This is a genomic window from Actinomadura sp. NPDC048955, from assembly GCF_040649435.1.
Classification (GTDB): domain Bacteria; phylum Actinomycetota; class Actinomycetes; order Streptosporangiales; family Streptosporangiaceae; genus Spirillospora; species Spirillospora luteofluorescens.
In genome coordinates, this window is record NZ_JBEZJI010000002.1 from 55,530 (window position 1) to 109,638 (window position 54,109).

Annotated in this window: 62 protein-coding genes (1 of these 62 running past the window's edge); 35 read left to right on the forward strand and 27 right to left on the reverse strand. The window is 70.5% G+C overall.

The annotated features are described in order from the left end of the window. Positions 1–324: 324 nt before the first annotated feature. On the reverse strand, positions 325–837 hold the full coding sequence (locus AB0C84_RS02230; protein ID WP_361060296.1) for an ArsI/CadI family heavy metal resistance metalloenzyme: 513 nt from the start codon (positions 835–837) through the stop codon (positions 325–327). Positions 838–974: 137 nt separating this feature from the next. Between AB0C84_RS02230 and AB0C84_RS02235 the strand changes: the two genes are divergently transcribed. The 9 genes from AB0C84_RS02235 to AB0C84_RS02275 all read left to right on the forward strand — a co-directional run bounded on the left by AB0C84_RS02235 (position 975) and on the right by AB0C84_RS02275 (position 8,874). Beyond that, the gene (locus AB0C84_RS02235; RefSeq protein WP_258945273.1) at positions 975–1,352 is read left to right on the forward strand and encodes a metalloregulator ArsR/SmtB family transcription factor; all 378 of its coding nucleotides are present in this window, start codon (positions 975–977) and stop codon (positions 1,350–1,352) included. Between the two features lie 26 nt (positions 1,353–1,378). Next, positions 1,379–2,470 (forward strand): ACR3 family arsenite efflux transporter, encoded by a 1,092-nt coding sequence (gene arsB, locus AB0C84_RS02240; protein ID WP_361060805.1) that lies wholly within the window; start codon positions 1,379–1,381, stop codon positions 2,468–2,470. Between the two features lie 160 nt (positions 2,471–2,630). Further along, positions 2,631–2,990 (forward strand): nuclear transport factor 2 family protein, encoded by a 360-nt coding sequence (locus tag AB0C84_RS02245; RefSeq protein ID WP_258945271.1) that lies wholly within the window; start codon positions 2,631–2,633, stop codon positions 2,988–2,990. A gap of 423 nt (positions 2,991–3,413) precedes the next feature. Then, on the forward strand, positions 3,414–4,283 hold the full coding sequence (locus AB0C84_RS02250) for a hypothetical protein (protein ID WP_361060299.1): 870 nt from the start codon (positions 3,414–3,416) through the stop codon (positions 4,281–4,283). 513 nt (positions 4,284–4,796) lie between these two features. After that, positions 4,797–5,591 carry an alpha/beta hydrolase gene (locus AB0C84_RS02255; protein ID WP_361060301.1) on the forward strand — a complete coding sequence of 265 codons (795 nt, stop codon included), beginning with the start codon at positions 4,797–4,799 and terminating at the stop codon, positions 5,589–5,591. A gap of 401 nt (positions 5,592–5,992) precedes the next feature. After that, a complete protein-coding gene (locus AB0C84_RS02260) occupies positions 5,993–6,556 on the forward strand; it encodes a dihydrofolate reductase family protein (protein WP_361060303.1) in 564 nt (187 codons plus the stop codon). A 469-nt stretch (positions 6,557–7,025) separates the two neighbouring features. Beyond that, complete coding sequence (locus tag AB0C84_RS02265) at positions 7,026–7,490, forward strand: nuclear transport factor 2 family protein (protein ID WP_361060305.1); 465 nt, start codon at positions 7,026–7,028, stop codon at positions 7,488–7,490. A 219-nt stretch (positions 7,491–7,709) separates the two neighbouring features. After that, positions 7,710–8,138, forward strand: coding sequence for a DUF4240 domain-containing protein (locus tag AB0C84_RS02270; RefSeq protein ID WP_361060307.1), 429 nt, complete (start codon positions 7,710–7,712; stop codon positions 8,136–8,138). A 157-nt stretch (positions 8,139–8,295) separates the two neighbouring features. Next, positions 8,296–8,874: a dihydrofolate reductase family protein gene (locus AB0C84_RS02275; protein WP_361060309.1), complete on the forward strand. Its 579-nt coding sequence runs from the start codon at positions 8,296–8,298 to the stop codon at positions 8,872–8,874. On the opposite strand, the gene AB0C84_RS02280 is transcribed toward AB0C84_RS02275, so the two are convergent. The 3 genes from AB0C84_RS02280 to AB0C84_RS02290 all read right to left on the reverse strand — a co-directional run bounded on the left by AB0C84_RS02280 (position 8,856) and on the right by AB0C84_RS02290 (position 11,912). Beyond that, the gene (locus tag AB0C84_RS02280) at positions 8,856–9,566 is read right to left on the reverse strand and encodes a helix-turn-helix domain-containing protein (RefSeq protein WP_361060311.1); all 711 of its coding nucleotides are present in this window, start codon (positions 9,564–9,566) and stop codon (positions 8,856–8,858) included. The two genes, AB0C84_RS02275 and AB0C84_RS02280, sit on opposite strands and share 19 nt — an antisense overlap. A gap of 360 nt (positions 9,567–9,926) precedes the next feature. Further along, positions 9,927–10,238: a hypothetical protein gene (locus AB0C84_RS02285; RefSeq protein ID WP_361060313.1), complete on the reverse strand. Its 312-nt coding sequence runs from the start codon at positions 10,236–10,238 to the stop codon at positions 9,927–9,929. A gap of 339 nt (positions 10,239–10,577) precedes the next feature. Further along, positions 10,578–11,912, reverse strand: a complete 1,335-nt coding sequence (locus AB0C84_RS02290) for an aspartyl protease family protein (RefSeq protein WP_361060315.1) — start codon at positions 11,910–11,912, stop codon at positions 10,578–10,580. A gap of 414 nt (positions 11,913–12,326) precedes the next feature. Between AB0C84_RS02290 and AB0C84_RS02295 the strand changes: the two genes are divergently transcribed. Both AB0C84_RS02295 and AB0C84_RS02300 read left to right on the forward strand, forming a co-directional pair. Beyond that, positions 12,327–12,920, forward strand: a complete 594-nt coding sequence (locus AB0C84_RS02295) for a pyridoxamine 5'-phosphate oxidase family protein (RefSeq protein ID WP_361060317.1) — start codon at positions 12,327–12,329, stop codon at positions 12,918–12,920. Between the two features lie 254 nt (positions 12,921–13,174). Further along, positions 13,175–13,747 carry a hypothetical protein gene (locus AB0C84_RS02300; protein WP_361060319.1) on the forward strand — a complete coding sequence of 191 codons (573 nt, stop codon included), beginning with the start codon at positions 13,175–13,177 and terminating at the stop codon, positions 13,745–13,747. 86 nt (positions 13,748–13,833) lie between these two features. Here AB0C84_RS02300 and AB0C84_RS02305 read toward each other — a convergent pair whose 3' ends face one another. After that, entirely contained in the window at positions 13,834–14,154 is a 321-nt protein-coding gene (locus tag AB0C84_RS02305) for a hypothetical protein (protein ID WP_361060321.1), read from the reverse strand. Positions 14,155–14,406: 252 nt separating this feature from the next. Continuing rightward, complete coding sequence (locus AB0C84_RS02310) at positions 14,407–15,096, reverse strand: methyltransferase domain-containing protein (RefSeq protein WP_361060323.1); 690 nt, start codon at positions 15,094–15,096, stop codon at positions 14,407–14,409. A 28-nt stretch (positions 15,097–15,124) separates the two neighbouring features. Between AB0C84_RS02310 and AB0C84_RS02315 the strand changes: the two genes are divergently transcribed. Continuing rightward, a complete protein-coding gene (locus AB0C84_RS02315; protein WP_361060325.1) occupies positions 15,125–15,514 on the forward strand; it encodes a MerR family transcriptional regulator in 390 nt (129 codons plus the stop codon). A 350-nt stretch (positions 15,515–15,864) separates the two neighbouring features. On the opposite strand, the gene AB0C84_RS02320 is transcribed toward AB0C84_RS02315, so the two are convergent. Beyond that, a complete protein-coding gene (locus AB0C84_RS02320; protein ID WP_361060327.1) occupies positions 15,865–16,416 on the reverse strand; it encodes a hypothetical protein in 552 nt (183 codons plus the stop codon). A 473-nt stretch (positions 16,417–16,889) separates the two neighbouring features. Here AB0C84_RS02320 and AB0C84_RS02325 point away from each other — a divergent pair, with 473 nt between their 5' ends. After that, on the forward strand, positions 16,890–17,396 hold the full coding sequence (locus AB0C84_RS02325; protein WP_361060329.1) for a transcriptional regulator: 507 nt from the start codon (positions 16,890–16,892) through the stop codon (positions 17,394–17,396). A 117-nt stretch (positions 17,397–17,513) separates the two neighbouring features. On the opposite strand, the gene AB0C84_RS02330 is transcribed toward AB0C84_RS02325, so the two are convergent. Next, the gene (locus AB0C84_RS02330) at positions 17,514–17,972 is read right to left on the reverse strand and encodes an NUDIX domain-containing protein (protein ID WP_361060331.1); all 459 of its coding nucleotides are present in this window, start codon (positions 17,970–17,972) and stop codon (positions 17,514–17,516) included. Positions 17,973–18,183: 211 nt separating this feature from the next. Here AB0C84_RS02330 and AB0C84_RS02335 point away from each other — a divergent pair, with 211 nt between their 5' ends. After that, positions 18,184–19,098, forward strand: coding sequence for a Rieske (2Fe-2S) protein (locus AB0C84_RS02335; RefSeq protein WP_361060333.1), 915 nt, complete (start codon positions 18,184–18,186; stop codon positions 19,096–19,098). Between the two features lie 15 nt (positions 19,099–19,113). Here the strand turns inward: AB0C84_RS02335 and AB0C84_RS02340 are convergent, their stop codons facing one another. Together AB0C84_RS02340 and AB0C84_RS02345 are read right to left on the reverse strand one after the other, a co-directional pair. After that, positions 19,114–19,458 (reverse strand): VOC family protein, encoded by a 345-nt coding sequence (locus AB0C84_RS02340; protein WP_361060335.1) that lies wholly within the window; start codon positions 19,456–19,458, stop codon positions 19,114–19,116. 87 nt (positions 19,459–19,545) lie between these two features. Then, complete coding sequence (locus tag AB0C84_RS02345; RefSeq protein WP_361060337.1) at positions 19,546–19,902, reverse strand: MerR family transcriptional regulator; 357 nt, start codon at positions 19,900–19,902, stop codon at positions 19,546–19,548. Positions 19,903–19,986: 84 nt separating this feature from the next. Between AB0C84_RS02345 and AB0C84_RS02350 the strand changes: the two genes are divergently transcribed. From AB0C84_RS02350 to speB, 4 genes are all read left to right on the forward strand, one after another. Then, on the forward strand, positions 19,987–20,790 hold the full coding sequence (locus AB0C84_RS02350) for an aminotransferase class IV family protein (protein WP_361060339.1): 804 nt from the start codon (positions 19,987–19,989) through the stop codon (positions 20,788–20,790). A 213-nt stretch (positions 20,791–21,003) separates the two neighbouring features. Continuing rightward, positions 21,004–21,177, forward strand: a complete 174-nt coding sequence (locus AB0C84_RS02355) for a hydrophobic protein (protein ID WP_089315210.1) — start codon at positions 21,004–21,006, stop codon at positions 21,175–21,177. Between the two features lie 130 nt (positions 21,178–21,307). Then, positions 21,308–22,825, forward strand: a complete 1,518-nt coding sequence (locus tag AB0C84_RS02360; protein WP_361060341.1) for an alpha/beta hydrolase domain-containing protein — start codon at positions 21,308–21,310, stop codon at positions 22,823–22,825. A gap of 101 nt (positions 22,826–22,926) precedes the next feature. Beyond that, complete coding sequence (speB, locus tag AB0C84_RS02365) at positions 22,927–23,946, forward strand: agmatinase (RefSeq protein WP_361060343.1); 1,020 nt, start codon at positions 22,927–22,929, stop codon at positions 23,944–23,946. Between the two features lie 12 nt (positions 23,947–23,958). Here speB and AB0C84_RS02370 read toward each other — a convergent pair whose 3' ends face one another. Beyond that, positions 23,959–24,312, reverse strand: coding sequence for a PRC-barrel domain-containing protein (locus tag AB0C84_RS02370; protein ID WP_258944952.1), 354 nt, complete (start codon positions 24,310–24,312; stop codon positions 23,959–23,961). A gap of 62 nt (positions 24,313–24,374) precedes the next feature. Continuing rightward, positions 24,375–25,202, reverse strand: coding sequence for an MBL fold metallo-hydrolase (locus tag AB0C84_RS02375; protein WP_361060345.1), 828 nt, complete (start codon positions 25,200–25,202; stop codon positions 24,375–24,377). A gap of 154 nt (positions 25,203–25,356) precedes the next feature. Here AB0C84_RS02375 and AB0C84_RS02380 point away from each other — a divergent pair, with 154 nt between their 5' ends. From AB0C84_RS02380 to AB0C84_RS02400, 5 genes are all read left to right on the forward strand, one after another. Then, positions 25,357–26,184, forward strand: coding sequence for an SAM-dependent methyltransferase (locus AB0C84_RS02380; RefSeq protein WP_258944950.1), 828 nt, complete (start codon positions 25,357–25,359; stop codon positions 26,182–26,184). Then, positions 26,181–26,396, forward strand: a complete 216-nt coding sequence (locus AB0C84_RS02385; protein WP_258944949.1) for a hypothetical protein — start codon at positions 26,181–26,183, stop codon at positions 26,394–26,396. The genes AB0C84_RS02380 and AB0C84_RS02385 overlap by 4 nt, the downstream gene beginning before the upstream one ends. Positions 26,397–26,471: 75 nt before the next feature. Then, positions 26,472–27,314, forward strand: coding sequence for a helix-turn-helix transcriptional regulator (locus AB0C84_RS02390; RefSeq protein ID WP_361060348.1), 843 nt, complete (start codon positions 26,472–26,474; stop codon positions 27,312–27,314). A 7-nt stretch (positions 27,315–27,321) separates the two neighbouring features. Next, complete coding sequence (locus AB0C84_RS02395) at positions 27,322–27,519, forward strand: DUF397 domain-containing protein (protein WP_089315203.1); 198 nt, start codon at positions 27,322–27,324, stop codon at positions 27,517–27,519. Positions 27,520–27,861: 342 nt separating this feature from the next. After that, entirely contained in the window at positions 27,862–28,614 is a 753-nt protein-coding gene (locus tag AB0C84_RS02400; RefSeq protein ID WP_361060350.1) for a hypothetical protein, read from the forward strand. Between the two features lie 50 nt (positions 28,615–28,664). Here the strand turns inward: AB0C84_RS02400 and AB0C84_RS02405 are convergent, their stop codons facing one another. From AB0C84_RS02405 to AB0C84_RS02420, 4 genes are all read right to left on the reverse strand, one after another. Then, positions 28,665–29,081: a hypothetical protein gene (locus tag AB0C84_RS02405; protein ID WP_361060352.1), complete on the reverse strand. Its 417-nt coding sequence runs from the start codon at positions 29,079–29,081 to the stop codon at positions 28,665–28,667. A 75-nt stretch (positions 29,082–29,156) separates the two neighbouring features. Further along, positions 29,157–29,744 (reverse strand): hypothetical protein, encoded by a 588-nt coding sequence (locus tag AB0C84_RS02410; protein WP_361060354.1) that lies wholly within the window; start codon positions 29,742–29,744, stop codon positions 29,157–29,159. A gap of 479 nt (positions 29,745–30,223) precedes the next feature. Next, positions 30,224–30,415: a DUF397 domain-containing protein gene (locus tag AB0C84_RS02415; RefSeq protein WP_361060356.1), complete on the reverse strand. Its 192-nt coding sequence runs from the start codon at positions 30,413–30,415 to the stop codon at positions 30,224–30,226. After that, on the reverse strand, positions 30,412–31,224 hold the full coding sequence (locus tag AB0C84_RS02420; protein WP_339156156.1) for a helix-turn-helix transcriptional regulator: 813 nt from the start codon (positions 31,222–31,224) through the stop codon (positions 30,412–30,414). The genes AB0C84_RS02415 and AB0C84_RS02420 overlap by 4 nt, the downstream gene beginning before the upstream one ends. Before the next feature lie 154 nt (positions 31,225–31,378). On the opposite strand from AB0C84_RS02420, the gene AB0C84_RS02425 reads away from it, so the two are divergent. Both AB0C84_RS02425 and AB0C84_RS02430 read left to right on the forward strand, forming a co-directional pair. After that, positions 31,379–32,137: an SDR family oxidoreductase gene (locus tag AB0C84_RS02425; RefSeq protein ID WP_361060359.1), complete on the forward strand. Its 759-nt coding sequence runs from the start codon at positions 31,379–31,381 to the stop codon at positions 32,135–32,137. 160 nt (positions 32,138–32,297) lie between these two features. Then, positions 32,298–32,741: a lamin tail domain-containing protein gene (locus AB0C84_RS02430; RefSeq protein WP_258944941.1), complete on the forward strand. Its 444-nt coding sequence runs from the start codon at positions 32,298–32,300 to the stop codon at positions 32,739–32,741. Positions 32,742–32,842: 101 nt separating this feature from the next. On the opposite strand, the gene AB0C84_RS02435 is transcribed toward AB0C84_RS02430, so the two are convergent. Both AB0C84_RS02435 and AB0C84_RS02440 read right to left on the reverse strand, forming a co-directional pair. After that, positions 32,843–34,162 (reverse strand): phosphotransferase family protein, encoded by a 1,320-nt coding sequence (locus AB0C84_RS02435; RefSeq protein ID WP_361060362.1) that lies wholly within the window; start codon positions 34,160–34,162, stop codon positions 32,843–32,845. 7 nt (positions 34,163–34,169) lie between these two features. After that, a complete protein-coding gene (locus tag AB0C84_RS02440) occupies positions 34,170–34,790 on the reverse strand; it encodes a TetR/AcrR family transcriptional regulator (RefSeq protein ID WP_361060364.1) in 621 nt (206 codons plus the stop codon). A 115-nt stretch (positions 34,791–34,905) separates the two neighbouring features. Here AB0C84_RS02440 and AB0C84_RS02445 point away from each other — a divergent pair, with 115 nt between their 5' ends. Genes AB0C84_RS02445 through AB0C84_RS02455 form a run of 3 tightly spaced genes read left to right on the forward strand, consistent with a single transcriptional unit; the run spans position 34,906 to position 37,272 of the window. Next, positions 34,906–35,478, forward strand: a complete 573-nt coding sequence (locus AB0C84_RS02445) for a VOC family protein (RefSeq protein WP_258944938.1) — start codon at positions 34,906–34,908, stop codon at positions 35,476–35,478. After that, positions 35,462–36,103 (forward strand): carboxymuconolactone decarboxylase family protein, encoded by a 642-nt coding sequence (locus tag AB0C84_RS02450; RefSeq protein WP_361060366.1) that lies wholly within the window; start codon positions 35,462–35,464, stop codon positions 36,101–36,103. The genes AB0C84_RS02445 and AB0C84_RS02450 overlap by 17 nt, the downstream gene beginning before the upstream one ends. Continuing rightward, positions 36,103–37,272 (forward strand): acyl-CoA dehydrogenase family protein, encoded by a 1,170-nt coding sequence (locus AB0C84_RS02455; RefSeq protein WP_361060368.1) that lies wholly within the window; start codon positions 36,103–36,105, stop codon positions 37,270–37,272. Before AB0C84_RS02450 ends, AB0C84_RS02455 begins: the two co-directional genes overlap by 1 nt. On the opposite strand, the gene AB0C84_RS02460 is transcribed toward AB0C84_RS02455, so the two are convergent. After that, positions 37,269–40,253 carry a DUF4132 domain-containing protein gene (locus AB0C84_RS02460; protein WP_361060370.1) on the reverse strand — a complete coding sequence of 995 codons (2,985 nt, stop codon included), beginning with the start codon at positions 40,251–40,253 and terminating at the stop codon, positions 37,269–37,271. The genes AB0C84_RS02455 and AB0C84_RS02460 overlap by 4 nt on opposite strands. Positions 40,254–40,340: 87 nt before the next feature. Further along, complete coding sequence (locus AB0C84_RS02465; RefSeq protein ID WP_179831795.1) at positions 40,341–40,547, reverse strand: cell division protein SepF; 207 nt, start codon at positions 40,545–40,547, stop codon at positions 40,341–40,343. A 121-nt stretch (positions 40,548–40,668) separates the two neighbouring features. On the opposite strand from AB0C84_RS02465, the gene AB0C84_RS02470 reads away from it, so the two are divergent. The 3 genes from AB0C84_RS02470 (at position 40,669) to AB0C84_RS02480 (ending at position 42,094) form a co-directional block, all read left to right on the forward strand. Then, complete coding sequence (locus AB0C84_RS02470; protein ID WP_361060372.1) at positions 40,669–41,028, forward strand: DUF1801 domain-containing protein; 360 nt, start codon at positions 40,669–40,671, stop codon at positions 41,026–41,028. Between the two features lie 47 nt (positions 41,029–41,075). After that, positions 41,076–41,363 carry a hypothetical protein gene (locus AB0C84_RS02475; protein ID WP_361060374.1) on the forward strand — a complete coding sequence of 96 codons (288 nt, stop codon included), beginning with the start codon at positions 41,076–41,078 and terminating at the stop codon, positions 41,361–41,363. Positions 41,364–41,680: 317 nt separating this feature from the next. Then, a complete protein-coding gene (locus AB0C84_RS02480; RefSeq protein ID WP_361060376.1) occupies positions 41,681–42,094 on the forward strand; it encodes an ATP-binding protein in 414 nt (137 codons plus the stop codon). Between the two features lie 56 nt (positions 42,095–42,150). Here the strand turns inward: AB0C84_RS02480 and AB0C84_RS02485 are convergent, their stop codons facing one another. The 3 genes from AB0C84_RS02485 to AB0C84_RS02495 form a co-directional block, all read right to left on the reverse strand. Beyond that, complete coding sequence (locus AB0C84_RS02485; RefSeq protein WP_179844870.1) at positions 42,151–42,807, reverse strand: choice-of-anchor P family protein; 657 nt, start codon at positions 42,805–42,807, stop codon at positions 42,151–42,153. A 45-nt stretch (positions 42,808–42,852) separates the two neighbouring features. Then, a complete protein-coding gene (locus tag AB0C84_RS02490) occupies positions 42,853–43,662 on the reverse strand; it encodes a L,D-transpeptidase (RefSeq protein WP_258944930.1) in 810 nt (269 codons plus the stop codon). Between the two features lie 151 nt (positions 43,663–43,813). Continuing rightward, the gene (locus AB0C84_RS02495) at positions 43,814–44,287 is read right to left on the reverse strand and encodes a MarR family transcriptional regulator (protein ID WP_361060378.1); all 474 of its coding nucleotides are present in this window, start codon (positions 44,285–44,287) and stop codon (positions 43,814–43,816) included. A 95-nt stretch (positions 44,288–44,382) separates the two neighbouring features. Here AB0C84_RS02495 and AB0C84_RS02500 point away from each other — a divergent pair, with 95 nt between their 5' ends. Further along, on the forward strand, positions 44,383–45,564 hold the full coding sequence (locus tag AB0C84_RS02500; RefSeq protein ID WP_361060379.1) for a PP2C family protein-serine/threonine phosphatase: 1,182 nt from the start codon (positions 44,383–44,385) through the stop codon (positions 45,562–45,564). Positions 45,565–45,611: 47 nt separating this feature from the next. Here the strand turns inward: AB0C84_RS02500 and AB0C84_RS02505 are convergent, their stop codons facing one another. Continuing rightward, on the reverse strand, positions 45,612–47,312 hold the full coding sequence (locus AB0C84_RS02505; protein ID WP_361060381.1) for an ATP-binding protein: 1,701 nt from the start codon (positions 47,310–47,312) through the stop codon (positions 45,612–45,614). Further along, positions 47,309–48,511, reverse strand: coding sequence for a SpoIIE family protein phosphatase (locus tag AB0C84_RS02510; protein WP_361060383.1), 1,203 nt, complete (start codon positions 48,509–48,511; stop codon positions 47,309–47,311). The genes AB0C84_RS02505 and AB0C84_RS02510 overlap by 4 nt, the downstream gene beginning before the upstream one ends. A 214-nt stretch (positions 48,512–48,725) precedes the next feature. On the opposite strand from AB0C84_RS02510, the gene AB0C84_RS02515 reads away from it, so the two are divergent. Then, positions 48,726–49,358, forward strand: a complete 633-nt coding sequence (locus AB0C84_RS02515; protein ID WP_361060385.1) for a sigma-70 family RNA polymerase sigma factor — start codon at positions 48,726–48,728, stop codon at positions 49,356–49,358. 104 nt (positions 49,359–49,462) lie between these two features. Next, positions 49,463–50,626 (forward strand): CU044_5270 family protein, encoded by a 1,164-nt coding sequence (locus AB0C84_RS02520; protein WP_361060387.1) that lies wholly within the window; start codon positions 49,463–49,465, stop codon positions 50,624–50,626. A gap of 67 nt (positions 50,627–50,693) precedes the next feature. Here AB0C84_RS02520 and AB0C84_RS02525 read toward each other — a convergent pair whose 3' ends face one another. Together AB0C84_RS02525 and AB0C84_RS02530 are read right to left on the reverse strand one after the other, a co-directional pair. Beyond that, complete coding sequence (locus AB0C84_RS02525; RefSeq protein WP_361060389.1) at positions 50,694–50,930, reverse strand: hypothetical protein; 237 nt, start codon at positions 50,928–50,930, stop codon at positions 50,694–50,696. Positions 50,931–51,075: 145 nt separating this feature from the next. Further along, positions 51,076–52,575, reverse strand: a complete 1,500-nt coding sequence (locus tag AB0C84_RS02530) for a pentapeptide repeat-containing protein (protein ID WP_361060391.1) — start codon at positions 52,573–52,575, stop codon at positions 51,076–51,078. 198 nt (positions 52,576–52,773) lie between these two features. On the opposite strand from AB0C84_RS02530, the gene AB0C84_RS02535 reads away from it, so the two are divergent. Continuing rightward, positions 52,774–54,109: the 5' portion of an RNA degradosome polyphosphate kinase gene (locus AB0C84_RS02535; protein ID WP_361060393.1), read on the forward strand. It continues 749 nt past the right edge of the window; only the first 1,336 of its 2,085 coding nucleotides appear in the window; its start codon is at positions 52,774–52,776; its stop codon lies beyond the right edge, outside the window.

Here is a 54,109-nt window from a genome sequence, read left to right on the forward strand (position 1 = left end):
AGGCCCAGGCGAGGGCACCCGTCCGGTCCCGCCGCGCCGCGTCGCCCGTCCGCTCACCCCAACGAGCCCTATTTGGCGAGAGAGATCACAACTGCCACGATGCTTGTGACGGTGCTGGCAGTCGCCATGTACAAGGTCCAACGGGCCAGCTTGTGTGCCGACTCAATCGTCCGGGCGTTCTCTCGTCTGTTCGGCTCGTCGACGTAGTAAGCGGTGCCGACCGAAGTATTTCCTGCCTTCTGATCATGTTCCCTGATCAGTTCTTCGTCAGAGCACTCGCCGCGGATCGAGCACGCGGCCCCTGGACGTTCGTTGGGCGGTTGATCAGGTGCAGGCGCAACCGGACGCGGCCTTGGCCTCAGCAGGGGTCTGGGTGGTGTCGAGGGCCTGCTCGTCGGGGGTGCAGCACGCCGAGGTGCCGCAGCAGGCGTCGCCGTCCGTCGAGTCGGCTGCGCTCTTGCCGAGAGTGTCAGCGTCGGCCTTGACCGTGTAGACCTCCCACGGTTCCCCACCGGGACCATGAACCCAGACCTTGTCCTGCAACGCGTAGCAGCACGAGGTGTCGTTCTCCTCCAGGGTCACGAGTCCGGCGTCCGTCAGACGCTCGGTCGCGTCGGTGACGAGCCCGGAGTCCTCGACCTCGACGCCGAGGTGATCCATACGGGTCGGTTCGCCGCCCTCGCCCTCGATCAGCACGAGCTTGAGTGGCGGCTCGGTGATGGCGAAGTTGGCGTAGCCCGGCCGGAGCTTGGCCGGCTCGGTGCCGAACAGCTTGGAGTAGAAGGCGATCGAGCCTTCCAGGTCGGACACGCGCAAAGCGAGCTGGACGCGGGACATGCGGTTCCTCCTCGTGTCGTGGGCGGTGTCGGCCGGTCGCCGGTCGGCAGGTGCCCGTGGGCGCTGCTTAGATGCCTGTCTAAACAGCCGGTGGCTTGAGTTTGCATCCGTGCGTAGATGGATGTCAAATTAGAGCCATGTCTAAGCAGCAGTTGCCGATCTTGAATCCTGTCGACACCGAGGGGGCCTGCTGCGCGCCCCTGGTCTGCGAGCCCTTGAGTGAGGCCGAGGCGGCCGAGCTGACGCCGCTGTTCAAGGCGATCGCCGACCCGGTCCGGCTGCGCCTGCTGTCGTTGATCGCCTGCCACGAGGGCGGGGAGGCGTGCGTGTGCGACCTGACCGCCGCGTTCGACCTCACGGCGCCGACGATCAGTCATCACCTGAAGGTGCTCAAGCAGGCCGGATTGATCGACTCCGAGCGGCGCGGGACGTGGGTCTACTACTGGCTCAACCCCGGGGTCCTGGAGCGACTGTCGGCGATCCTCGGGCCGCGCGTCACCGCGGCTGTTTCGTGACCGGCACCGAACCGGACGTCCAGGCATTGCCCGCCAGCGCACAGCCCACGGACCCCGTAGCGGCCCGCCTGTCGGTGCTGGACCGGTTCCTGCCGGTTTGGATCGGCGCGGCCATGGTGCTCGGCCTGCTCGCCGGCCGCGCCGTCCCGGGCCTGGACGATGCGCTGGAGTCGGTGAAGGTCGACGGGATCTCCCTGCCGATCGCGCTCGGCCTGCTGGTGATGATGTACCCGGTGCTCGCCAGGGTCCGCTATGACCGGCTCGGCACCGTGACCGCAGACCGGCGCTTGCTGATCACGTCGCTGGCGGCGAACTGGGTGATCGGTCCGGCGGTGATGTTCGCGCTGGCGTGGATCTTCCTGCCCGACCTGCCGCAGTACCGCACCGGGCTGATCATCGTCGGACTGGCCCGCTGTATCGCGATGGTGATCATCTGGAACGACCTGGCGTGCGGGGACCGTGAGGCCGCCGCCGTCCTGGTCGCGCTCAACTCGGTGTTCCAGGTGATCGCGTTCGCCGGGCTCGGCTGGTTCTACCTGCGCGTCCTGCCAGGATGGCTCGGCCTGGACCAGGCGGAGCTGGATGTCTCGGCATGGGACATCGCCCGCAGCGTGCTGATCTTCCTCGGCGTCCCGCTGGTCGCCGGGTACCTGTCGCGCCGTCTCGGCGAGCGCGCACGGGGCCGGGCCTGGTACGAGGAGCGGTTCCTGCCGCGCATCGGCCCGGCCGCGCTTTACGGGCTGCTGTTCACCATCGTCGTCCTGTTCGCCCTCCAGGGCGACGCGATCACCTCCCGGCCGTGGGACGTCGCCCGGATCGCGCTGCCGCTGCTGGTCTACTTCGCGGTCATGTGGGCCGGAGCGTTCGCGCTCGGCCGCGCCGCCGGTCTCGGCTACCCCCGCACCGCGACGCTGGCGTTCACCGCCGCCGGCAACAACTTCGAGCTGGCCATCGCGGTGGCCATCGCCACGTTCGGCGTCACCTCCGGTCAGGCCCTCGCCGGAGTCGTCGGCCCCCTCATCGAGGTCCCCGTTCTGGTGGGCCTGGTGTACGTCTCGCTGGCGCTGCGCCGCCGCCTCACCCCCCAGAGACCCCATGACCCACGCCACCGTGCATGAGAGGACCGGCTGTTCGTTAACTCCGCAGCAGCACCCGCGCGGGGCTGGGGCCAGGCGTGGATGTCGTGGATGTCGACCAGGTCGCGGGGCGCTCCAGTGAAGATCAGCCGAGCGTGAACGTCCTGGCGCGGATACGGCGCTGGCTGGGAGTGTGGGCCTCATGGAGGACTTGAGAGACGCCGAGCGCCGACTGCAGGCCGCGCAGCTCGCTGGAGATGTGGAGGCGCTGGATCGGCTGCTGGACGATCGGCTGATCTTCACCTTCGGTGGGAACGTTCAGACCAAGGCGGACGACCTGGAGGTGCACCGCACTCGGACGCAGGTGCTGACGAAGGTGGCCGAGGAGGATTTGACCGTGCTCGCCGATGGGACCACCGGGGTGACGTGGTTTCTCGGCACCGTCGAAGGGACCGTCTCCGGCGCGCCGTTCGCGGCCAGGATGCGCTACACCCGTACTTGGCTACACGACGACACGCACGGCTGGCGAATCATCGCCGTGCACGCCAGTGTGGCCGACTGACATAGCCGACACGTGGTAAGGCGAACCATCAGCCCATCGGTGACACGCACCCGCATCCGAACGGTAGACGACGGTAACTCCGCCTGAACCGGCTCGCTATCACCGTTGGCCGTTCGGTTGCTGGTCAAGGGCCGATTTGTCGCGCGCCGGCGCCTCCCAGCGACGAATCTGGCGTGGCAACGTGAGTGCGCGTCTGATCACGAGACGCGACAATTCCTGTATGAGCGTGCCATTAGGTCCGGCGCCCCTTCCGCGCCGTCGTCGCTCTCGTCGGCCTTGCCCCGCTCAGCCTGAAGCAACGCTCGAGATCATCGGCGATCGCGCGGTCGCTCATGGCTGACTGGCGCTGGTGGCGCAGCGCGGTCCGGTCGTTGTCGGGGCCCATGCGCCCCTTGGCGGGCTACTACATTGGCCGCTTGTGAGGTGATCGACTATGGCCGTTTCGCGGATCGGCTGCTCGCCGTCCGGCCTCGATGGGATCTGTACCGCGAGTTCCACGAGGAGTGGGGGTATGAGGTCCCTGAGGGAGGGCCGTCCTGGCCGCGCTGGTCCGACGACAAGCACAAGGCGTATGTGCAACGGCTCAAGGGCGACTCGGCCACCGGTGGGGACGACCCGTTCGAGGACGTCGACCTCGCATTGCCCATCCCGAAGGCGCTGGACGAGTGGTGGGACCTGCCGTTCAACTCGTTCACCCACACGCCGCGCCTGTACTGGACGAACCCGGTGTACCCGCCGACCGTCCGCCCCGATCCGTCGGGGTACGGGATCTCGGAGGGACTGCCCGAGGACAACCCCTTTATCCAGGGCGATGACCTGCGCGTCTGCATCTTCAAGGCGGAGAACCAGTACTGCAACGAGTGGGGCTACCTCGCCGCCGAGGCCGGGCAGGAGGACCCCCGGGTCCTGGTCAGCGTGGACGACGAGGGCGGGTGGGCGCTCCAGGCGCGCTCGATCTCGGAGTTCTTCCTGCTGCTCGCGGTCCAGCGGCTGCCTACGTCGCTTGGCTGGGTCCTCGAATTCGAGTACGACGACCTGGAGGGCGAAACGCCTATCGGTGAGCGGCTCGACAGGACGTACCGCGAGATGGGACTGCTGCCCTGGCGCGAACTCGGCGCCGACACTCACGCCTACGGCGGGCCGGACGTGATCGTCCTGCACGACCGGGAGGGCACGGTGGACTACCCCCTGGTGATAGCAGGCCGTACTCGCGCCGCACCGGCCCAGGCCGCGGACCTATTGGGACTCGAATGGTCCGATGACCTGCCCGAACCCCCCTCGACCCCTTCCTGAGCCCGCTCGTCCCGCCCCGGCCGATCGTCGGAATCCGGCGAGGGCGGAGGCCAAGCGTCCAGGTCAGGCGCAGGGGCACCGTGTCATCAGCGTGCCTTTAGGGCAGGTGATCAAGGGGTAATCGCGGCCACTTGCGGTACCGCCAAACGCCAGGTCAGGGCGAGGGACGTGCTCCCCGGAAACTGGGCCTTGAGCGTTCCGCGGCTCATCACAACCGGCCAATAGCGAGCCACCAGGGCCCCACCCCTCGTTGGCCTGGCCGAGGCCGAAGGAGCCGCTTGGATGTGCCCGAAGCGAGGCTTTCGCAGCCTCAGTCTCCGGCATACCGGAACGCGCGTTCGCGTAACTGCCTGTCACACCATCTCGCCATTCGCCTCAACGAGCATCCCGGCTCAGAGGAGGCGGACCCGAGGGGGCTCGCGTCAATTCCCGGTGATCTAGCGGACGCCTGGCCGCCGCACGGTCGAGGAATTCACCCCGAACGGTCAGAAAAGCAGCGGAGTATGGTCTGGCGTGGAGGTGATCATGGCGGACGTCCAGGCGACGGTGTGGGGAGACGGCCCGACATCAGCGGTCTTCGTTCACGGGATCTTCAGTTGGGGCGCCGACGAGTTGTACGGCTTCGGCAATCAGCGGCCGCTGGAGGACGAGTTCCGGCTGGTCATGATGGACCGGCGCGGTCACGGGGCGAGCCCGGACATCGAGGGCAGTGACTATGAGGCGGACGCGGACGACATCACTGTCCTGCTCGGCGACGGGGCCCATCTGGTGGCTCACTCCTACGGCGGTGCGGGTGCGATGCTGGCCGCCGTGCGCAGACCCGACCTGGTGCGGTCGCTGACCCTGATCCAGCCCGGCACTCTGCGGCCCGCGGCAGGACATCCTGTGGTGGACGAGGCGCTTGAACGCGCTCGCGCCGGCACTGCGGGACTGCCGCCGGAGATGACTCCGGAGGAGTACCTGCGGGCGTCCACCGAAGGCATCGGGATGCCTGTGCCGGAGGCCACGCCGGAACGCCTCCGAGCGGTGCGCGCCGCGATGCGCGAGCGGCCCTGCTGGGACGCCGAAATCCCGCTGGACCAGCTGGCCGCCGCGCCCTGGCCCAAGCTGATGATCTCAGGCACCTGGGAGGACGCCCCCGAGCTTTACCGCCGGTATGCGGGCGAGCCGCTCATCGCCGCCGCGGAGTTCATCGCCGAACGGATCGGCGCACGCTACCTGAAGGTGCCCGGCTACTATCCGCAGGTGCAACAGCCCAGTACGGTCAACGACGCATTGCGCGACCTCTGGCGATGTGGGCCGGAGTAACGCACGTATGGGCGTGGAACGTCGGGCATCCTTGAGACGCCGTAGAGGAGCGTTGGACCTTGTGAGGGCTGGCGGGGCACCGCCTGTTTTGTCCGGGATGCCTTCGGCTCGCTCCAGCCGTTGCCGTTGGGCGAGTACACCTTGCACCACGGGCTCGCTTCGGACTGTGGCTCCGGCACAGCACTACGCCTTGAGCTGCTCGGGCTCGTCGGCGTCGGTCCGGCCGAGAGTGTCGGGCGTCGGTGACTGCTGGCCGAAGTCCATGTCGGTGCAGTGTTGCAGCACGCTCCTCGATCAGGAGTGACGTGGTGGTGAACCGGCCCTCGGTGTGTTCTGACCGATTATCTTTCGGCGTCGTGCTCGTCTGTACGTCGAGAACCGACTTACAGGAGCCTGACGCCATGCGGAAACTGACCTTCGCCATGAACCTGAGCCTGGACGGCTACGTCGCAGCGCCGGGTGACGACCTCGGTTGGAGCGTGCCGAGCGACGAGCTGTTCCAGTGGTGGTCCGACCGGGTGGGGGCGACGGACCTGGCGCTGTACGGGCGCAGGTTGTGGGAGACGATGAGTTCCCACTGGCCGACCGCCGACCAGCAGCCCGGCGCCACCCCGGCGCAGATCGAGTTCGCGCGCCGCTGGCGGGACATGCCGAAGGTGGTGTTCTCCTCCACGATCGACAAGGTCGACTGGAACACCCGCCTGGTCACCGGCGACGCGGTCACCGAGATCACCCGGCTCAAGAACGAGGACGGAGGCCTCATGGACATCAGCAGCGCCACACTCGCCGCGACCGCGATGCGGGCCGGGCTGATCGACGAGTACGTGCTGGTCACCCACCCGGTTCTGCTGGGCGGCGGCAAACCGTTCTTCACCGCGCTGGACAACTGGGTGAACCTGAACCTGGTCGAGACCCGGACGTTCCCCGACGGCGTACTCCTGACCCGATACGAGACCAGGCGCTGAATGCCCGACCTGAAACAACTGCATAGGGCTGAGCCACCCCCTGGACTCCCGCGGGCCGGGGCACTCATTCCAAGTACCAACGCGACCCCGCGCGCCTTGCCTAATCCCATCGTCACCGTGGGGCAGCCCGACTGTGATCCTCGATGAGGATGGTCGGACGTGCCAGGAGTCGAGGCTTCGGAGCCAGGGCCCGCGCGTCGGAGTTTTCGTTTGCGCGGATCTGTCTGTCACGCCATCTCGACGTCCGAGAGCGAACGAGCACTCCGAGTCGGAGTGAGGGTGGGGCGGGCCGTAGTCAAGAAGCCTGGGAGCTCCCAGTGGGAGGACGGACCTGCGTCGAGGGCGGACGGTCACAAGGTAGTTCCTTGACGAATAATTCTTCAACGAACTACCTTGGACCCTCTCCGCATCCGCTCGCGTGCCGGCGTGCGTGCGGCTCTCGATGGCGATCTCTGATGGGAGACGACTCATGCCCGAACCCCTGACTCCGCGCGAGGTCTTTCTGAAGCTGGTGCACGGCGTCTGCGAGGAGCGTTGGGAAGAGGTGATCGGGCTCTACGCCGAGCAGACCCACGTAGAGCACCCTTTCCATCCACTCGCGGCACCCGCGCTGCGATCGCTCGAAGAGTTGCGGGCGCACTTCGGGATCGGCGCACCGCCTGGCGCCTACACGGGGCACACCCTGCGTCGCCGGCCGGTTGGCATCACTGTTCACGAGACAGCAGATCCCGAGGTCATCGTGGGTGAGTTCCGGTACGAGGGGAGCGCGGTGGAGACCGGTGAGCCGTTCACCGTTCCGGCTGTCTTCGTCATGCGGGTCCGCGACGGAAAGATCGTCGAATCCCGTGATTACCTGGACCACCTGCGCTCTGCCCAAGCGCGTGGTCAGCTGGACGATGTCCTCGCCGCCATCAGGCAGCACCATGACTCTTGATCAGTGCGGGGGGGCACGGCATGTTCGTCTTCCAGCGGCAGAGTCGCTCGGCGACGACACCGGCTCCGACGCCCGCGACCCCCGGCTGATACCAAGCGAAGCCTGGTCATCATGAAGCGCCAAGCACACACGACGTGACGCCATGCCGCGACCGGTAGGAGCCTTAGGAGGCAGGGCGCTCGCGGACGTTTGTCAGGTGCATGCGGCATGCTCTGCCTCATGGACGAGGACAGCTTCTGGCAGCTCATCGAAGCCTGCAGACCAGAAGTGCCTGATCCGGATGCCGAGCATCTTGCGGCCACGCTGACGACACGCCTCGCTGCCGGCCCCGTGGCTGCCGTCATCGGGTTCGCCGAGAACCTGTCGTGGGCGCTGTACCGTCTGGATCGCAGAGAGTACGGCCAGGACCTATCGGGCGACGCCTTCCTCTACACGCGCGCTGCCGTCGTTGCCGCCGGTCGCGAAGCCTACGAAAGAGTCCTCGAAGATCCGGCGGAGTTCGTCCCCTATGCCGCCGACCTGATATGGGCGGAGAGCCTGCTCTACGTTCCTGACCGCGCCTATGCGCACCTCACAGGCGAGGAGTGGGACCGCAGCACCCGCTACTCGTACGAGTCCTACTCGAATACCGCCGGTTGGGCCGGTTGACAGCCAGTGGTCGTGGCGCCGAGGACGTGTCGCAAACGAGCCGGTCGGAGCGGTCGCGCGCGTCGATGAACCCGCTGTCGTTTCCGTCCAAGACGGCCGCCGCAGTCGCGATCTAGCGTGGACCGTGCAGTTGGCCCGAACCTGAGGAGACAAGACAATGCGTGACCTGGTCTACACCGGTTTCATGTCGCTCGACGGTGTCGTGGACTCGCCTGGCGGCGGGCCGGGGGAGGAGCACCGCAGCGGCGGCTGGGTGTTCAAGGATCTCGAGTTCGTCCCGGAAGCCTGGTCGCTGAAGGGTGAGGAGCTCGCCGACACGACGGCGCTGATGTTCGGCCGCCGCAGCTACGAGGCGTTCGCGAAGGTCTGGCCCGGTTCGGAGGACCACGCCGACTACAAGGAACTGCCCAAGTACGTGGTGTCGACGACGCTGTCCGATGACGCTCTCGTCGACGGGTGGGGGCCGACGACGATCCTGCGCTCGACCGAGGACGTCGCCGCGCTCAAGGAGGGCGAGGGCGGCGCGATCTTCATCCACGGGAGCGCGGAGCTGGCACGGCGGCTGTCGGAGGCGGGCCTGATCGACCAGTACAACCTGCTCGTCTTCCCCGTCCTGCTCGGTGCCGGGAAGAGCCTGTTCGACCGGGCCGACCGCGAAAAGCAGATGCTGACGCTGCGGGAGTCGGAGAGCTACTCGAACGGGATCCTGAAGCTCGTCTACGACGTCAGGCGCTGATCCAGGTCGAGGGCGATCGCGCCGCCGGCGCCCTCGCGCAACTGCCCGGCGGTGCGTCCGACGTAGGAGCGCAGCGCCCGGGCCAGGTGCGACTCGTCGAAGTAGTCGAGCTTGGTGACGACGTCGGCGGCCGGTTCGCCGATCGCGAGCAGCTCCGCCGCCTTGCGGGCGCGCTCGATCTGCCGGACGCCGCCGCGCGTCAGCCCGGTCACGGTGCGGAACCGGCGTTCGATCGTGCGCCCTGAGACGGCCGGGCGGTGACCCCGCAGGACGTCGGTGACGAGCGGGTCGCGGACAACGATGCCGGTCCGGACGAGACGCTCGACGAGGCTCTCGGCGTCGTCGGGGCCGGGCTTCTCCCAGCGTTCGCCGTCCAGCCGGAACGTCCGGTGCGTGGTGTCGGGGAGCTCGATGCCGCCGTTGACCAGCGCCGCCGTGGGCACGGCCCGCAACGAGGTGCCCACGGCGAAATCGATGCCTGTGAAGGTCGCACCTTCTGGCACGGGCACTGTGCCGGTCCGGGTTTCGGGACCGGTGATTCCCGCGTACGTCCGGCCGTCCTGCTCCCAGAACACCAGGCCCCAGCGCACCCCTGCGACGGACGTCATCGCCGTGACCTGCTCGTTCGTGCAGGTCCACACGGTGTCGACCCACGGCGAGTCGGACCGGCGCGTCTCGAAGCGCAGTTCCACGGGCGCAGGATAGCCGCGTTGGAGAGCCGTGACGGTGCAGGGCGCTGACGCGTTGGGAAGGCCACGCCGACCTGGCGGCGGCACGGCGCCGACGACGGCCTCGCCCCGATCACGGTCCAACCTCGGATGGCAGAAGCGCGGAGGGCTTCAACGTCCCAGGTCAGGGCCAAAGTGGCGCAACACAATCTCCAGGGAGGGACACGCCACGAGCGTGTGTGCGGAAGGCGGGCGAGCGCGGACGGTCTCTTTCGACCTGGCGCATGAACGCGCAGGTTCTTCCGCAAACCAGGAGGGCGTGATGTCCGAAAGTCAAGCAGAGTCCGAGAGGCGACTGAAGCTCCTCGCCGAGAGCGACCGGATCTACACGGCTTCTTTGGACCGACCGATCAGCTCCGCCATGCGGATGAGACGGCGAACGTGATGTGCCCCGTCGCCACGCAAGCGGGGAAGGACCTTTTGGAGGTCGCAAGCGCAAGCCTGGAGGATGCGGGCCCGCTTCACGTCGAGCACCCCACGTCCCTGCACATAGGACGAGATGCAGCCAGCCATCGCGCCATCAATCTCGACCACATCGCCGTCACTGTCATCTGCCCTGTAGAGCTCTTCAGGCCAGGATGCGCTGAGGTGTTCGGCCCACAGCGCAGTGACCTCGTCAAGGACTGCCTCGTTCATTCGGCTGACGCTACGCGTGGGCAGGAGGCGTCAGACGAAGCCGGCAACGCGGTTCGACCCCTGTCACCCGCTTCACGCAGAAGGCCCAGGCCAGGAGGCATAAGTCCATGAGCCCGGGCCCTCCTTGTTCCTGCCCGTCAGCCCCGGCCCGCGTGCGCCGCCCTCGTCCTCCTCATCGGCCTGGACGAGGACGGCGAGTCCTTTTCGCGATGACACGTTCAGCGCAGTAGGACGTTCACGTCTGACGCGAGGCCCGCCGATCCTTGCAGCACAGCGCCATGAAGCCGGGAAGGTCCCCCATCACTCCGGCAGTTCTCATGGCTCTCGCACCGGCAGTGATCAGGTGGCCTTGCCGCGGGCGATGTAGAGGTTCATGTTGGTGAAGTCGACGGTGATGTTGTAGGGCTTGAAGAAACAGTGAGAGAAGTGGCCGATCGCGTCGAATCCCGGCCCGTAGGGCCAGGGCACGTTGACCGGCATGTTCGGATCCATCTCGCAATAGACGTCGTTGGCGACGGCGTCGCCGAGGCGGATCTCCTTGGGGTAGCAGGGGTAGGTGACGGTGGGATGGCTGTGGGCGGCAGTCTCGAAGGGGCGGTCGTAGTCGGTGCGGACGCCCAACTGCTTGGCCACCTCCCCGGACATGCCCGCGGTGGCCTCGCCGCTGATTCCGCCGAAGTTCACGCCCATCACCCGTAGGCCGGAGCCGGCGATGCTGCCCGTGCTGCTGAGATCGTGGTCGCGGGACAGCCACAATGGCAATGGTTTGGCGCCCGCCCGTGCGGCGTCGGCGCGTACCTTCCTGGCCGCTTGGGGAGTCGGGCGGCGCAGGATCAGCGACCGGCCCGCGTAGTCGAAGGTGGTCAGCAGGTGGTAGAAGACCCACGTGCCGATCATGCCGTCGTTCTCGGTGTCGACGTCTTCGCCCGTCTCCGTCGCCGACCAGCCCACGGGGACGTTGCGGAGTTCGAGGCCGCCCAGATTGAAGGACTCCAACACCCCGTAGTACACCCATATGGTGAGGCCTTCGAATTCGGACTTCTCCTTGTAGACGGGGCTCAGCCCGGCTTCCTTGGCCGCCGACGCGGTCAAGCTCAGGTTCGGGGCGCCGGTGTAGAACGTGAAGCGCTTCGGCGGTCCGCCGTTGACCGAGGCCTCCACCACCGGTGACGGATCCGTCTGCTTCCATGGCACACGGCCGATGTCGCCGTGAATCTGGTTCGCCTCGCCGCGGATTGCCGCGAACCATTGGGCGTAGCCTTCCTCGCCGGCCGCCTTCCAGCGTGGTGCGGCGAGAGCGAATTTGTTCTGCCGGATGTAGCAGTCGCCCAAGAACTGGTTGGTCTCCTTGTCGTCGGGCGCCAGCTCAAGGGCCATGTTGAGGTATTTCTCAGCCTCGGGGAACTTGTTGCCCAGTAGCCCGACGTAGCCGCGCTGGCGGGCCGCGCGCAGGTTCGTGGGGTCCTTCTTCAGGATCTCCTCATACGCGCGTCCGGCCTGCTCGAACTTCCCCGCCTTGAACAACGCGTCCGCGTCACCGCCGTCGGCTCGTGCCGCGGCCGCCCCGCCCAGCAGCGGCGCGGCCGCGGCGGCACCGGCCACCGCGGCGGCACCGGCCACCGCGGCGGCGCCCCGGATCAGCGAGCGCCGGTCCAGTTCTCCGTTATCGGCCACAGCCTTCTCCCCTGCCCTGATCGTCTTCTGCCGGGGACCATGCCCGCGGCGCGGACCGCTGTGGTCCGTGCCGCCACTGAAGACCGAAGCGGGTTGCGGGGGCGTATGCGATTCCCGATACGCCCGCGATACACCGGGACACGGATCCCGGCTGGTGCGGATCTTGCTCGTGTGACCCGTAGCGGAGCGCTCCACATCCCAGATCTACGATCGCCACAACGCAGCTGAGGAGCAGCGGAAAGTCAGCCGTTGCCGTACTTCATTGGACAAGGCCTGTCCGACTGGGTCGGCTCGCCGAGCGGGGCCCGCTGCATCGCGACGGCTGGTGGTTCGGGCCCACTTGCGTTCGCCGCACAGCAACAGGCAAACCGGACCGCCCGGTAGGAGATTTCGCCTCGCCGTCATACTCGGTCTATGGGAAAGAGCTACGAGCGGATAGACGGCAGGCTGCGTACCTTCATCGAGGCGCAGCACATCTTCTTCACCGCGACGGCGCCGCTGGACGGCGACGGCACCGTCAACCTTTCGCCCAAGGGGCTCAACGGCTCGTTCGCCGTGCTCGACGAGCTCACCGTCGCCTACCTCGATTTCGCCGGCAGCAATGCCGAGACCATCGCCCATCTGCGCGAGAATGGCCGCATCACGCTGATGTGGTGCGCCTTCGACGGTCCGCCCAACATCGTGCGCGTGCACGGCCGCGGAGAGCCGGTCTTCCGCGACGACGCGCGCTGGAGCGAACTGATGGGCCATTTCCCCGACATCGACCCGACCCTGCACGGCCTGCGAGCGATCATTGTGGTGACCGCCGAGAAGATCCGCGACACCTGCGGGTACGCCGTCCCGTTCATGACCTACGAAGAGGACCGTCCGCTGCACGCATCGCGCTTCGCGCGCGAGACCGACGAGTCGCTCGACGCGTACTTCCAGAAGAAGGAGCACGTCGCGGCCAGCATCGACGGCCTACCAGGGCTGCCGCTACCGCTGCCGCCACTTCCCCCGGCCGTGTAGATCCCAGCCGGTGATTGCGGACGGTCGTGATGAGGAGACGGACCGTTCGGTACCGGCCGGCCGATCGAGTGCGGGCCAGGCGATCAAGCGGTTTGAACGGCTGGCGATCCAGCGGCCCAAGCGTGTGCCCGCGCTGAGCTCATCCAGTGATCTGGACGTGCAGGGCGCGTTTCCTGTCGCAGGAGTCACAAAGGCATGCGAGCAGGTAACTGGATTGTCGAAAGGCGATCTATCACTGCTGGAGGTGGGGAATCGTGACCGAGGACGAGGTGAAGTCGCTGACCGCTTTGTGGCGCACGCGATGGGGTGGCGCGCCGATCGGTTGCGCACTGAGCGCACGGCATCCCGATCGCTGGGTGCGGTTTCACAGTCTGCCCGACTCCAAGCGGTATGCCGAGACGGAGCGGGAGTACGAGGTGATCCTTGATCGTCATCACCGCGTCCTCGCCGAGCTCGGGGCGGACGAGGGCCTCTATGTGATCGCCGGATACTTCGCGGACGCACCCGTCCAGGCTCCTGCCGCCCCGCGGACTCACGCCGGTGCGGTTCCATGGCTGACGATCGATCCCGGTGAACACCCGGAGGTCGAGATACCGCTGACGCTGCGGGTCAGTACGGCTCCCCTTCGCCGCGCGACGCTGGATCCGCTCCTGCGGTGCGTGGCCGACGACGAGCTCGGCCATGTGATCATCAGCCCGCTGGATCTCAGGTGGCTCTATCACCCTTATGACGGGGGAGCCGATGTGATCGCTCCGAGCGTTCGGGAGCGTGACGGCCTGAAGAACCGCCATGCGGACTGGCTGCCCACGCCTCCGTCGCGATTGTAGGAACGCGTCCACTCCAGTGTGAACTCGGTCGGAGGGTGGGTGTTCCGGCGGGAGGGTCCGCCGGAACACCCGGGTGCTGCTGCGGCTCAGGACGTCAGCCCTGTGACCGTGAGGAGCGCCGCCGCTGCGACGAACACGACGAACGCGAGCTTGTTCACGCGGGCCACGACCGGGGCCCACTTCGACTCCTTGAGGGCCTCGGTGAGGGACGCGCTGAACTGGTTGAAGATCGAGCCCGCCAGGTACCCCACCGCGGTGAGGACGGCCATGGAGATGGTGATCTCCCCGACCCACGAGATGAGGGCCAGGAACACCACGATGATGGCGGCGCGTGCCGACCTCTGCCTGTCCGTCAGCCGTGCGTAGGCGAAGGCGAGCAGGCCGAAAACGCCAATTGTGAGAAGCATTTCGCTCCCCTTTCGGTTGTGGTGACGCCCTAGGGCGTTCTTCTTCGAGGCACGCCTCTAAGACGTGCTCCGAAGAGGACCGTCGTGGATTCGCCGCCAACGGCAAGTGGGATGTTCGAATCCGCAGGTGAGCCCCCCAGCGAGTCGCGTGCATGCCGGGGTGAAAGAGGTGCGGCTCCTCCCGGAGGGAACCGGAGGGAAGGAGCTGCTGTTGCGGGCTGACGCTGACGGCGGCGGTCGGTGAGCCGGGGTTCAGGTGGTGCGGGTGCCTGAGGCGATGAAGAACGGGATGGCGAGGAACAGGCGGTCGTCGCGTGCCCTGGCGACCTGGTCGTCGAACCAGGTGCCTTCTCCTCCGATGCCGGCGAGGAGCGGCAGGCATGCGGCGTCCGTCCACACGAGAGTGTGGACGTCGACGGTGACGTCGGTGAACCCGTTGTCCAGCAGGAGATTCCGGTAGCGGCGGGCGACCCGCGGGTGGGGCAGGGCGTCCGCGCGGGCGTGGACGAGGGAGCGTGTGAGTTCGGGATCGTCGGAGTCGATGACGAACGTGTCCCAGTCCTGGCCGATGAGCACCGCCCGGCCGTGGGTGGCCAGGACCCGCCGGGCCTCGGCGACGGCCTGCTCGGGTTCGGCGAGGGCGTGCAGGACCTTGTCGGCGCGGTAGCCGGTGACGGAGCCGTCGGCGAGGGGCAGCGCGGTGGCGTCGGCGACGTGGAACTCGCTCGCGGGCCAGCGTCCGGCGGCGACCTCGATCATGTCGGGGTCCAGGTCGACGCCGATGGACCGCGCCCCTCGCGCGGCCAGCTCGCCGACGGCGCGGCCGCTCCCGCAGCCGACGTCGACCACCGTGTCGCCCAGCGCTTGGTAAGTGTGTTCTCGCAGGTGGCGGGCTTGGGGCAGGTCGTCGAAGGCGTCGAGGACGGTGAGCAGCTTGGACATGGCCGCCATTGTGCGACTTAATGTCGACATGAAGTCAATCGGCGAAGTGGCGGCGCAGTTCGGGCTGCCGACGCACGTGCTGCGCTACTGGGAGGCGGAGGGGCTGCTGGCACCGGCCCGCGCCGGCGACCGGCGCCGCTACGGCGACGCCGACGTGCACCGGGTGGCGGCGATCCTGATCTCGAAGAAGGCGGGCTTCGGACTCGCCGACATCCGGACGATGCTGGACGCCCGGTCCAGGCCGGCCCGCCGCGAGGTGACGGCCCGCCATCGCGAGATGCTGCTGGCGCGGATCGCCCGGGCGCAGGCCGCACTCGACATGATCGAGGGCGAATGCCCGCACGACGACATCATGACCTGCCCGCGGTTCCAGGGGCTTCTGGCCGATCGACTGCGGTCGTCGGACGCGCCGGCATAGTCGGCCGCAAGCGTCCGCGCGAATGACCCGTGACGCCGTTCGCGCGATGGTCTGGGCCACCCGAGGTGCACGAGCACATCGTCCTGCCCCCGCGCGTCGCAGGGCCCGGAGCCTGCGGCGGAACAGCAGAAAGCTCCTGGTGGCCCGGGTGTGCGCACACCCCGGCCGACCAGGAGCTTCCTGTGATCACTCTGTGCGGGCCGTGTTCGGCCTGTGAATCAGCCCGCGTGATCTGCGTTCGTCACCATGGCGCCGGCTCCGTCGCCTGGGTCGGCCCCGGTGCGGTGGCTTCCCAATGCCGGCGAATGGAGCGGCGGCTCACGGTGAGGTCTCGCTTCGGTCCGGCAGGCTCAGCCGCCGACCTTCCACTTGTAGGCGCCGTTCTTGTAGCCGCGCAGGATGACGTACGGCTTGTAGGTGTGGCGGTTCCCCGTGTAGTAGAACGCGCCCTGGGCGTAGGACGTCACGTAGGCCCAGTTGCTGGGGTGGGTGACCGTCTTGAGCTTCCAGCCCTTCCACACCCACTTGTACTTGTTGTAGGTGTAGGCCTTGAAGCCGGCCCGGTAGGAGCGGACGGAGTAGCCGTTGTAGCAGAAGTAGAGGCGGTTGGTGACCGCGATGATCCACTTGCCGTTGGAGGCCTTCCGGCCGCGGGTGTACTGGATGGTGCGGCAGTACGTGGCCGCCTGGACCGAGGCCTTCTCCTTGGAGGTCAGCGGCTGGCCCATGCGCTCCGCCTCGGAGATGAGCTGCTTCTTGGAGAGCGCCTCCTGGCTGGTGGTGGTCACCTCCTTGCCGAGCTTGTCGGCCGGCTTGGTCTGCGCCTGCGCGGCCGGACCCGCCGCGAGGACACCGGCGGCCAGGGCGCCGGAGAGGACGGTCACGATGGCGACACGCCGCATGTATTCCTCCATGCTTGGAAATGGGGGGAGCGTGCAAGGTACCGCAGCGAGAGGCTGCCGGGTGCCGTTGCACCTTTCTCGCCTTATGTGATGCTTGTGACGCTGGATTGGTTCCGCGCCGAGCGTAACCAATCCTGGCAGTTTCGCGCCGACGCCATGGCGCCGGCGGTCCGGGCGGGGATGCGGGGTCGCCGCCGGTCCCCGTCCCCCTGCGCGACCGCGGTCCGGCCCCTCGGACCGAGCCCGAAATGTCGACTTCTGAATCGCCGCGCTCGTCGGTCCCGGCAGGTGGTGCCCGGGGTCCGAGGCGGCGTGGGCGTGCCGCTCCGGTGATGGAGGCTCCCCCGAAGCGCATGCGTGGCGGCGAGCGGCTGCCTGTCCGGTGCCGCCTGTGAAACGGTAACGATTATCCGGCGCTCGGTGCCGGTCGCCCGGGTCCCCTGGGCCAGTAACTGAAACACCGTGAGGTCGACATGTCTACGGATTACATAGTTGCCGCCCTGACCTTCGTGGTCGTGCTGGTTTCCATGCTCGTCACGCACAACGTCGCCGACCACTGGGTCCAGACCCAAGCCCAGTCCAGGGACAAGGGACTGCACGGCGCCCACATGTGGAAGGGGCGCCTGGCATGCCTGCGGCACGTCGCGTCGTACACCGCCTGCACGGCGCTGATCGTCGCCGTGATGTGGGCGCTCTTCGAGTTACGGGTCTCGCTGTTCAGCTTCGTCCTCGGACAGCTGATCTCGGCGGTCACCCACTTCTGGGCCGACCGCCGGACCACCCTGCAACGCCTGGCCGAACTCGTCGACAGGTTGCAGGGGCTCAAGGGTGAGGCCGTCGGGTCCTTCTACCAGCTCGGCGTTCCGCGCGCCGGGAAGGACGACAACCCCTCGCTGGGGACGGGGGCGTACGCCCTCGACCAGGCGTGGCACTGGTGGTGGATCTTCATCGCCTCCGTCGTGACGGCGGTCGCGGCGTGAAGACCTCGCCACCCGGCGGAGCCGGCCATCGGCGACGCCTCCGCACTGGCCCTCGTACCCGCGGTGCGAGGGCCGTTCCTTTCCCTGAGGACACTCCCCAGCGCTGGGCGGCGGTGGTCACCGCCGGTCGTGGGTCGCGGTGGCCCATCGGGGGTCGATGCGGCCCAGCCAGGCGTCTTGATCATCTGCCAGGGGGCGTGTGAGCGGCAGCGGCAGGAAACGACAGGCGAAGGCCAGGCCGGCGTCGTCTCCATCGCCGCATACCTCGTGGTTCCACGCGTCCGCGGTGGTGGCGGGCACGTGGAGATGGAAATAGGTGGTCCTGCGCGGCCGGCCGGTGTCGGGATGGGGCTTGTCGTCCATGCCGAGTCGCCCGACCACCGAGGCGGTGCGCAGGCCGGTCTCTTCGAGGACCTCCCGCAAGACGGCCCGTTCGGGCGTCTCCCCAGGCTGGACGCCGCCGGCCGGAACCTGGGTGCCGGCCTGAGGCAGGCCGACGTGGTCGAAGACAAGGAGCTCGGGGCCAGGACGGTGCCTGATCACATAGGCGGCGACGCGGATTCTGGGTCGGGTCACCCGAGCATTGTGCGTTCGTGAGCCCGTGAGCGTTGCTCGATTTTTGACAGCCGCCTGGATCTGGCCGGACGGCGGTGGACGGCCGGGATCGCACCGCCCTCGCCACCCTCGGGAGGGTGGTTGGTGGCGGGGTGTCGCAGTGGGGGCGGTTTCAGGGGGTGTTCGGGGGATAGGGGAGCGAACGTGTAGTCGTGCCTTGGGGGAGGGTGTTATGAGCATGCCGCACAGGGCGGTCCATCGGCTGGAGAACGCGGAGGCCCTGGACAAGGTCGCCGAACCGCTCAGTTCCGTGGTGCAACGGGCGGTCAGGCCGCGCCTCGTCCGCGATCTGCTCAGCGGGACCAAACTGGGGCACCCGCTGCATCCGGTGCTCACCGACGTGGCGATCGGCGCGTGGAGCATGGCCGGGCTGGTGGACGTCGCCGGGGGACCCGAGGCGGAACCGGTCGCCGACCTGCTGACCGCGGCCGGAGTGGCCGCCGCCGTGCCGACGGCCCTGAGCGGGTTCAACGACTGGGCCGACACGCTGGGAGCCGAGCGCCGGGTGGGGCTCGTCCACGCGGGCGTCAACACGGCGGCCCTCGCGCTCTACGCGGCGTCCCTCGGAGTGCGTTCCGGCAAGGCCAAGGCCCTCCGGTTCGCCGGCTTCGCGGCGATGGGGATCAGCGCCTACCTCGGCGGACACCTGACCTTCACCAGGGGCGTCAACGTCAACCGCACCGCGTGGCAGCAGGGGCCGGAAGAGTGGACTCCGGTACTGGCGGCGTCCGAACTCGCCGAGGGCGAGCACCGCACAGCGGACGCGGACGGCGTGCGGGTCCTGCTCTACCGGACGTCCACGAAGCTGCACGCCATCGCCGCGACCTGCACCCACCTGGGCGGCCCCCTGGGCGAGGGGACGATCGAGGACGGTTGCGTCACCTGCCCATGGCATGGCAGTACGTTCCGCCTCGACGACGGCGGCATCGAGCGCGGCCCGGCCAGCGCGCCGCAACCGTCCTACGAGGCGCGGATCCAGAACGGACGCATCGAGGTTCGAGTCCCCCCACCGGGCACCCAGTCCGACATGGCCAATGAGGGCGCCCACCGAATGGGACGCCACCTCACTCGAACTCCGGCCGAATAAGGCGGCCGTTTCCGCCTACTCCGTGGGGGCCTCGGCCAGGGAGAGGCTGTTGCCGTCGGGGTCCAGGACGGCGACGTGACGGACACCGTTGCTGTAGGTCTCCACGGGTTCGTGCGCGATGCCGTGGGCGGCGAGGCGGGCCAGGATGTCGTCGAGGTCGGTCACGCCGAGCGTCACCATGGCCTGGCCCACGCGGTCGGCGCGCACGTCACGATGGTCGACGACCACCCACGCGTTCTCGCCGACCTGCCACAGATGCTCCTCGCCGATGACCTCGTCCGCCGGGCGCCCGAAGAACACCTCGAACCACGCCAGAGCCTTGGCCTGGTCGTTCACCGGCATGATGCTGTACAGGTCCACGCAACTCACTCCACTCGGTCGCTTGAGAAGGTGGACCGCCCGTGTGGTCAGGAGTCATCGGAGATGGCTCAGATCTTGGACGGGCGGCTACTCGGGTGCCGACCGTCGGCCGAGGAATCCGGTGAGGGTGTCGTGGTTGCGCTGGAGGCCCTCGATGCGTGCGTTGAGCGCCGTGAGCTCGCGGTCGAGGAGGTCGCGGATGCCGGCGCACCAGTCGAAGTCCGGCTGGTCGCTGCGGGTGCAGGGGAGCACCTGCCGGATCACCTCGGACGTCAGGCCCGCGTCCAGCAGCACGCGGATCTTCCGCACGGTGAGCACTGAATCGTCGCCGTAGCGGCGGTAGCCGTTCGAGCCGCGCTCGGCCTGGAGCAGGCCCTGCTCCTCGTAGTACCGCAGAAGCCGCGGGCTGACACCCGTACGGCGGGACAACTCCCCGATCAGCATGTCACCGTCCTGGATTGACCTTCTCACCAGTGTGAATGCCTAACGTCGTCCTGTAGGCGATCATTCCGCACGCTGGAGGAGCACATGACCAGTCTTGCCGTCCAACGCAATGGCCGCGCGGCGACCTCCGACGAGCTCGCGCCGCTCGCCTTCGCCGGCTTCGCCCACTTCACCGCCATGCAGGTGCGTGGCGGCAAGGTCCGGGGCCTCGACCTTCACCTGGGACGGCTGCGGTCCGCCTCGATGGAGCTGTTCGGGAGGGCGCTGCCGGACGAGCGGGTGCGGTCCTACCTGCGGGCGGCGCTGGAGGCGGGGCCCGCGGACGTCTCGCTCACGGCCACCATGTACTCGTCGCCGGGGGAGTTCACCGCGGGCGAGAAGCCGGGAGAGCCCGAAGTCCTGGTCCGGACCGGGCCGCCCGCGTCCGGCCCGGAAGGTCCGCTGAGGCTGGCGACGGTCGAGTACGACCGGTATCTGCCCGCCCTGAAGCACGTCGGGGAGGTGGCCAAGACCCACCTCATGCGCCGGGCCGTCCAGGACGGCTTCGACGACGCCGCCTTCGTCGACCGCCGGGGACGGCTCAGCGAGGCGACGATCTGGAACCTGGCCTTCTGGGACGGCGACGCCGTGGTGTGGCCCGAGGCCGAGATGCTGCTCGGGACCACGATGGGCATCGTCCGCCGGCAACTGGACCGCCTCGGCGTCCCCCAGCGCGTCCGGCAGGTCACCCCCGCCGACGTGCCGGGCCTTGCCGGCGCCGTGGTCATGAACTCCTGGACGCCGGGGGTCGCGGTCCACCAGATCGGCGCGACCCCCGTCCCCGCAGCCCCTCACTTCCTGGACCTGCTGCACCAGGCCTACCAGGCCGAACCTCTCACCGATTTCTAGCCCCGGGGCTTTCGCCGGGTCCGGCTCCCTGTGGCTTACCACCTAGGGGGCGCGTGCGGGCGATGGCCCCCTCTGACCGAGGTCTGGCGGGGCCGCCTCCCAGGCCCTTCCACCGTGTGTCCGAAATGAGATCTTTGTCGTGCATCAAGCTTCATTTGCCGGGGACAAAACGGCCCGAACGGACCAAAGGCAGACCCCCGAGGAGGACCCCCAATGCCTTGGCTGATGATCCTGGTGCTTCTGCTGGCGCTGATCCTGTTCGGCGTCGGCTTCACTCTCAAGATCCTTTGGGTCGTGGCCGCGATCGTCCTGATCCTGTGGCTGCTGGGCTTCGTGCTGCGCAGCGCGGGCCCGTCCGGCAAGCGCGGTCGCTGGTACCGCTGGTAACACCGAGAACGGCGCCGCCCCGTCCAGAACCTGGACGGGGCGGCGCCGTTCGCGCGACTGGTGATTCGCGCGATGTGGAGGGCGGGACGCCCGGCGGACACTGTGGCCCCCTGACATCGTGGAGGTCACCGTGCGTTTCTCCCTGCGGGTTCCCTGGCGGCGGCTCGCCGCCGCGGCGGCGGGGGCGGGGCTGCTCGCCGCCCCGCTGTGCGCCTCGCCCCCCGCCCTGGCCGCGGCCGACGGGCCCGTGGTCACCGTCCCGCCCCCGGGCGCCCACGGCTTCCCGTTCCTGGCGGCGGCCGAGGATCTCGGGTCGTTCGGGTACACCGAGAGCGAGTACTTCATCACCGGCACCGCCAGCTCGTACGCCAAGTCCGGCCTGTGGACGTCCGACGGCCGGTGGGACGTGCGGGCGTCCGGGCAGGCCCCTTACAAGACCAGGCTCCTGGTCCGGCGCCCCTCCGATCCGGCGAAGTTCAACGGGACCGTCGTGGTCGAGTGGCTCAACGTCAGCGGCCAGCTGGAGCTGTCCCCGGACTACTGGTTCGAGCGGGACGAACTGCTGCGCAAGGGCTACGCGTGGGTCGGCGTCTCGGCGCAGTCCGTCGGCGTCAACGGCGGGCTCGGGAAGATCCGCGGGCTCAAGGGATGGGACCCGGCCCGGTACGGCGGCCTCGTCCACCCCGGGGACGCCTTCTCCTACGACATCTTCTCCCAGGCCGGGCAGGCGCTGCGCAGCCCGGACGGTCCCGACCCGCTCGGCGGCCTCGCGGTGCGGACGCTGCTGGCGGACGGGGAGTCGCAGTCCGCCGGGCTCATGACCACCTACGCCAACGCCGTCCAGCCGGTGTCGCGGGTCTACGACGGCTTCATGATCCACAGCAACGGCGCGGTCGGAGCCCCGATCAGCGGCGAACTGTCCGACACGCTGTGGATGCCGAATCCGTCCCGGATCCGGACGGACCTGCCCGTGCCCACCTTCGTGGTGCTGACCGAGACCGACGTCCCCCTGGCAGCGGCCGCGCGCCAGCCGGACACCGACCGGATCGTGCACTGGGAGCTGGCCGGCACCTCGCACGGCGACCAGTGGGCCTACGACCTCGGCCAGGCGACGGTGGAGAGGTCGGCAGGGGCGGACGCGCCGGCGCCCGGCTGCGCGGCCGGGTCGGCCCCGTACAACGACGGGCCCGGTCACTACGCGATGAACGCGGCGCTGCGCCGGCTGGACGCGTGGGCGCGCGGCGGGGCGCGGCCGGCGAGCGGGGCGCCGCTCGACACGATCCTGCGCGACCCGCGCACCGGGCTCGCGACCGGGGGCGTGCGGCTTCCGGACGTCACGGTCCCGACCCGGACGCTCACCGGGATGCGCGACACCGCGGGCAGCGGCGTCTTCTGCGGCCTCTACGGCGCCCGGGACCCGTGGAACGGCGGCGCCGATCCCTGGGACCGGCATGACGCGGGCGACCCGTCCGATCCGTCCCTTCCGTTCACGGCGGAGCCGGTGCTCAGCGTGCTGTACCCGACGCACGCCGGCTACGTGAGCAAGGTCCGGGCGGCCGCGCAGGCCTCGGTGAGCGCCGGCCACCTGCTGCCCGAGGACGCGACGACGATCATCGCGACCGCGGAGCGCTCCGGCACCGGCGGCTGACACCCCGCCGCAGGGCGGCCCCGTCCCAAGACCGGCTCGGGACGGGGCCGTCCGCACATCGGATGAGCCCGGTGCGGGAAGAGAGACGGTGGAGGTGGCGAATGCCCGGAAGGTACGGTTCGCAGTTCGGTCCCGACATCACGTTCCTCGGGGTGCCCCGCTGCACCTGGTCCGACCCGTCCACGTACGAGGACGCCGACGTGGTCATCATCGGGGCGCCGTTCGACGGCGGCACGTCCCACCGGCCGGGAACCCGCTTCGGACCGCAGTACATCCGCCGGTCCTGCTACCTGCCCCACGACGGCTCGCGTCCGTCCCTGGCCCTGCGGGTCGACGGGCTCCGGGGCGACCTCAAGGTCCACGACGCCGGCGATGTCGAGATGTACTCCGGGGACGCCGAGCGTTCCGTCCGATCACTTCAGGAGGCGGTGTACGCGGTCGCCCGTACCGGGACGATTCCGCTCATCCTCGGCGGCGACCACACGATCGCGTGGCCCGACGCCGCCGGGGTGGCCGACCACCTGGGCGCCGGGCGGGTCTCGATGGTCCACTTCGACGCGCACGCCGACACGGGCGACGTGAACCTCGGTTCGCTGGTCGGCCACGGGCAGCCGATGCGGCGGCTGATCGAGTCCGGGGCGGTGCGCGGCGACCGGTTCCTGCAGCTGGGCCTGCGCGGGTACTGGCCGGGTCCCGAGACGCTGGAGTGGATGGCCGCGCAGGGCATGCGCTCCTACGAGATGTCCGAGATCGTCGCTCGCGGCCTGGACGAGTGCCTGACGGAGGCGTTCGAGATCGCCACCGACGAGTGCGACGGGGTGTTCCTGTCGGTCGACATCGACGTGTGCGACCCGGGCCACGCCCCGGGCACCGGGACACCCGAGCCCGGCGGGCTGACCGGGCGCGAGCTCCTGGACGCGGTCCGGCGCGTCACCTACGAGCTGCCGGTCGTCGGGGTCGACGTCGTGGAGGTCTCCCCGCCCTACGACAACGCCGACATCACCTCGGCTCTGGCGAACCGCGTCGTCCTGGAGGCGCTGTCGGGCATCGCACGGCGCCGCCGCGACGGGCGCGACGGGACGCGGTGGGACCCACGCCGCCCCCTGCTCGACGGGCGCTAGCGGCCCGTGGGGTCAGCGGCGGGCGAGGAGTCGTTCGTCGGGCGCCGCCCGGTAGGGGAGGCTGTAGTAGGCGAAGACCTCGGGTTCGGCATCGGCGAAGAGCTCGCCGTTGGTGTCGATCCCCGGAGCGCCCTTGACCTGCTTCTTGTCGTGCGCGACGCGGAGGTGGTCCGGGCCCAGCGTGCATCCGGCCAGCGGCACGAAGACCAGGCGCTGCCGGGTCGGCAGGCCGATCCTGACCGTGGCGAACGAGGGCTGGTCGGTGAGCGTGTCGACGTAGACGGCCTCCAGCGGCCCGATCTTGCTCCCGGTCGGGTCGATCACGGTCCGGCCGCGCCATTGACGAATGTCCTCGATCTCGAACATGTCATGTCCAACCGTAGGTTCTCTAGGTGTATTTACCCAGCTCACAGCGGATATCCCGGGCCTCACGGGCGGTGGAAGGCGTGGGTCTCCCCCGGCGCGACGTACGTGGCCCGGCCGGTCAGTCCACGACGCTCCAGCTCGCGACGGAAGTCGTCCAGGGGTGACTTCATGACGGCGTAGTCGTTGTAGTGGACCGGCACCGCGACCGCGGGGCGGATCGTCTCGACGACGTCCGCGCCCTGGGCGCCGTCCATGGTGACCACGAGCCCGCCGGGCAGCGTGGTGCCGCCCAGGTGGAGCACGGCCAGATCGATGTCGGAGGTGCGGCGGGCGATCTGCTGGATGCCGTCGAACATCAGGGTGTCGCCGGTGATGTAGAGGCGGAACCGCACGTCGCCGCTCACGGGGCCGAACTCCAGGAGGCTGCCCATGACCGGCGGCAGCAGCCACTGGGCGGGGCCGGGGGCGTGCCGGCCCGGCATGGACGTGATGCGCAGCAGCGAGCCGTCCTTGACGAGGGTGTGCGACTCCCAGGTGCGCAGGCCGACCGCGTGGCGGAAGCGGTGCAAGCCCTGGAGGCGCCGGGCCGCGTGGGGTGTGGTGACGATGGGCAGGCCGCGGTCGAGTTTCGCGCGGGCGATCCGGTCCCAGTGGTCACCGTGGAGGTGGGACAGGACGACGGCGTCCAGCCGCGGCAGGTCGCCGGCCTGGAGGGCGGGCTCGGTGAGGCGCCGGGAGGACAGCCCGAACCCGAGATAGGCGCGCTGCCCGCGATGCAGGAAGTTGGGGTCGGTCAGCAGGGTGAACGGCCCGCAGCGCAGCAGCGTCGTCGCGTTGCCGATGAACCGCATCGAGAGTTGGCGTAGCGCGAGATCAGCTTCGGTTTTCATGCCTTTTCCCCCTTTGGGCCGGTCATGCCCGCCAAAGGGAGTGCGAACCCCGCGAGCCCGGCGGAGGGGGCCGGAGAACCCTTGCGGAAGCGGCGCGGGAGGGTCGACCCTTGCTTCATAATTCGTGCATCACAAGTTGGCAAGGGAGCGATGGGTGAGCGACACCGAGCAGGTTCCGCCCGGAGTGGACACCACGGTCCCGACCCCGGCCCGGATGTACGACTACTACCTCGGGGGCACCGACAACTTCGAGGTCGATCGTGCGGCGGCGGAGAAGGTCCTGGCGAACATGCCGGAGGCCGGCGACGCGGCCTGGGCCAACCGCGGCTTCCTGCAGCGCTCGGTGCGATGGCTGGCCCAGCAGGGGGTCCGGCAGTTCATCGACGTGGGCGCGGGCCTGCCGACGATGAACAACACCCATGACGCCGCGCAGGCGGTCGCGCCCGACGCGCGCGTCCTGTACGCCGACAACGACCCGATGGTGCGGGCCCACGCCGAGAAGCTGCTGGCGGGGTCCACCGGGACGGCGTTCATCACGGCCGACTTCCGCGACCCCGACGGGGTGCTCGGGCACGAGGTCACCGCCGGGATGATCGACCTGACCGAGCCCGTCGCGCTGCTGGTCGTGGCGCTGGTCCACTTCATCCCGGACGACGACGACCCGTGGGGCATCGTCCGGGAGTACATGGACCGGCTCGCGCCTGGCAGCTACCTGGTGCTGTCCGCCGGCACCGGCGACCGGCAGGCCGACCGGGCGGTCGGCACGGTCAGGGACGTCTACGCCAGGTCCACCGCGAGCGTCCAGTTGCGGTCGCGTGCGGAGGTCGAGCGCTTCTTCACCGGAATGGAGATCGTCCCGCCGTGGGAGGGGTCGGCGGCGAAGGTCTGCTACATCGGTGAGTGGGGCGCGGAGGACCCCGACGCGGCCGACAGCGACGGCTCGCGGTGGGCTTACTGCGCGGTGGCGAGGAGGGAAGGGTGAGGAAGCCGTCCGTCGAGGACCTGGGCATCGACCCCGGCGTCCTGGAGTGGCGGCGCTCGCAGACCGACGAGGGCGGCATCGAGGTCGCCTTCGCCGGCGAGTGGACGCTGCTGCGCACGTCCGGGAAGCTGATCTCGGTGTTCGACGAGAACGAGTGGTCCTGCTTCCTCGACGGGGTACGGAAGGGGGAGTTCGACCACGCCGCTTCCTGAACCGGCCAAATCTGTGATTCACAAATTCGGAAGGCGTATGCTGATGCCGGCCGTTGGTCAAGGGAGGTGGCGCCGATGAGCGATGCTTACGGGGCCACCATCGCCAAGCGGGGGCTGGCACGCCGCTTGAAAGAGCTGCGCGTCGAGGCCGAATACACGGCCAATCAGGTCTGCGACCGGCTGAACTGGGGACGGGGGAAGGTCGGCCGGTTCGAGGCCAACAACTGGGTGCGGCCCGAACTCAGCGACATTCGCGACCTCGCGCGCATTTACGAGGGCAGCGATCTCGCTGAGCTGGAGGAACTGGCGGGCCGTGCGCGGCGGCGGGCCTGGTGGCGTGACTACCCCGAGGTGTTCGACAACGAGTTCCCGGGCTTCGAGAGCGACGCGTCGAGCATCAGGGTGGTCATGCCACTGGTCCTGCCGGGTCTCCTGCAGACCGTGCCGTACATGCAGGCGCTGCTGTCGGTCGGGACGAGGACGCCGGAGTGGCGGGAGCGCGCGATGCGCGCGCGGCTGCGCCGCCAGCAGATCCTCGACCGCGGGGACGGGACGGCGCCCGAGCTGACGGCGGTCATCACCGAGGCGTCCCTGCTGTACGAGTGGGGCGAGCCCGGCGACCGGCGCGCCCAGTTCGCCCACCTGCTCGCCATGTCCGAGCGTCCGAACGTGGAACTGCGGCTGCTGCGCCTCGCCGACGGGATGCACCCGGGCATGTCCACGCTGGTCAACATCTTCCGGTTTCCCGGCGGCGAGCCGCCCATGGTCTTCCTCGAGAACGACGCGGACGTCCAGGAGGTCGACACCCCCGACGACGTGGAGGCCCATGACGAGATCTTCGAGCAGATCCGCCAGGCGGCGCTCAGCCCCGCCGACACCGCGGAGCATCTGAGGAAAGTGATCTCAACTCTGGAGTAGCACCGACATGGACCTCTCTCAGGCGCGATGGGTCAAGGCGACCGCCAGCGCCAGCAGCAACGGGGGCTGTGTCGAGGTCGCCGATCTCGACACGGCCGCGGCGCTGCGCGACAGCAGGACACCGGAGGCCGGGGCGCACGTCGTCTCCCGTTCCGTGCTCGCCGCGTTCCTCGATGACGTGCGGGCGGGCCGTTACGACCGCTGAGGCCGGGCCGCACACGAGATCCCCCAGGGCTGCACCCCTGGGGGATCTCTCATGTGTGCGGCCCTCTCTCAGGCGCCGACCACGCTACAGCGCGCGGGGCCGCCCGTCCCGGTACCCGCCGGTACACGCAGGTGACGCGGGGGCGAAGCGTGTTATGTGGGCATTTGAGCGCATCAGTGAACGTCTCACTCGCAGATGCAACTTTCTTGCCATGATGCGGGCCCGGTGGCCGAAGATGTGCGAGGCTACTTCTGTGATTCACACATAGCGACTCGCGAAGCAAAAGACTCATGTCGCGATTGTCTGAATGCGAATGTCTCCGCAACCCCGAGGGTGGGCGTCATGACGAAGGCCGCGACCATGTGCGAGATCCCCTGGAGACTGGAGGACGGGGGCTGCGCGGCACTTCCCCTGCCCGATGACGACTCCATCGCCCGCGTCGCCCGCTCCCACGTCACGGCCCTTCTCCCGGCGCTCGGCCTGTCCGTCCAGGACGTCCACGACATCAAGCTCATGGTCAGCGAGCTCGCCGCGAACGTCCTGCAGCACGCCACGCCCCACGACGGCCCCTCGGGCGCCGAACTCTGGGTCTACCAGCGAGGCGACGGCCGCGGGCGCGACGAACTGGTCGTCAAGGCCTTCGACACGCGCAGGGACTGGCGGCCCCGCGGCAGCGCCCCCGGCCGGTCCGACCACGGCCGCGGTCTGGAGATCGTCGATCTTCTGACGCAGGGCCGGTGGGGCCATCACCCGTCCCGGTCGCGGCTGCGGACGCCGGCGGTCCGCGGCAAGGCGACCTGGTTCGCCCTGCCGCTCCCGCACACCGCCCGCCGCCGCCACGTGTGGAGGGTCGAGGGGCCCTACGCGACCAAGGACCTCCAGACCCTGCTCGTCCAGCGGGGCCTCGGCCACCTCGTGCCCGAGGAGGGCACGGGCGAGACCGCCCTCACCGACGGCCGCGGCCTGAGCGTCTGGTGCGAGGCGGCCGCGTTCCGATGGCGCACCGGCTCCGGGCACACCGGGGGACTCCCGCTCACCGACATCACCGAAGCCTGCGAGCGGATCGTCGAACTCTGCGAGGCCTCACCCGCCTGACCCACCTCACCCGCCTGACCCCGGCCCCGCGGCGGTGCGCCATCCTCCGCTCACTCGTCGGCCACCGGCGATCCGGCCTCTCGCCCGCGGCGCGCCGGCATCCGGCGCAGCCCCACGAAGATCAGCAGACCGCCCGCCGCCAGCAGCAGCACATTCATGATCCATTCGTGGGACGCGTCCCGCAGGTAGACGGTCCCCGATCGGCCGACGTCCCGGGCGCGGGCGCTGCCCCCCTCGCGCAGGCCCTTGCCGCTCCCGTACAGGGCCACGGTGGGACGTTCCACCGAGCCGTCGTCGGAGCGGAACGCCCCGCGCAGTGTGCACGCCTCATGACCAGGGTGCCGGATGCAGCTCCGCTCTCGCGCGGTGAAGACGCCGGGGGTCCCCTTCCCGGTCTGCGACGCGCGGAGCACCGGCCCGGCGTTGGGCACCACCAGGAACATCAGGACCAGTCCGAAAAGTGCCATGAGCACTCCGAACGGCGTCACGCCCCGGGGGCGCCGGGGCGGGGCGGTCCGCGACCTTTCGAGTGTCACCGTCCGTCACGCGGCTTCGGGGACGGGCCTGCGCTGGACCGGCGCGGCGCACGAGCAGCGCATGGCCTCGCGCTCGGACTCGCTCGGCCTGCGGTGCAGGTACATCGCCACCACCATGGGGATGGTGACGAGCGTGTTGTAGAACAGGTGCAGCTCCACGCGCGGCACCAGGAGCTGGATGATGCTCGTGGGCGCGGGACGTCCGGCGATGTAGGAGTCGGACATCGCCTGCACCAGCAGCAGCAGGTGCTCGAAGTGGTGCCAGACCTGGATGCCGAGGGAGACCGCCCACCACGTGCGGGCCCGTCCGGTGAACCCGGGCAGCAGCAGGAAGAGCCCGATCAGCATGATCAGGGCGTAGCCGTAGTGCATCCATTCCGAGGTGACCAGCCACGGGAACGGCACGCCCAGCACTCCGCGCGCCTCGGGCACCGGCCAGCCGAGCACCCAGATCTGGATGGCCTGGACGACGTGCTCGGCCCAGTGGGCGATGACGATGAATGCGTAGACGTTCAGGGCAGCGCGGTGGTGACGCGTGTTGAGCAAATGCACCACCGACCGCAGCGTCCCGCGTTCTTCCAGTACGTTCGCCACCGGCGATCACCTTCCATGAGATGACGGGGACCTTCATCTCAAGACGTATCGCAGATGGGCCTCTTTCGAAATGCTCCCGTGGTCGGCCACAGGTGGACGGTGTGGCCGGTCCCGCCGATCCCGCCGCGGCTCGACTTATGCCGTCCGATCCTGGATACTCGCGCGGCGCGGTTTAAGGGTTGCCCGAAAAAGGTCCCGCTGGCGGGACCTTTTTCGGGCGGGAGGCCGAGTCGGCGCAGGTCGGGCGAGCCGCGCTCGATCCCGGCGTTCAGATTCCGAGAATGCTTCACCAATGGTGCGAACCGTGAAGCGGATGCGGCCTAGCTGCCGCGAGAGCGATTAGTTCGGGACCTGCGCATTCTCGGCACAACCGAAATGCTGCCCGTTACGGCTCCGTCTTGACTTGCGGCCTGGATTCACGGCGCGGCTCTTTGCGGCCCGGGCCAGATCCGTCTTCCGACTGAATCGAGGACGGTGCATCAGCGCGCGTCGTGGGCCCCGCGTCTGATTTCTGCGGCGAACCGGCGAAAACCGGCCGCCGAGAGCATGAACCGAGTGCCGGAAGGGTTCTTGCTGTCGCGGATTCCGATGATGCCCGACAGCCGCGCGACCTCGACGCAGTTGGACTGCCCGCTGGTGCCGCTGCGGCTCGCCTTGCGCCAGGGGGTCATGCCCATCGCTCCAGTTCGGCTTCCAGGAGGAGCTTGGAAGGGCCGACCGGAGTGGCGATGTCGCTGATCGAGTCGTACCTCACGACCACGTCCTGGACGGCGATCGGGTCCATCAGGAACCGTCCGCGCGTCGTCGCCTCGTCATAGGCGAGATCGCGGTCGTCCACCGTGAGGACGGTGATCGGCCCGTCGAGGCCCGGGTGGGCGCCGGCCTGGTTCTCGACCACGCGGATGCTGACCCGTGGCAGTTCGCCGAGCGTCAGCAGATGGGCGATCTGGTCGCGCATGATCTCGCGCGAGCCGATCAGCTGCGCCAGGGCGGCCCAGCTCAGGAACGCGGTCACGCGGGGCGGCGTCTCCCTGTCGAAGACGGCGGACCTGCGTGCCATGCGCCGTTCCAGGTCGGCGCTCAGGTCGTTCGCCGGGCCGGCCGTCAGCGCCGCCCTGGCGTAGTCCGGGGTCTGGAGCAGGCCGGGGATCACCGTGGGCTCCCACATGCGGATCCGGGACGCGCGCCGCTCGAACGCGGCGAGGGACGCCAGCCAGTCGCCCTCGTCCGCCAGGCCGGCGAAGCCCACCAGGTTCGTGAACATCCCGCCGGTGTTCCAGAGGCGGTCGACGGTCTCGGCGTGGGTCGGCTTGAGGCGAAGCGTCGCGGACTCGTACCTGGAGACGGTCGAGCGGTCGCAGTCGAGGACGTCGCCGAGGGCCTGCCCCGACATGCCGTTCGTCTCGCGGTGGCGGCGCAGTTGAACGGCGATGAAATGCCACATCGAGCGTGACGGGTCCAGTGAGTCCCGGGCGTGCATGGCCCCTCCGGTTTGTCGCAATCCATTCCGGAACGTAGCGAACCTATCGCGGAGAGTGCTGGCCGCGGGGCCGTATCAGCGCAAACGTCCGGAGGGGGTGACGCCGATGCCGCCCTCCGGGTGATCATGGACTGGGTCGAGGAGAGGGTGCGGTGTGGGACGGGCTCATGTGGTGACCGGCGGCGGGCGCGGCGTCGGGCGGGCGATCGTGGAGCGGCTGGCGGCGGATGGCGGCCATGTCGTCGTCATCGAGATGGACGCGGCGGCGGTCGGCTGGGCGCGGGACCGGGCGGACGTGACGGCGGTCGTCGGGAGCGCGGCGGACGAGGAGGTCGCGGAGCGGGCCGCCGACGCGGCGCAGGAGGCGGGGACGCTCGCCGGGTGGGTCAACAACGCGGCCGTGTTCCGGGACGCCGTCGATCCGTCCCCGAAAGAGCTGCTCGGACTCGTGGCGCTGAACTTCGACCCGGCGGTGGTGGGGTCCGTGACCGCGGTCCGGCGCTTTCTGGACGCGGGGACGGGCGGCGCCATCGTCAACGTCTCGTCGCACCAGGCGCGGCGTCCGGTGCGCGGTTCGCTGCCCTACGCCACGGCGAAGGCGGCGGTGGAGGGGCTGAGCCGGGCGCTGGCCGTCGACTACGGGCCCCGCGGCGTCCGGACGAACGTCGTCGCGCTGGGGTCGATCACCACCGAACGGTACGAGGGGTTGCTCCGGCGGCAGGAGCCCGGGGAGGCCGCGCGCATCGAGGACGAGATGCGCCGGCTCCATCCGCTCGGGCGGGTGGGGCGGCCGGACGAGGTGGCGGCCGCCGTCGCCTATCTGCTGTCGGACGAGGCGAGCTTCGTCAACGGCGCCGTGGTGCCCGTGGACGGCGGCCGGCACGCGCTCGGCCACGATCCCGAGGAGGCCTGAGAACCTCCGTGTTTCCCCGGACCACCTGGGACAACGCGGTAAGTGGGACGCGCGGCCGGGACCCGCGGTTGGCGTCCGGCCCGGACATGGCCAGAACCCCCCACCAGTCGGTGAATACCGGTACATCTAGGGATTCGTCGATCGGAAGGGGCGTCCAGGGGTGAGGAAGCTTCTCGTTGCGGGGGCCGCCGCCGTCGCGGTGGCGGGCGGGGTGCTGGTGGCGACGCCGGCGGAGGCCGCGAGCGCCGTGCAGATCTACCGGGTGTACTACGACTCGCCCGGGAGCGACAAAGGGTCGAACACGTCGCTGAACGGCGAATGGGTGCAGCTGTTCAACACGTCGAAGTCGTCCAGGAACATGAAGGGCGTCAAGGTCCGCGACAAGACCGGGTACACGTACACCTTCGGCTCCTTCACCTTGAAGGGCCGCAAGTCGGTTTACCTTCACACCGGCAGGGGCTCCAACAGCGCGGCGCACCGCTATTGGGGCCGGAAATGGTACGTGTGGAACAACACCGGTGACACCGCGTACCTCCTCTACCCCAATGGCCGGGTGGCGGACAAGTGCTCGTGGGGTCGGACGGGTTCCTCGAAGTACTGCTGAAAGGTCCGCGTCGCCCTGAAAGCGAGCCACCGGCCCTCCGGGGTCGGTGGCTCGCCGACGTTCGGGGAGGACGTCGAACGCTTACGCGACGCCGGGGACCGTCAGCTGCTGGGGAGTGAGAGGTGGCGGGGGTTCGCAACCGTTAGTTTGTCGGTCACCGAAGCCCTTACCGCGGCCACGACCTCGTCCATCCGGTCGTCGAGGTCACCCGCCCGAATGGCTGCCGCCAGATCGGCGTCGGTGGCGCATCCCAGAGGCTTCAGACGGTTCTGATGAGCGATTCTGTGGGCGTCGCCCAGAAGGAATTCCCTGCGGGCCATGCGCAGGGCGGACGCGGCGACGCGGGCATGGAAGCGGAGGCGGTCATCGGGCTGCTCGGCCTCCGCGAGGAACGCCCCTACGGCGTCGATGAGAGCGTGCGCGTCCGGCCGGTCGTGCGGGGCGTTGTCTGGCGTGACCGCACTTTCCAACGGATCCGGGACGGTCGTCGGCTCCGTCAATCCCAGAGCCAGAAGCAGGTCGTGTTCCTGCTCGCAGACCTTCCGGCCCAGGACGGCGTACTCGATCGAAGGATCCGAACCGCTGAGGTAACGCTCGGCCTGGTGGCGGCACAGGATCGTCCAGCGGAGGGTGCCGTAGACCTCCCACCAGTGGAGCTCTTCGAGCGTGGGCGGCACGCCCCCGGCGGCGGCGTAGCCGGCGAGGAGGTCGTCACGCGTCCCGAAGCCCCCGACGGGGTGCGGGGAGCCGAACCGCCACGCCTTCACGCAGAGCCAGCCGAGGTCTTCGGCCGGGTCACCGACGTGGGTGAGCTCCCAGTCCAGGACGCCGGTCACGCCGCCGGGGGAGATCATCAGGTTCCCGTTGCGGAAGTCGCCGTGGACGACCGTCCGGCGGCCGGCCGCCGGACGGTGCTCGTCCAGCCAGCGCAGCGCAAGCTCGACGGCGGGACGAGCCTCGAACGCCGCGTAGTGCTCGGTCAGGGCGGCGAGGGCGTCGTCGTCGGGCAGCCCTGGGACGGGCGCCATCGTGTGCAGCCGGGCCAGGATTCCGCCCAGCTCACGCGCCAGACCGGGACGGACGCCCGCGAAGCGCTCGTCGCGCAGCAGCCGGCGCGGGATGGTCTCCCCGTCCAGCCGCTCCATGATCATGTAGTGGGCGCCGTCCAGGTCGTCCCCGCGATCGGCCAGCCCCGGGACCGGGACGCCGGCCCGCGCGGCGGAGGCGAGCAGGCCCGCCTCGCGGCCCATCGCCGCCGGGTCCAGGGAGCCGGGCCGGTCGCGGCGCAGGACGAGCGGGCGGCCGTCCGCGTCGAACGACCAGGTCTCCCGGCTGGCGCCGCCGGACAGCCGGCGCAGCCCCGTGACCCGGGCGCCGAGCCGGTCCGCCAGCGCGGCGGCGAGATCGCGGGTCGGTTCCATGGCTCTCCTAGTCGGGCAGGCCGAGGGCGCGGACGCTGAGGGTGTCCAGGGTCTCCAGGAGGCGTTCGGCGCCCTGCGGATCGCTGCCCTGGACGATCCACAGGTACAGCGAGTGGTCGACCATCGTGGCGAGGGCGCCCGCCGCCGTCTCCGCGTCGAGGTCGGGCGGGACGAGCCCCTCCCGCTGCCAGCGCGCGATCACCCGCGCGGACCGCCCCACCGAGGAGGCCCGGTGCTTGCGCCGCAGCTCCTGGAACTCCTCGTTGAACGTGGCGACCTGCTCGATGATCGCCATCATCCGGGCGTTGCGCAGGTAGGCCTCGTAGTAGGCGCGGTTGGCGCGGCGGACGCGGTCGGCGGGGCCCGGCCCCGGGGACGGCACCAGCGCGTGGTCGGTCATCTCCTCGAAGAGCCGGTCGGCGACCTCCAGGAACACCGCTTCCTTGGTGGGGAAGTAGGTATAGAAGGAGCCGTAGGCGACGCCCGCGTGCCGGGTGATGTGCGCGACCCGGGTCTCCGGGAAGCCGCGTTCCTCGAACACCTCGCGGGCGGCGGCGAGCAGGCGCTCCCTGGTCCGGGCGCCGCGCTCGGTGAGCGGCCGGCCGCCGGGATCGTCGCCGCTGGGCATCGCCTGGTTCCTCCCGCCGGGGTTGACAATCCCGGCAACGGTAACCGAGCATCAGGCAAGTTGATATGACTGTCAAGTCAACTTCCGTGGCGCACTCCCGCCGCAAGGAGGTTCCATGAACACCGAGTTCGAACTCGGCGGCATCAACCATCTGGCGCTGGTGTCGTCGGACATGAAACGCACGGTCGACTTCTACTCCGGCGTCCTCGGCATGCCTCTGATCAAGACCATCGACCTGCCGGGCGGCATGGGGCAGCACTTCTTCTTCGACTGCGGCGGCGGCGACTGCGTGGCGTTCTTCTGGTTCCCCGACGCGCCGGACGGCGTCCCCGGCGTCTCCGCCCCCAAGGGGCGGCCCGAGCAGGGCGAACTCCTCAGCGCCGTCGGTTCGATGAACCACGTCGCGTTCCACGTCCCGACCGACAGGTTCGACGAGTACCGGCGGCGGCTCAGGGACAAGGGCGTCACCGTCAGCCCCGTCCTCAACCACGACGACAGCCCGCTCGGCGTCTCCGGCGACGTGCACGAGGGCGTCTTCGTCCGGTCGTTCTACTTCCAGGACCCCGACGGGATCCTCCTCGAATTCGCCTGCTGGACGCGCACGTTCGACGCGTCCGACGTCTCCCACGAACCGAAGACCGCCGCCGACCGGACCGCCGGGAAGGACCAGCATGCCGCGACTGCGTGAGGTCCCGCGCGCCGAGGTCACCGACCCGCAGATCCTCTTCTTCTACGACCGGCTCTTCGCGCCCGACCGCGACCCGGCCGTGGACCACGGCACCGCGACCGGCTCGCCCGGCGACTGGTGGACGGTGTTCGCCCAGTCCCCGGACGTGTTCCGGCACGCCGTCCGCGGCTTCGCCCTGTACCGGGGCGCCGACCTCGACCCCGTCCTGCGCGAGCTCGGCCAGTGCCGGGCCGGGTGGGCGCGCGGCAGCCAGTTCGTCTTCTCCCAGCACTGCAAGCAGATGCGGGCCCTCGGCATGCCCGAGGAGAAGATCGAGTCCATCCCGCACTGGCAGACGGCCGAGTGCTACTCGCCCCTCGAACGCGCCGTCCTCGCCTACACCGACTGCCTCGTCCTGGACGGCGGCCGCGTCCCCGACGCCGTCTTCGACGTGCTGCGCGAGCACCTTCCCGACAAGGAGATCCTCCAGCTCACCTACATCACCTGCATGTACGACATGCACGCGACGATGTCCCGGGCCCTGCGGCTGGAGTTCGACGACCGTCCCGAACCGGTCGTCGAGGTCGCGGCGCCCGAGGGGTACGGCGACCGCGACATCTCCTCCGACCTCACCGGGGAGGGCTGATGCTGTTCCCCGTGCCGGACCGCGTCCGGGACGTCCGCGACGCCGTCCACGCCTTCATGACCGAACGCGTCGAACCGGCCGAGCCCGCCCTCAACGCGGGCGACCGGGAGAGACTCCTGAAACTGCGCCAGGAGGCGAAGGACGAGGGCCTCTGGGCACTCGGCCACCCCGCCGAGCTGGGCGGCGGCGGCATGCCGTTCCTCGACTACGTCTACATCAACGAGGTGCAGGGACGCAGCGAGTGGGGGCAGCTCGCCCTCGGCACGTTCACCCTCCAGGACTCGCTGATGCTGCACAGGTACGCGAGCCCCCGCTGGCGCGAGCGCTACCTCGCCCCGATGGTCGCGGGCGAGGTCTCCCCGAGCTTCGCGATGACCGAACCCGCCTACGCGGGCTCCGACCCCACCCAGCTCCGGACGAGAGCCGTCCTGGACGGCGACCACTGGGTCATCAGCGGCCGCAAGTGGTTCACGACCGGCGCCGGTGAGGCCGCCTACACCACGGTCATGTGCCGCACCGAGCCCGAGGGCGCGCCCCCGCACCGCTCGTTCAGCATGATCGTCGTCCCGACGGACACGCCCGGCTACGAGATCGTCCGGGAGACGCCCGTCCTCGGCCTGAACGGCGGCCATTACGAGGTCGCCTACAACGACGTCCGCGTCCCGGCCGACAACCTCCTTGGCCCGCGCGGCCACGGCTTCGTCATCGCGCAGGAGCGCCTCGGCCCCGGCCGCATCTTCCACTGCATGCGCTGGCTGGGCCAGGCCCAGCGCGCCTTCGAGCTGATGTGCGCCCGCCTCGGCTCCCGCGTCGCGTTCGGCGAGCCCCTCTCGGCGAAGCAGCTGATGCAGCAGCACGTCTTCGACTCCTACACCGAGATCCAGGCCGCCCGCATGCTCACCCTCCAGGCCGCCGAGCAGATCGACGCGGGCGACCAGGCCCGCATCGAGATCGGCGCCATCAAGGTCGTCGGCGCCCGCATGCTCCACAACGTCATCGACCGCGCCATCCAGGTGCACGGCGCCGCGGGCCTCACCGACGACACCCCCCTCTCCCGCATGTACCGCCACGCCCGCGAGGCCCGCATCTACGACGGCCCCGACGAGGTCCACATCCAGAGCACCGCCAAACGCATCCTCAAGAAGCTCGGCCGAGAGGAACCGGCCTAACCCCGCTCGTTCGTACCGGTGGTGAGTTCGGTGAGGTCGGCGAGAATCTCGGAGGCGGTGATCGCGTCCAGTTCGGAGAACCGGATCGGCCCGGCCTCGGCGCGCCTGCCGAGGCCGGCGTCCCGGCTGAGCCGGACGCGCTCGATCCGCTGCTCGGGCCAGTAGCCGATGTCGCCCACGACGATGCCCGGATCGACGTCGACGGCGAGGGCCCGGCCGCCGGGCAGTTCCCGCAGGACGTTGAACTGGATGCCGTTGTCCTCGGCGCTGCCCCGCTGCCATCCGCGCGGCACCATGCCGACCAGCCTGCCGACCGGCACCGTGACGCCGTGGAAGCGCGCCAGTTCGGTGCCCGCGCGCTCGTCTTCGGTCAGCGCGTGCGTGGGGCGGCCCAGCTGCGGGAAGGGCTGGTTGATCTCGTAGGCGTCGAACAGCTCGGTCCACGCCTCCAGGTCGCCGGAGAGGTGCAGCGGGTGGGCCACCCCCACCCGGGCCGTCTCGGCCAGAGTCGCCTCGTCGTCCTGGAGGTCGGCGAGCGACCTGTCCTCGGCGACGCGGAACGCGCGGCCCTCCTCAGTGATCCACACCAGCCGCCGGGCGATGTGGCGCACCAGCGGATGATCGACGATGAGGGCGCGGAAGTCCGGGACGCTCCACCGGTGCTGCGCGGTCATGGCGCGTTCGAAGCGCCGGAGCCGCTCGTCCGCCACGGTCCGGACGTCCTTCTTCAGGGCGGCGAACCGCCGGTGGGCGGCCGGGGCCAGCTCCCCGTCGTCGCGGACGCCCGGCTTGGGGAGGCCGGCGCGCCGCCGGCCGTCTCCGTCGACGACGTACGGCCTGAGCCGCTCGTCGAAGCCGGCGGTGAAGCCGCGCGGGCCGTAGTCGAGGAACAGCTCGCCTCTCTCGTCCAGCCCGAAGTCGGGAACGAGCCGGTCGCCCAGCCGGTCGGGGCTCAGCCCGAGGTCTTCGGCCAGGGCGTCGACCCGCTCCTGCGCCTTCCTCCTGAGGCCGGGATACCTGACCTTGGTGGCGGTGTCGTGGAGGTGCATCAGCGCCACGTCTCCGCCGATCGCGATCAGGACGTCCAGGCCCCTGACCGCCTTGGCGTGCCCGCCGTCGCCCGGCCAGGCCCGGATCACCGGCGTGAACCTGCGCACGGTCTCGTCGTCGCCGAACAGCCCCAGGGCCGTCAGCACCCAGTCGTCGTCTCGCACGGCGAGGCTCTGCTCGCGCAGGCCCGACAGCTCGAACAGCCGCCAGGCGAGTGCGGCGAGCGAGGCGGGGGTGCAGATCCTCCTGACGACGTCGAGGCCCGCGTACGGCTTGTCCGGCTTGGAAATGGAGAGCATGGTGACGACGTGGTCGACCGCGTCGGCGGGAAGCGCCCGGCCGTCCTCCCGAAGGAGCACCTGGGGAAGGATGTACGGGTCCTGCCAGACCGGACGCCTGGGCATCTCCGCTGGAAGGTCGTCCAGGGGGTCGGCGGCGAGCAGCGCCCTGGCGGCTTTCGCGGCCTTGGTGCCGTACTCACCGGCCACTTCGAGGATTTCCCCGTCGCCTCCGGATCCGGCGATGCGCCGAAGTGCGGTCTCCGCCCTGAACCGCTGCGGGCCGACCTTTCCCAACGCGACGGGAATGAGGGCACGGATCTGCGCCCGTCCCTCCGGCTCTTTCGGCTGTCCGGCGGTGAGCGGCTGGAGCCCCCTGACGGTCACCCTCGTGAACGGGGGACGCTCGCGCGTCCACGGCGGCTCGACCAGCAGCCTCGGCAGGGACTCCGCCGGGGCCTCCGGCGCCCAGCGGGCGGCCGCCTCGCCGATGGACTCGACGACCTCGCGGGCCCGCGCTGACAGCCCGGGCACCAGCGCGGCGGTGAGATCGGGACGGGGCGCCACATGGTCGCGTAGGAGCCGGACGGCGTAGGAGGAGATCGGTGCGGCCCCGGACGCGGCCGCCTCACCGAGCAGCCGCAGTGCCCGCCGGGGAAAGTGGCGAGCCGTCTCGATCACGGCCCTGTGGACGTGCGGCCGGTCGAGGCGGTCCACCAGAAGCCCGAACGCCTCGTCCGTGGCCAGCAGGCCGAGGGCCCGCAGCAACTCGTAGGGGTCGCGTCCGGTCTCGGTCTCTTCGTCGGCGACGGTGGCGAGCGCCGGGGCCAGCGCGGGACCGACGCCTTCCACGGCCGTGGGAAGCACGCCCGGTCTGCCGTTGAGCCAGTACCACCCGCTCTGCCCGGCGAGCAGCGTGGCGAGCTGTTCGGCGGTCCCCATCGTGCGCAGCACCATCATCCAGGTGTGCGGCTGCAAGCGGGGCAGGGCGGCGCAGAGCTCGTCGACCCACGCGGTCTGCGTCGGCACCAGGTACGCGGCGGCCAGCCGCCGCATGCCGTCGAGGCGGCGCTCGCCCAGCGCGTCGACGGCCCGCCGGTACTCCGACTCGTCGGCGACCGCGAGAAAGCCGCGAACCCGAGCCGCGACCAGTTCGAGGCAGTCCAGCCCCCGGTTGTATCCGGGGTCCTGCTCGTCCAGGCGGCGGAGCCGGAGATGGCACCGGTCCTTTCGCTCCTGCCAGCCGTAACCGTCGACGAACACGCCGCTCAGCTCGACCGCGGCCGCGGCGGCGAAAACCAGACCGTGCTCGGCGATCCACGCGTCCGCGAACGTGGAGAACGGTTCCTCGCCGTAGACGTGGCCGTCTCTCAGCGGCCACTCCGCGGCGAGGGAGGCTGCGATCACGGCGGCGCCCCGGGGGTCCGGCTCACCCCGCAGGTGCGCGCGGGCGGCCCCGGCCAGGTCTCCGCCGCTCCGCGGGTCGCCGAGCAGATGGTCGATCTCGTCGCGCGCCTCCTTCACCCACTGCCGGACGGCGTGGACGGCGCCGTCGTCGACTTCGAGCGCGGGTCCGCGCGTCCCGCCGCGACGTGGATGGAGTACGGCGCGCCAATCATCAGGAATGACGAGAACGTTCTCGTTCTGGGGCATGCGGAGCACAATAGTGTCGCCGCCCGACGGAATACGGAAAGCGAGTAACGGCTTTCGCGCGGGGAGGATCGACCGCTCGCCGCGCTCTCAGGGCTGGAGGAGGAAGAGTTTCCGGTCGACGCGGTCGAGGGCGCCGCCGCGGCCGAAGACCAGGCCGGTGGCGAAGTCGACGAGGCGTTTGGCGTCGCCGTCCGGAAGGTCGGTCAGATCCATGAGCACCGGGACGCCCTTGCGGAAGAAGTGCCCCACGTACAGGACCTCGTTGTAGTTCTGGGGACGCAGCGACTTGACCACGGCCCCAGTCTGCCCGGCACCTCCACGGGGTCAAGTGACCCACGCCACAGGCAAGAAATCTCTCCCGATTGTCGATCCGCCCGTCCGCCGGGCGACGCGTTGGTGACGAGAGGGGATCGACATGGGTAAGCACGCGAATGTCCAGGAGTACGTGGCGGACGTCCCGGAGGGACTGCGGGACGTCTTGGAGAAGGCCCTCGCGGTGGTCGGCGAGGCGATGGGGGTCGAGCCCGCGCTGTGGCACGGCCAGCCGACCTGGAGCCTCGGGGACAAGCCGGGGCAGAAGCCGGTGTGCTTCCTGAAGGCGTATCCCAAGCATGTGACGTTCGGCTTCTGGAAGGGCCAGCTGATCGAGGACGGCTCAGGCCGCCTGGAGGCCATGTCCAGGCAGATGGCCGGTGTGAAGCTGCGCGGTCCGGACGACGTCGACGCCGACCTGTTCGCCGGCTGGCTCAAGGAGGGACGCGACCTGGAAAATTAGGTCAAGGGCGCTTGACGTCAGGATCACTTGACGCGCACACTCGCATCATGGTCACTCCAGATGGGATCGAGCGAGACATCACGCTGACGAGCGCGGCGGCCCGGTACGACGAGCTGTGGGTCCGGGACGCCGTCGGAGAACCGCCGCTCCGGCGCGAGGAGGTCCTCGAACTCCTCGCGCTCGGCGAGGTGATCGCGCGGAAGGCGGTCTACGGCCGGCAGCTCGCCGTCCGTTCGGCCCGCCGCGCGGGCGCGTCGTGGGCCCAGATCGGCGGCGCGATGGGCGTCAGCAAGCAGGCCGCCTGGGAAGCGCACGGCAAGTGGATCGACGAGTAGTTGGCAGTGCACTCCTCCTTCGGGCGCAGAGCGCCCTCCATCGTCGTGAACTGCGGGCGATCGCTGGCATCGCTCCGTCTCGCCTTGCGGCTCGCTGCGCGATCAGGTTCTCGCAAGCTCGAACCTGCCTTCGGACGCGATCGCAACATCCGGGTTGTTGTGTGGTTGCGGTACTGGCTGAGGCCTTCGCGTCCGGTGCTTCGGTCTCCGTGTCCGGTGGTTCGGTCTCCGTGCTGGTCTATGCGAAAAGCAATAGACATGGTTTCTCTCCGTTAGCTGTGGGAAATCTGTTGCTAGAGGGAACGGAGGCGATTGGCATGGAGGTCGTTCTTGAAATGACCCTGCCGAGGAACGCAGAGAGCGCACCGCTGGTGCGGCACACGCTCGACGCCTCTCTCCGCGGGCTCGGAGTGGGTTCCGAGGTCCGTGCGGATATCGCGCTCGCGCTGGGCGAGGCGTGCGCGAACGTCATTCAGCATGCCGCGGCCGGAATGGAGTACGAGGTCCGGGCGCGGATGGACGGCGCGAGATGCGTCGTGGACGTCATCGACGGGGGCACGGCGGACGGGGTTGACGGGGCCGCGGCGTGGGAGCGCGTGGAGGCGCCGCCGCTGGCCGAGCACGGGCGGGGACTTCGGTTGATGCGGGCGTTCACGGAGGGGGTTCAGATCGCCGGGCGCGCTCACCGGAACGGGTCGATCGTGCATTTCGAGAAGTCGCTGGCGAGCTGACGGCATGGAACGGCCCGGCGGGCTGGTGCCCGCCGGGCCGCGGCTCGGGACGCCGGTCAGCCGGTGACCGGGAGGTCGTGCTTGACGGGCTTCGGCGCGGGGGCCTCGGACGGGCCGTGCGCCGGGCCGGCGGGCTTGCCGCAGGTGGCGGACGCGACCCGGATGGCGCCCTTGTTGCCGGGCAGGGCCAGTTCCATGCCGGTGACGGCGAGGCGGCCGTCGGCCATGCGCTGCTGCTTGTTGAGGACGAGGGCCGTCCGGCCGAGGCCGTCCACGTCGACGGGGACGGTGGTGTTGGGCGGCGGGGTGGAGTCCAGGTGCTTTCCGGCGAGCGTGGCGCGGGCGAGGTGGGCGCCGCCCTGTCCGGCGGTGCACTTGGCGGTGACGGCGTCGGCCAGCAGCTTCGCGGACGGGACGGACAGGTGCGCGACCGCGGAGCGGGCGCGGGCGGCGGAGGCGTCGACGTCCAGCGCGGACGCCTTGACCAGCTTGGTGCGGTCCTCGCGCAGGAGGCTCTTGCTGACCCGGCCGGTGCTGGAGGAGACGGCGGGCACCGGCGGGACGGCGATCGGCCCGGTCACGGTCAGCCCGTACGCCGAGCCTTCGCTGCCGGGGGCGGCGGCGAACGCCGGGGCGGGGACGGCGGCCGCGGTGAGGCCGGCGGCGAGCAGCCCGGCCGTGGCGAACCGTTTGGCGGCATGGTTGTGACGCATGAACGTACTCCGATTCTCGTGAGGGCTTGAGGTGGTGCCGGCCGGTCAGGCCGTGATGAACACCAGGGAACCGAGCGGCACCCGGGACAGCGCCTTCAAGGCGTCCGCGGGTACGCGCACGCAGCCGTGCGTGACGGCCTTGCCGAACACCGAGGTGTCGGGCCAGCCGTGGAGTGCGACGGTGCCGGGACCGCCGCCGAAGGTGTCGAGGGTCGCCGAGTGGGTACCGAGTGGCAGGACGATGGGGCTCGGCGTCTTCTTGGCCGGGGCGAGCGTCGCCATGACGAACGTCCGGCCGGTCGGCGTCGGGGTCTTGACGTCGCCGGTCGCGACGGGCCAGCGGCCCACCGGGCGCGCGGACCTCTCCAGGACGAGGCGTCTGCGGGTGAGGTCGACGCGGACGGTGTAGGGGGTGTGCGCGGTCTTCAGCGCGGTGCCGGGAACCCAGCCGGTCGCCCCGTTGGGACGGCTCGGCAGGAGCACCCTCCGCCAGTCGCCCGAGGTCTCCACCACGGGCACCCAGGTGGGGCCGCCGAGTTCGGCGACGGGAAGGGTGGCGAAGCGGTGACCGGCCGGGCGGTCGAACACGGGCGCCGGGCTGGTGGGGTGCACGACGAGGCCGTCGGTGGCGCCGTCGGGCGTGGGGTCGGCCGGGGCGCCGGGGAGGTTCGTGTAGGTCGTGGCCTCAGGGACCTTGGCGGGCGCGGCCTGCCCGCCCTTGGTCCCGGCGGCCGACGCCGTGCCGTGCCCGGAGGAGGAGCCGCCGCATCCGCCGGCGGAGAGGAGCAGGGCAGCGGTGATCCCGCCCGCGGTGACGGCGCGCAGGGAATGCCGAGGGGCACGTATGGTCGCCATGAGCGGGGATGTTAGTAGTGGTGAAGGCGGCCGTATCGAGAATGGCGAAAACGCTCCCGAGCCGACTGCTTTAAATGTTGATAATGCTCAATTTGGAAGGCGCTTTGCGGAGGGTCACGACTTTTCGGGGAAAACGGATTTCATGGACGGTTCACGCGAGCATCGAGAGGGAACCGCCGTCGTCGTCCGGGCGGGTGGCCGCCTCGTGGAACTCGGTGAGCCCCCACAGCAGCGCGGCCTGCGCGGCCGCCGGCATCTCGGCCAGCACGCGGGTGAGGTGCTCGCGCCGCCGCAGCCGGAGCCGGTCGAGGAGCGCCTGCCCGTCGCTGCTCAGCCGGACGGTGACCTGGCGCCGGTCGCGTCCCGGGTCGCGCGTGAGCAGCCCGGCCGCCTCCAGCCGGTCGCACAGCCGGCTCGCCGACGACACCAGCGCGCCGAGCTCGCCCGCGAGCCTGCTGATGTTGACGGGCCCCCGCTCCAGGACGAACAGCGCGCGCAGTTGCGTGGACGGAATAGGGACATCCGGGGCATTGTGGGCGCGCGACCATACGTTCAACAGGGTGGAGGCCGCATCGTCGAGCGCGGCCGCGGACTCCGCGGCGTCCTCACCCGACGTGGCCACCATGCCCTCCACTGTTACACACGACGTCGCCCACGGCATCCCGGGACCTGCGGGTCCGCCGGCCGCCGGGGCCGTGCTGCGACGAGGCGAGGATCGAGATGCATGGTGCACCCGGGGATGACGGGCCGTTCGAGGCGGCCAGGAAGGCGATCTGGGCGGCTCCGCCGAACGATGTGATCGCCGTCGCGGCCGACCTGCTCGACCGGCACGCCGGCGGCGCGGACACCGAGGTCCTGATGATCGACTACCGGCAGACGTTCCTCGTCCGGACGCTCTCCGCCGGCGACGACGTCCCCGTGGACAACACGGCGCCTGGCCGTGCGTTCGCGTCGCAGCGGACCGTCCAGGAGGACGGGGGCGGGCTCGCCCACCTGCCGCTGACCGTGAAGGGGGAGCGGATCGGGATCCTGTCGGTGCGGCTTCCGGACGGCGGGCCGCCCTGGCTCGACGACTTCGCCGGCGTGCTCGCCCGCGCCCTCAAGATCGCCGACCAGGCCACCGACCTGTACCGGCGCCTGCGGCGGCGGACGCGGCTGACCCTGGCCGCCGAGATGCAGTGGGACCTGCTGCCCGCGCCCGCCTACCAGGCGTCCGAGCTCTGCTTCGCGGGCCAGTTGGAGCCCGCGTACGCCGTGTGGGGCGACGCGTTCGACTGGGCCACGTCCGCCGACCGGTTCATGCTGACCGTCAGCAACGGGATGGGGTCGGGCACGGAGTCGGCGGAGCTCACCCATCTGGCGATCAGCGCGCTGCGCAACGCCCGCCGGTCGGGCGGTGACATCGTCGAGCAGGCCGAGCTCGCCGACGAGGCGGTGTTCGGACGGTACCGGGGCGAGCGGCTCGTGGACGCGCTGCTGCTGGAGTTCGAGCTCACCGACGGGAGGGTGCGGGTCATCGACGCGGGCTCACCGGTGATCAGCCGGATGCGGGGCGGCGCCACGGAGCGGATCGCGTTCGAGGCGCAGATGCCGCTCGGCATGTTCGGCGACACCCGCTACGTGCCCCAGGAGTTCGCCGTCGAGCCGGGCGACCGGCTGGTCATCGTCAGCGACGGCGTGCACGGCGCCCGGTCGCCCGCCGGAGTCCTCTACGGCGACGCCGGACTGCCCCAGGCGATGCGCGCCACCCGCTTGCAGGACCCGCCCGAGGCCGTCCGCACCATGATCCGGCACTACGTCGGCTTCCACGGGGGCACCGAGCCGTCCGACGACGCCGTGATCGTGTGCGTCGACTGGACGGGCCGGGACGCGGACGCCGGGAAGACCGGCCCGGAAGCCTGACGATCCCACCAAACCGTCGCCGAAGCCGACCGTCCCGAAGGCCCTGGTCAGGACGCCTGGGAGGGCTGGTCGTCCTGCTCTCCGGTGCCCTCCTCGCCGTCCTCTTCTGTACTGGCCGACGGCTGGGCGGGCAGCGTCCACCGGAAGGTGGTCCCGGTGGCGGCCTCCGCGTCCGGCTCGGCGTGCTCGCCGGCGGCGAGCCAGATGCGTCCGCCGTGGTACTCGACGATCTTCTTGCACAGGGCCAGGCCGATCCCCGTGCCGGTGTACTCCTCGCGCGAGTGCAGCCGCTGGAAGATGAGGAAGATCCGGTCGGCGTAGCGGGGGTCGATGCCGATCCCGTTGTCGGAGCAGCCGAACTCCCACTCGTCCCCGGCGCGGCGGACGTCGATGGTGACGCGCGGCGGCACGCCCTCCCGGCGGAACTTGATCGCGTTTCCGACGAGGTTCTGGAACAGCTGGACCAGCTGGGTGCGGTCCCCGGCCACGTCGGGCAGCTCCGCCACGTCCACCTCGGCGCCGGTCTCCTCGCACAACGTGGAGAGGTTGTCCAGCGCCTGCCGGACGACGTCGTCGAGGTCGACGGAGTCCTCGGGGCGCGACATCCGGCCCACGCGGGAGAAGCTCAGCAGGTCGTTGATCAGGGCCTGCATGCGCTTGGCGCCGTCCACGGCGAACGCGATGTACTGCCGTCCGCGGTCGTCGAGCTTGTCGCCGTACCGGCGTTCGAGCATCTGGCAGAAACTGGCGACCTTGCGCAGCGGCTCCTGGAGGTCGTGGCTCGCGACGTAGGCGAACTGCTCCAGTTCGGCGTTGGAGCGGCGCAGTTCCTCGGTCTGCTCGTCGAGCCGGCGGGACTTGTCCTCGCTGGTGCGCCACTCCTCGATGATCCGGGCGCGCATCGCGTCGATGATCGCCGCCAGCTCGTTGATCTCCGCCGGGCCGGGGACGTCGAGCCGGTGCCCGAAGTCGCCCTCCGAGACGGCGCGGACGCGTCCGGTCAGGGTCGACACCGGCGTCAGCACGGTCCGGCGGAACAGCACGGCGAGCAGCAGCGCGGCGACGACGACCATGGCGAGCGCGGCGAACGTGGACCACTGGGCGGCCCTCGCGCGCGAGTTCAGCTTCGCGGCGGACCGCTCGTGCAGTTCGGTGATGTCGGCCTGCAGCGGCGTCATGTCGCCGCGCGCCTGGACGAGGAGGCGGCCCGCCAGCCGGCTCTCGCCGCGGTCGATGCCCTGACCGCCGGGTCCGGCGGCGACCCGGTCGGCGAACCCGGTCCGCCAGGCCCGCGAGTCGGCGGTCGCCTTGGCGAGGAGCCGGTCGACCTCCTCGTGGCCGGGCACCCCCGCGAGGAGGCGGCGCATGCGGGCGGCGGACGCCGCCTCCTGGCGCACGGCGGACCGGTACTGCTCGACGTGCTCGCGCCCGCCCTCCTCGGCGTACGCGCGGATGGCCGTGTCCTGGCCGGTGATGGCGGAGGAGAGCCGGAACTGCTCGAGCGTCGCCGGGTCGACGCGCTCGATCAGGACGTCGCGGGCCTGCTCGTTCCCGTACAGCGCCGTCCCTGCCTGCACGAAAGCGGCCAGCAGGAGGGCGCCGAGGACGGCGGAGCCGACCCGGTAGATCTGGACGAGCCGGACCCGGCCCATCCCCTGCCCCTCGGGGATCTGCGCGCCGGGCAGCACGGCGCCCGGCCCGGCGGCGCGCGGCTCCTGGCCGGTCTCGGCGGACCTCGCGGTGGTCATCGGTCGTCCCCCCGGCTCAGCATCAGCAGGGCGAGGTCGTCGGAGAGGACGTCGCCGTTCAGCCGCTCGGCCTCGGCGATGAGCCCGTCGACGAGCACGTCGCCATGCCGCCCTTCCTCGTGCGCGGTCTTGGCGAGGTGCAGCAGGCCCGCCATGTCGAGCTGGCCGCCGTCCTCGCCGGCGCCCCCCTCGATCAGTCCGTCGGTGTAGAGCAGCAGCCCCCACTCGTCGCCGAGCTCCAGGTCGGCGGCGGGCCACCGGGCGCCCGGGAGCAGCCCGAGCGCCGGGCCCCGCGGCTCGTCCGGGAGGGCCTCCACGCCGCCCGGCGAGAAGAACAGGGGGCACGGGTGCCCGGCCCGGTACACCCGGGCGGTGCGCCGGTCGGGCGCGATCGTCACCATGCAGGCGGTCGTGAAGATCTCGTCGCTCCACCGCTCGTGCTGCAGGACGGTGTCGAGGGTGTCGAGGAGGCGCGAGCCCGTGTGCCCGCCGAGGACGAGCGTGCGCCACGCCATGCGGAGCCGGACGCCGAGGGACGCCTCGTCCGCGCCGTGCCCGCTCACGTCGCCGATGACGGCGTGCACGGTGCCGTCGGAGGTCTCGACGGTGTCGTGGAAGTCGCCGCCGAGCAGCGCCCGGTCGCGTCCGGGCCGGTAGCGGGTGTGGTGCCGCAGCGTCCGGTCGTGCAGGATCGGCACGGGCAGCAGGCCGCGCTCCAACCTGGCGTTCTCCCGGCTGAGGGCCCGCGCCTCGACGAGCTGCCGCTCGGACTCGTCGGCGCGCTTGCGCTCGATCGCGTAGCTGATCGCCCGGGTGAGCAGCGCGCCGTCCGCGTCCTGCTTGACGAGGTAGTCCTGGGCGCCTGCGGCGACGGCGGCGACGCCGACGTGCGCGTCGGCGAGGCCGGTCAGCACGAGCACGGCCGTGGTCGGCGAGTGCTCGCGCACCTGGTGGAGGGCGTCGAGCCCCTGCGCGTCCGGGAGGGACAGGTCGACGATGACGCACTGGATGTCGGGCCGCAGCGCGGCGAGGGCCTCGGCGAGCGTGGCCGCGACGGTGATCCGCAGACCGGGCTGCGCCTCGGTCAGGAGCTCCTCGAACAGGAAGGCGTCGCCGGGATCGTCCTCGACGAGAAGGAGGTGCGGGGATCCGGCGACACCGGGGAGCCGCTCCGCACCGCGACTGGGCATCGCGGCCATGTCTCAGCTCCTTCTGTCCGGCCTGGGCCGGGTCGATGTCAGGTGGGAGGCCCTTGCCATCGAGCAAATGTTAGAGGCATCGGGCGCCCGGGGGGCACGCGGAGCGGTGAAACGGCGCTCGTCCGGAGGAACCCGCCGCCCTTCCGGTAACGATGCCGCCTCCCGCGCCACTACCCCGTGACATGACCTGATCGGACGGACGGAGGAGCACGCGGTGGCAGACGAGGCCCCCGATGAACAGCGCTTCACCGCGATCTACGACGAGTGCCGCCAGCGCGTGTGGGCCTACGCCGCCGCCCGCGCCGGCGGCCAGGTCGCGGACGAGGTGGTGAGCGAGACCTTCGCCGTGGCGTGGCGGCGGCTCGCCGACGTCCCGGACCCGGCGCTGCCGTGGCTGCTCGGCGTCGCGCGCAACGTGTTGCGCGACGGGCACCGCGCGCGGGTGCGCCGCGAGTCGTTCGCGGCCGAGCTCGGGCGGTGGGCGCCGCGCCAGACGGGCGACGTCGCCGAGGACGTGGCGGAGCGGATGGCGGTGCTGCGCGCGATGGCGGCGCTGCCCGAGGGGGACCGGGAGATCCTGATCCTCATCGCCTGGCAGGGCCTGACGCCCCGCGAGGCCGCCCGCGTCGTCGGCTGCACGCCCGCGGCGCTGCGGGTGCGCCTGCACCGCGCGCGCCGCCGCCTGCTCCGCGCGGCCGAGGACGAGCAGCCGGACGCCCGAACGGCGTCCGCCCGCCCGGACCCGCCCCGGCCGCCCGCCCGGACCGACCCCGGACCGGGGTCGGGGGGTGCGGCGGCGCAAGGAGCACGTTCGCAGGTCGGAGTCGTCAAGGGAGAAACGGTATGAGCGGAGCGAACCGGGGGGTGCGGGGGGTCGTCCCCCCGCCAGGAAACGGTATGAGCGGAGCGAACCGGGGGGTGCGGGGGGTCGTCCCCCCGCCGGGAAACGGCATGAAGGATGTGATGCGGGTGTTGCGGGATGCCAGGCCTGAGGAGATGGACCCGGGTGCGCCGGTGGACGAGGGCGTGCGGCGGGACGAGTTGGCGCGGGCCATGGCGGCGCCGCGTCCGGAGGCGGCCGGGAGCACCGCGCCCGCGCGTCGGCGGGTGCGGCCGGTCTGGGGGCTGGGGCTCGCCGGGGCGGTGGCCGCGGGGGCGGTGGCCGCGGCGGCGGTGTTCGTCGCCCCCGGCGGGGACGGGACGGACTCGGGCGGAACGGGCGGAGGGGGCGGCGGCGAGCGGGTGCTCGACGCGCGGACCGTCCTGCTCGCGGCGGCCGAGAAGGCGGACGGTCAGACCGAGACGACGGGGGCGTACTGGCACCAGGTGACGGTCTCGTCCTCCACGTACACGGTGGGCAAGGGCGGCGGCGCCTACGCCGTGACGGTCAGGAGCAAGGCGGAGAGCTGGACGCCGAGCAGGCCGGGCGGCAAGGCGTGGGGCGCGGCGCAGGACCTCGGGGCCAAGCCCGCGACGAAGGCGGACGCGGAGGCGTGGCGGCGCGCGGGGTCGCCCGCGACGTTCAAGATCCAGATTCCGGTCGCGCCGGGGGGCAAGGGCCGCCTGAAGGGGTTCACGGCGAAGACCGCGCCCGGTGCGCGCAGCTTCAACGGCTCCGCGCTGGTCGACGGCGACAAGGTGTTCTGGCTCGGCCGCAACGTGAGCATGAAGGACCTGCGGGCGCTGCCGTCCGACCCGAAGCGGCTCCAGGCCGAGCTGCTGCGCTGGTACAAGGGCCATGACACCGAGTCGAACCGGCCGATGGCGTCGGACCGGTGGCTCTACACCGTGGCACGCGGCCTGGTGATGGACATGCCGGTGAAGCCGGCGGTGCGGGCGGCCGCGTTCCGGATGCTGGCGGGGCTCCCGGCGGTGCGCTCGCTCGGGAAGGTCACGGATCCGCAGGGGCGGACGGGGAACGCCATCGCGCTGGACGACAAGACGCCGCAGGGCGTGATCCGGGACGAAATGATCATTGATCTGGCGACGGGCAATGCGCTGGCCGGGCTGAACGTCATGGTGGCGCCGGCGGCCGGGGTGAGCGTCCCGGCGGGGCGGACGATGAACTCCACCGCCCTGGTCGGCGCGGAATGGACGGATACCAAGCCGCGCTGACGTCATTGCGGAAGGGACGGTGCCGGCGCGGTGCCGTCCCTTCCCGGTGTTAGTGGCCGGGTTGTGATCACGCGCTTCTGGGGGTGCGGCGCGCGGTTTTCTGTGCGGCTTTGCGGCCCGCGGCGGCCGCCTTGGCGCGGTTCAGGCTTTCGCGGACCTTGGCGGCGCCGCGCGCCGCCGTCACGGTGTCCTTGGCGCGCCCGGCGTAAACGGCGAGCACCTCGGCGACGGGGGGAGGCTGCCATTCCTCCTTCGCCACGATCGGCAGGAGGGGGACGGGTGCGGCGGCGGAGTTTCCGGACACGGGGTTTCCAGTCACGGGGACGAGCGCGAGATGCGATTGGCAGTGCGGGCACTGCACCCCCGGATGGGTGTCTCTGCTCATAACAAGAATCATTACGCGTGGGTCTGACAAAACAACCCCCCGCCTTTAGCGGGCCGTCCGGCGCTTATGTGTTGCGGGCGCCCGTGTGCGCGCCGCGGACGCTCCCCGTGCGGTTGTCGTGCCGGGTCCGGTCGTCGTGGCGGACCAGGGACGCGCCGCAGCACAGCAGCGCGATGATGACGGCGAGCCAGGCCACGGCGCGTCCCGCGCGCAGCCCGTATCCGCAGGTGATCCACAGAAGGTGCAGGCCGGCGCGGCGCCACGGGTCGCGCTCGCCGTGGCGGCGCATCTCCAGCGCGCTGTAGCGGAAGTCGCGGGCGAGGCGGTCGCGGTCGGAGTCGGCCGTGGCACGTGCCAGCGCCTGGTACAGCGCGCGCAGCCGGTCGTCGTCGTGGCCGGCGCCGCCGGCGATGTCCTCGGCGAGGACGGCCCGGTCGCGGCGGCGCCACGGCCGCAGCCGGCGCCGGCCGGGCGCGGTCGCGAACGCGCAGTCGCCCGTGATCCGCAGCGCGTCGGGCCGCCGCAGCCCGAGGAAGCCGCAGCCGCTGAGGTCGACGTCGGCGAGCAGCAGCCGGGTCGCGTCCGCGCGGCGCAGCGACAGGAGCCGGACGCCGGACGTGCCGTTCCCGGCGGCGTTCCCGGTGGTGGGCTCGGCGAGGCCCTGGATCGGGTGGGCCAGCGCCCGGACGGCGGCCGGGCCCTCGAACACCGCGTCCTCCAGATCGAGTTCGGCGTGCCGGAGCCGGAAGTCGGCCTCCCCGTGGACGATCGTGCCGCGGGCGATGACCTGCCGCGCCGCCGCGTGCACCCGCAGCCCGCCGTGCACGGTCGCGTCCGACAGCGCGATCCGGCCGCCCGCCGCCAGCGGGCCGAGCCAGGCGCCGTGCCGGAACCGCGCCCGCTCGAACCGGGCGTGCCGCGTCACCTGCACGCGCCGGAACGACACGTCGCCGCGGAAGCCGGCCCCCTGCATCGCCGCGTCCCGCCCGAACCGCGCGCGGTCGAAGCAGGCCGCGCCCATGAACACGGCGCCGCGGAGGGCGGCGTCGGCGTGCCACCGCGTCTCGCCGAAGAGGGCGTCGCCGGTGAACACCGCCTCCTCGAACGAGGCGTGCCGGTGGAACCGGGCCTCGTGGAAGGACGCGTTGCGCCCGAAGCGCGCCGCCCGGAACGAGGCGTTGCCGAAGAACCGCGCGTCGTAGAACGACGCGCCGCCGAGGAAGCGGGCGCCGTCGAACGAGCTGTCGCCCTCGACGCAGAAGCCGCGCAGGCCCGCGTCGGCCGGCAGCACCGCCCCGTCGAACCGGGTCCGGCCGAGGTGGGGCCGCCCGTCGGGGCCGGTGACGGCGTCCAGCACCCCGTCCAGCAGCCACGGCGGGACGGTGACGCCGCGCAGGTCGAGGTCGGCGCCGGGGCGCAGCGAGTCCACGAACCGCTCGAACTCGCTGGGGCGCAGGTGGGCGGGGCAGGCGCCCGGGCCGCCCGCGGCCCGGCCGGTGCAGCCGTCGACGGCGGTGCAGCGCGGCCAGAACACCGTGGGCGGCGAAGCCTCGTGAGGAGTCACGGTCTTCGTTCTACCCACGCGGAGGCGCGCAGTGAAGGTTTCCCGGTGGCCAGGTCGTTGCAACCCCCCGGCCACGTTCGGCGACGGTGGCCGGAGCGGAGTGATCTGGGGGAACCACGGGAATGATCGACGTATCAGATACCTGGGCGGAACCCGCACGTTCGACTTTCGTTAACCTAGATCAGGGAAAATTCTGGCATGACCGTCAATCCAGGACATGTCCCCCCGCAATCCGAGGCGCTGCCCGACGACCGCTTCCTCGACCGGGAGGAGAGCTGGCTGAGGTTCAACCAGCGCGTCCTGGAGCTCGCCGAGGATCCGGGCCTGCCGCTGCTCGAACGCGTCCGCTTCCTGTCGATCTTCTCCAGCAACCTCGACGAGTTCTTCATGGTCCGCGTGGCCGGGCTCGCCCGCCGGATGGCGACCGGGCTGGCCGTCCAGTCCGCCAGCGGCCGCCAGCCCCGCGAGGTGCTGGCCCGCACCGGCGTGGTCGCGCACGAGCTGATGCAGCGGCACGCGTCGTGCTTCCGCAAGGAGATCCTGCCCGCGCTGGAGGACGAGGGCATCGACCTCCTGCGCTGGGACGAGCTCGCCGAGACCGAGCAGGAGCGGCTGCGGCGGCTCTTCCGTGACCGGATCTACCCCGTGCTCACCCCGCTCGTCGTCGACTCCGCGCACCCGTTCCCCTACATCTCGGGCCTGTCGCTGAACCTCGCGGTGATCGTCCGCGACCCGGAGACCGACGCCACGATGTTCGCCCGGGTGAAGGTGCCGCCGCTGCTGCCGCGCTTCATCGAGGCGTCCCCCGACCGGTTCACGCCGCTGGAGGACGTCATCGCGGCGCACCTCGGGCAGCTGTTCGTCGGGATGGAGGTCGTCGAGCACCACGCGTTCCGGGTCACCCGCAACCAGGACCTGGAGATCGACGACGACATCAGCGAGGGCCTGCTGCAGGCGCTCGAACGCGAGCTGCTGCGCCGCCGGTTCGGCCCCGTCGTCCGGCTGGAGGTCGAGGAGTCGATCTCCGAGGGGGTGCTGGACCTGCTCACCTCCGAGCTGGGGGTGGACGAGGGCCAGATCTACCGCGTCGTCGGGCCGCTGGACCTCGGCGGCCTCGCCGCCATCGCCGACCTCGACCGCCCGGAGCTGAAGTACCCCCCTTTCGTCCCGTCGAAGGAGGCGCTGCCCGAGGACGTCAGCATCTTCAGCGCCATCCGTGAGCGCGACGTCCTCGTCCACCACCCCTACGACTCGTTCACCACGACCGTCCAGCGGCTCATCGAGGACGCCGCGACCGACCCGCGCGTCCTGGCGATCAAGCAGACGCTGTACCGGACGAGCGGCGACTCCCCGATCGTGGACGCGCTGATGAGCGCCGCCGAGGCCGGCAAGCAGGTCGTGGTCGTCGTCGAGCTCAAGGCCCGGTTCGACGAGCGCGCCAACATCGCCTGGGCGCGCAAGCTGGAGACCGCGGGCTGCCACGTCGTCTACGGGTTCGTCGGGCTGAAGACGCACTGCAAGCTCGCGCTGATCG

Bases quoted from the DNA above. Each gene is read 5' to 3' on its own strand.
- AB0C84_RS02230 (WP_361060296.1), bottom strand. From the start codon at position 837: ATGTCCCGCGTCCAGCTCGCTTTGCGCGTGTCCGACCTGGAAGGCTCG.
- AB0C84_RS02235 (WP_258945273.1), top strand. From the start codon at position 975: ATGTCTAAGCAGCAGTTGCCGATCTTGAATCCTGTCGACACCGAGGGG.
- AB0C84_RS02245 (WP_258945271.1), top strand. From the start codon at position 2,631: ATGGAGGACTTGAGAGACGCCGAGCGCCGACTGCAGGCCGCGCAGCTC.
- AB0C84_RS02260 (WP_361060303.1), top strand. From the start codon at position 5,993: ATGCGGAAACTGACCTTCGCCATGAACCTGAGCCTGGACGGCTACGTC.
- AB0C84_RS02265 (WP_361060305.1), top strand. From the start codon at position 7,026: ATGCCCGAACCCCTGACTCCGCGCGAGGTCTTTCTGAAGCTGGTGCAC.
- AB0C84_RS02270 (WP_361060307.1), top strand. From the start codon at position 7,710: ATGGACGAGGACAGCTTCTGGCAGCTCATCGAAGCCTGCAGACCAGAA.
- AB0C84_RS02275 (WP_361060309.1), top strand. From the start codon at position 8,296: ATGCGTGACCTGGTCTACACCGGTTTCATGTCGCTCGACGGTGTCGTG.
- AB0C84_RS02285 (WP_361060313.1), bottom strand. From the start codon at position 10,238: ATGAACGAGGCAGTCCTTGACGAGGTCACTGCGCTGTGGGCCGAACAC.
- AB0C84_RS02295 (WP_361060317.1), top strand. From the start codon at position 12,327: ATGGGAAAGAGCTACGAGCGGATAGACGGCAGGCTGCGTACCTTCATC.
- AB0C84_RS02305 (WP_361060321.1), bottom strand. From the start codon at position 14,154: ATGCTTCTCACAATTGGCGTTTTCGGCCTGCTCGCCTTCGCCTACGCA.
- AB0C84_RS02310 (WP_361060323.1), bottom strand. From the start codon at position 15,096: ATGTCCAAGCTGCTCACCGTCCTCGACGCCTTCGACGACCTGCCCCAA.
- AB0C84_RS02315 (WP_361060325.1), top strand. From the start codon at position 15,125: ATGAAGTCAATCGGCGAAGTGGCGGCGCAGTTCGGGCTGCCGACGCAC.
- AB0C84_RS02320 (WP_361060327.1), bottom strand. From the start codon at position 16,416: ATGCGGCGTGTCGCCATCGTGACCGTCCTCTCCGGCGCCCTGGCCGCC.
- AB0C84_RS02325 (WP_361060329.1), top strand. From the start codon at position 16,890: ATGTCTACGGATTACATAGTTGCCGCCCTGACCTTCGTGGTCGTGCTG.
- AB0C84_RS02335 (WP_361060333.1), top strand. From the start codon at position 18,184: ATGAGCATGCCGCACAGGGCGGTCCATCGGCTGGAGAACGCGGAGGCC.
- AB0C84_RS02345 (WP_361060337.1), bottom strand. From the start codon at position 19,902: ATGCTGATCGGGGAGTTGTCCCGCCGTACGGGTGTCAGCCCGCGGCTT.
- AB0C84_RS02350 (WP_361060339.1), top strand. From the start codon at position 19,987: ATGACCAGTCTTGCCGTCCAACGCAATGGCCGCGCGGCGACCTCCGAC.
- AB0C84_RS02355 (WP_089315210.1), top strand. From the start codon at position 21,004: ATGCCTTGGCTGATGATCCTGGTGCTTCTGCTGGCGCTGATCCTGTTC.
- speB (WP_361060343.1), top strand. From the start codon at position 22,927: ATGCCCGGAAGGTACGGTTCGCAGTTCGGTCCCGACATCACGTTCCTC.
- AB0C84_RS02370 (WP_258944952.1), bottom strand. From the start codon at position 24,312: ATGTTCGAGATCGAGGACATTCGTCAATGGCGCGGCCGGACCGTGATC.
- AB0C84_RS02375 (WP_361060345.1), bottom strand. From the start codon at position 25,202: ATGAAAACCGAAGCTGATCTCGCGCTACGCCAACTCTCGATGCGGTTC.
- AB0C84_RS02390 (WP_361060348.1), top strand. From the start codon at position 26,472: ATGAGCGATGCTTACGGGGCCACCATCGCCAAGCGGGGGCTGGCACGC.
- AB0C84_RS02395 (WP_089315203.1), top strand. From the start codon at position 27,322: ATGGACCTCTCTCAGGCGCGATGGGTCAAGGCGACCGCCAGCGCCAGC.
- AB0C84_RS02400 (WP_361060350.1), top strand. From the start codon at position 27,862: ATGACGAAGGCCGCGACCATGTGCGAGATCCCCTGGAGACTGGAGGAC.
- AB0C84_RS02405 (WP_361060352.1), bottom strand. From the start codon at position 29,081: ATGGCACTTTTCGGACTGGTCCTGATGTTCCTGGTGGTGCCCAACGCC.
- AB0C84_RS02415 (WP_361060356.1), bottom strand. From the start codon at position 30,415: ATGACCCCCTGGCGCAAGGCGAGCCGCAGCGGCACCAGCGGGCAGTCC.
- AB0C84_RS02420 (WP_339156156.1), bottom strand. From the start codon at position 31,224: ATGCACGCCCGGGACTCACTGGACCCGTCACGCTCGATGTGGCATTTC.
- AB0C84_RS02435 (WP_361060362.1), bottom strand. From the start codon at position 34,162: ATGGAACCGACCCGCGATCTCGCCGCCGCGCTGGCGGACCGGCTCGGC.
- AB0C84_RS02440 (WP_361060364.1), bottom strand. From the start codon at position 34,790: ATGCCCAGCGGCGACGATCCCGGCGGCCGGCCGCTCACCGAGCGCGGC.
- AB0C84_RS02445 (WP_258944938.1), top strand. From the start codon at position 34,906: ATGAACACCGAGTTCGAACTCGGCGGCATCAACCATCTGGCGCTGGTG.
- AB0C84_RS02450 (WP_361060366.1), top strand. From the start codon at position 35,462: ATGCCGCGACTGCGTGAGGTCCCGCGCGCCGAGGTCACCGACCCGCAG.
- AB0C84_RS02455 (WP_361060368.1), top strand. From the start codon at position 36,103: ATGCTGTTCCCCGTGCCGGACCGCGTCCGGGACGTCCGCGACGCCGTC.
- AB0C84_RS02460 (WP_361060370.1), bottom strand. From the start codon at position 40,253: ATGCCCCAGAACGAGAACGTTCTCGTCATTCCTGATGATTGGCGCGCC.
- AB0C84_RS02470 (WP_361060372.1), top strand. From the start codon at position 40,669: ATGGGTAAGCACGCGAATGTCCAGGAGTACGTGGCGGACGTCCCGGAG.
- AB0C84_RS02475 (WP_361060374.1), top strand. From the start codon at position 41,076: ATGGTCACTCCAGATGGGATCGAGCGAGACATCACGCTGACGAGCGCG.
- AB0C84_RS02480 (WP_361060376.1), top strand. From the start codon at position 41,681: ATGGAGGTCGTTCTTGAAATGACCCTGCCGAGGAACGCAGAGAGCGCA.
- AB0C84_RS02485 (WP_179844870.1), bottom strand. From the start codon at position 42,807: ATGCGTCACAACCATGCCGCCAAACGGTTCGCCACGGCCGGGCTGCTC.
- AB0C84_RS02490 (WP_258944930.1), bottom strand. From the start codon at position 43,662: ATGGCGACCATACGTGCCCCTCGGCATTCCCTGCGCGCCGTCACCGCG.
- AB0C84_RS02495 (WP_361060378.1), bottom strand. From the start codon at position 44,287: ATGGTGGCCACGTCGGGTGAGGACGCCGCGGAGTCCGCGGCCGCGCTC.
- AB0C84_RS02500 (WP_361060379.1), top strand. From the start codon at position 44,383: ATGCATGGTGCACCCGGGGATGACGGGCCGTTCGAGGCGGCCAGGAAG.
- AB0C84_RS02505 (WP_361060381.1), bottom strand. From the start codon at position 47,312: ATGACCACCGCGAGGTCCGCCGAGACCGGCCAGGAGCCGCGCGCCGCC.
- AB0C84_RS02510 (WP_361060383.1), bottom strand. From the start codon at position 48,511: ATGGCCGCGATGCCCAGTCGCGGTGCGGAGCGGCTCCCCGGTGTCGCC.
- AB0C84_RS02520 (WP_361060387.1), top strand. From the start codon at position 49,463: ATGAAGGATGTGATGCGGGTGTTGCGGGATGCCAGGCCTGAGGAGATG.